The following is a 57671-nucleotide window of genomic DNA, read 5'->3' as shown; positions in this document are numbered from 1 at the left end:
GCCGGACCCTGCAACTGGTCAGCCCGCTGGACGCGCGGCTGTCCTTGCCGCTGCGCGCCGCCGCGGCGGGTCCCGGCCTGCAGTGGGTCGTACGCGACGGTGACGGTGGCTTCTACGAGGGCCTGACCGGGCGTCCTCTCTACTGGAACGGCGCCACGTTCGTGCCCGTCCCCGAGGCCCGCGACTACGCGCCCGGCTTCACCAGCCGCCCCACCGCCCCGGTCGGCTCCCAGCTCAGCCTCACCTACCAGATGCGGCACGGCGCCAACGGCGACCTCGGCGGCCCCATCGAACGGCTGCTCAAGCTCCTCACCGGCAAGGCGCCCGCGGGCTGGGGGCCCTCCGAGCCGCTGGCGCACCAGTGGCAGTCCGAGCTGCTCACCGAGTACGCCCGCGCCCGCGACGGCGCCCGGCTGCTGGTGATCGGCGACGGGCCACGTCCCGCCCAGGCCATCTGCGAGTTCTCCGAGACGGGCGGCGGCGCTGTCTTCGAGGTCGGCACCGCCACGGTCGGCTACGCCCCGCAGGATCCACCGCCCTTTCAGCATCTGCCCTCGCTGGTCGGGGCGCTGGCCACCGAGCAGCCGATCCTGTCGCTGTTCGCCCAGCTGATCCCCGGCCGCAGCGACCTCACCACCGAGCCCCGCTGGACCGGTGCCCCCGGCCCGCTGGCGATGGCCGTCAGCGGCACCGTCAGCGGCCCGGCCGGGCTGCCCGGACAGCAGGTCGGGCCCCCGCAGACACCGCTCACCTTCTTCCCTCTCGGTGACGGGCGCTCCCCCGATGGCTGGCAGCGACACCGGATGCTGCTCGAACACCTCAGGTCGGCCGCTCCCTCCCCCGTGTGAGCGGCCTCCCGTTCGGTGGTCCGGTCGCTCAGCCCTGCCGGGGCCTTGCGGCGTAGAGGCCGGTCAGGATCGCCTGGAACCTGCGGATCAGCGTGTCGCCGTACGTCTGCGCCGGGCCACCGCGCGGCCCCGGCTCGCGTGCCCTGGGAATGAACGACTGCCGGATCAGCACGTGATGCCCCGCGTGCGACGCCGACCACCAATGCGCGGGCTCGTTCCGGTACGGGACGTGAAGCCGCGGCGCGACATCGCCGCTGATGGCCTGGGAGATGCGCGCGGCGTCCCCGGGAGTCGCGAACCGCATGGCGGTCATCTGCACGTACACCCTGCCGTCGGGACTGCGGTAGAGGGCGCCCAGCAGCGCACCGCTACACGGCGTCCTGCGGACGAGCGCCGCGAGCTTCGGCTTCGCGTCCCGGACGCAGCTTCTCGTCCAGTACCGGGACGCGCGGTACGCGCCGCGGCTGGTCAGCACGGTCGGTGTGAAGAAGCCCTTCCCGACGTCCGGCTGCCACGGCCCCGCCCCAGGCGGCGGTGCGGAGGGACGGCCGGGCGCCTGCCGTGTCGGTACGGGACGGGTGGACGCCGGCGGTCTCGGGGATTCGGCGCCCGTCCTGTCACCGTCCGAACCGCCGCCCAACGTCACCCTGGCAGCGGCGGCGACCACGCCGATCAGGCACACCACCACCAGCCCCGCACCGATCGGGGCCATCCTCATCCGTGGGCGTCCATGACGCCTCCGTGAGCGCGGAATCACTGAGCGGCACATTACCGGCCGATACCGGCGCTCACCCCGATAACTCCCGCACCCGCCGGGAACGCGAACGCTTCCACCGGGAACCCCAGGCCCGAACGAAGCATCCAAAACTGCATGGCATGCTGACGACCCACGTCGATCGCGGGCAAGCAGATACGACCCCGACTTGGTCCACTGTGACCACGGTATCCACGGAAATCACCATGGACCGGGCGCCTGGGTGCCATAACCTGACCTGATCTCCTCAGCGACCCCTCGACGCGCGACCTCCCTTGGAGCACCCGATGAACCCACCTCAGTGGCCCGGCCAGCCCCCGATCGGCCAGCCGCCGTACGGTGCCCCTGCCCCTCCGCCTCCGATGCACGCGGGCCCGCCCCCCATGCCCGGTGGCCCGCCCGGCCCCTTCCCGCCCCCGCCACCCCGGCGCGGAGGCGGCGGCGCGCTCGTCCCGGTGCTGGTCATCGGGGCCGTGCTGGTGCTCGCCCTGGTCGGCGTCGGCGCCTTCGTGGTGCTCAGGGGCGGCGATGACGACCCCTCGTACCGCTCCGCCCTGCCCACCCCCACCTGGACCCCGCCTTCTGCGCCGTCCACGACGCCCACCGACGACACGACCGTCGGCTCCGGCGGCTCTCCCGCGGGTGTGCTGAAGTCGACCATCACGACGGCGCGCGGCAACACGTTCACCCGGGTGGGCACCCGCACCGACTCCTGCATCGCGCGGGCCAACAGCGTCCTGCTGACGCGGCTGCGCACCTACCCGTGCACCGACCAGCTCTACTCCGCGGTGTACGCCAGCCCGACGCGCAACATCGTCACCGTCATCTCCGTGATGAAGCTGTCCAGCTCGTCCGCGGCGAACAGCGTCCTCAGCGCCACCTACTCCAAGGGCTGGCCCAAGCTGCTCAAGCCGGCCACCAGCAGCGGGATGCCGCAGCTGAACCAGGAGCCCGCGTACTGGACCCGTACCTGGACGCTGGACAACCAGGTGATCTACGCGCAGTCGTACTGGGCCAGGGGCGGCTCGGTCGGCGACCGCACCGGCTCCGTCTACCAGACCGCCGGAGAGCTCGGCGTCGAGGTCACCAACACGCTGCGCTTCACCACCTGAACCCGGCCGACCCTCAAGCTCACGACCCCATGCCTCCGTTGCGGCCGGTCGGCCGCGGCGGAGGCTTTCGTCGTGCAGACCGCCCCCTACGGGAGCCCCCGGCTTCCGGTCAGCCGCCGATGACCCCGCCGGGCACGGGCGGCTCGCCCGGCCCCGGCAGTCCCCCGCTCCGATCGGACGCGTCGGACGCGCGCCAGCTCAGCGCCGGGACGTCGGGACGTCCATCGGGGAAGCTCGTACCACCCACGTAGTGCACGAGCGCGTCGGTGAACCTGCGGGCGACACGGATCGCGTCGGGCATGTCCCCGACCGCCCTGACCTCCACCCACCACACGGGCGTGCCGACCCGGGACGCGAACTCGGGACCCAGCAGCCGCGCGATCTCGCTTTGCAGCGTGACCTGCACCGGGTCCTCGATGGACACCAGCAGACGGCCGTCACCGTCGTACAGCCGGGTCGCCTCGGGCTCCCCACCGCGCAGCTCCAGCGGCTCACCCATGGCGACCAGGCCGTCCGCCACGGCGTGCACATCCGGGCGCCGGCGCACCAGCGCGATCAGATCCTGGCTCATCGGGACGCCCCGGGAACCGACAGCGAACGGGCGAACACCTCGTGCACGATCCTGTTCACGGCCGACCGGGTGTTCGCGCCGACCATCGTCATGTCCAGCGCGCTGCCGGTGGCGGCGTGCCGGTCGTAGGGGACGTGCACCACGGGCAGCCCCCAAGCCGTGAGCATCTGCTGCGCCCGGTCCAGGTCGGCGCCCACCTGCTGGGCGTGCGAGACCATCGCGATGACCGTGCGGGGCAGCAGGTCCTGCTGGTTGTTGCCGGCGAACCATTCCAGGGCGCCGCGCGCGCTGAGCGCGCCGTCCACCGTGCCGGGCGTGACCAGGACCAGGCCGTGCGACGACTTGAGGATGCCCCGGTTGAGCTCGGTCAGGATGCCCGCGCCGCAGTCGATCACAACGGCCGACAGGTACCGAGTCACCGCGCCCAGCGCCGTCTGGAAGGTGCTCAGCGTGAACTCCCCGGCGATCCGGCCTCCCCGGGTGGACGACATCACCCACAGCCCGTCCGCCGTCCGCGAGAGGAACTGCGCGGCCTCCTCGAACGTCCGCGGATGCGTGTTCGCCAGGTCGAACAACGACCGCTCCGCGTGCACGCCCAAGCGCAGCGGCAGCGACCCCAGCTCGGCGTCGGCGTCGGCCGCCAGGACCCGGTCGGCGCGGTGCCGCGCCAGCTCGGTCGCCACCAGAGCGGCCATCGTCGTCTTGCCCGCGCCGCCGCGTACCGACGCGACCGCCAGTTGCCGGCAGCTCGGCACCGACTGCCGCATGAGCTCGGCGAACGCCGCCTGCTGCTGAGCGTTCTGCGCGCCGCCGCCACCGACGGCCTTGCGCACGCCACGGCCCATCCGCCGTACGAACGGGTCGCCATGCCGGACCTTGCGCACCAGGTCCTCGGCGGGAGGCCGCGACTGCCCGGCGACGGGCTGGCCGACCGACGCCTGCGGGTACTGCTGGTTGGGCTGCGCCGGCTGGGCGGGCTCCTGCGTCGCCGTGGCCGGGTCGTACTCCTCGTCCGGTTCCACGCCCGCCAGCACCCCGAACGCCAGGGACGCACCGAACGCGCCGGTCTCGGGCCGGACCACCGACGGGAACTCGGGCGCCTGCTCCTGCGCCGCCTGCGCCCCGGTCTGCTGCCGGTCGCCCGCGTCCTGTCCACCGTGGAACGGCGGCGGTGGGGGCGGAGGGGGAACGACACCCTCGCGCTGCTGAGGCCGCGCCTCCGAAGCGGACGCAGAGGCGGACGCAGAAGCAGAAGCAGACGCGGACGCCACGGGCTGTTCCAGCACGGGCGGGGCAGGCGACGGCTCCGGGACCGGCGATTCCACGACCGGCGGCGGAGGGGGAGGAGGGGGCGGCGGCGGGACGACCGAGGCCGCAGCCGTCGACTGACGCTCCGGCGTGGAGGCCACAGGAGGAGGTGGCGGGGATGGAGCTGGCTGGGGTGGAGGAGGCGGGGGAGGTGGCACCGCGTCAGCGGTATGCGAGTCCGTCGACGGCGAGGTAGCGGGAACGGGCTCCGGACGCGCCTCCTCCGTGGGAGAGTCCACATCCCACGGTTCTCGCCTCAAGGGCGGCGAGGACGGCTCAAGGGCCGCCAGTCCCCGCTGAGACGCACCGAGCTCCCGCAACACGCTCTGCTGCCAACCCGACTCGGACACCTGCCTCCTTTCTCCGCCGCCAGCGTACGAGACTCCCGGCCACCCCGCACCGCCAACCCCCGAGAGATCGCAACGCGAGGATCAAAGGGCCGTAACGGATCCCGGCCGACACCATGGAGACGCCCATGCGGGCACCCGCGGACAGTGCGCCGACCGGCGCAGGCGGAGAGGCACGCCCCGGGGGCGCGCTGACCAAGCTCGGCGGAGCCAGGCCCTGCTACTGCGGAGGCTGCTGCGGAATGTCCTGGTGGGTCTGCGGCGGGTAGCCCTCCTGGAGGGGCGGCTCGAAGCGTGGCCGTTGCCCCGGGGGCGCCGACTGCTGGCGGCCCTCCATGCCCTGGGACGGGTACGCGCCCGAGCCCGGTTGCGGCGGCTGCCCGGGCCCGGGATAGGGACCCGTGCCGAACGTCGGCGGCGCTCCCGGCACCGGCCCCACCGGACCTGCGGCGGCCGGCTTGGACCTGCGGGTCTTGTAGAGCGCGAACAGGATGGCCAGGACCACGACGAGCAGCATCCCGAGCATGCCGAACAGGCCCGTCCAGTCCGTCAGCGGCTTGTCGTCACGGGCCCCGCCGCCGGCGGCGTTCTGCGGATCCGCCTCCTCCTTATGCGTGGCCGCCCACCGGTCGTACTCCTCGAACACCGGGTTGGGGGTGCTCTTCGGAATCATCCCCTCGAAGATGCGATAGGGCCGGGTGAAGCCGTACCCGGTCTGGTCGTCCTTGCCCTTGGGACCGATGTCCTTCGCGGACGCGACCAGTTGGCGAACGACCTCCCGGTTGGACCACTCGGGGTGCGCCGACCGGATCAGCGCCACGACGCCCGAGGTCAGCGCGGCCGCCTGGCTCGTGCCCGCCTTGTTGAAGTTGAGGGTGCCGTCGGCGGAGACACCGGACGCCAGCACACCAGGACCGGCCACCTTGACGTACGGCTGACGCTGGGTCTGCACCCACGGCTTGGGAGTGATGTCCGCCGCGCCGACCGCCAGGACGCCGACACAGTTCGCGGGGTTGTTGGACGCGTTGGCGCCGTTGCCGTCGTTGCCCGCGCCCGCGACGACGACCGCGTCCTTCCTGATGGCGTGGGCGATCGCCGCCTGCATGTCGGCGGGGCACGGCCCCGGCGCGGCCTGGGACAGGTTGATGACCTTGGCGCCGCGGTCGGCCGCGAAGCGGATCCCCTTGGTGAACGCCGCGCTCGACTGGCCCACGACCGGCAGGATCTTCGCCTCCGGCGCGACGCCGAGCAAACCCGTGCCGGTTCCGCGTGAGGCGATCAGCGTGGCCATGCGGGTACCGTGGCCGCCATCGGAGAAGCTCTTGTTGTCCGTGCGGGCGTCGCCGCCACCACCGGTCTGGAAGTCCGCGCCGGGCAGGACCGCGCCGGACAGGTCCGGAAGGCTGGCCTGGACGCCGGTGTCGATGACCGCCACCGTGACGCCCCGCCCCTTGCCATGCGGCCACAGGCTCTTCTCGACGTCCCAGATGCCGAACCACCATTGGGCGGGATGCGGTTTCCGCGCGGCGGCGGCGCCGGGAGAGGCCGTCGCTCCGATCATCAGGACGGCCAGACCAGCGCTGACCGCCGCTCGGCTCCACCGTCGCATCAGCGTCCTCGCAATCCAACTCGCACAAGTGGCGACATGGGAGAGTCAGCGTATTACGCAGCCTTGTCCCATGCCGCCACAATCGGTCAACCCGCCTGAAAACTCACCCGATCACCGGCGGGGCGGTCTCGTCGTCACCGCCCCAGACGTCCTCGTCCTCGGTCAGCCAGGTCGAACGCTCGTGCTCCTCGTCGTTGCCGCGTCCACCGGCGCCCGCGCCCATCGGCATGCCGCCCATCGGCATGCCTCCGGCGCCCATGCCGCCGCGGCCGAAGGCTCCGCCGCCGGGGAAGGCTCCGCCGGCGCCGCCGAGGCCCGCACCGGCCGGTACGCCGCCGGGACCACCGCCCGGGGCACCGCCCGGCAGACCGCCGGGTGCGCCACCGCCGAGGCCGCCACCGGGACCGCCACCCAGGCCGCCACCGCCCAGGCCGCCACCGGGCAGGCTCGCCAGGTCGCTGCCGGGGCCGCCACCCGGGCCGCCGGGGAAGCCCGGACCGCCGGGCGGGTCGCCGATGCTTCCCGGGCCGTTGGGACCGCCGCCAGGGCCGCCACCCGGCCCGCCACCCGGACCCGGAATGTCACCGGGGTTGGTACCGGGCGGAGAGCCGCCGGGAAGACCGCCGGTGTCCGGCATGCCGCCGGGAGGCGAGCCGCCGCCGGGCATCTCGGGGCTCCCCGGAGGCCGTCCGGGAGGCGGAGACGGCGGCCAAGGCGTATCGATGTTGGTCGTCGACGGCATGTCCACCCGGATTTCCTGGGGGAACTGGTCGTTCGTCTCAACCGTGCCCTGGTTGATCTGCTGCAGCACGTCCTCGGCCTGCGCGTTGTTGCCGAGGAATGCGGAGACGGCGGCGCCACCGAGGCCGGTGACGCTCAGGGCGCGGTTCGCCCACACCGAGACCTCATGCACCCAGTCGTCGTTGGCTCCGCCCGTTCCGTACTGCTGCTTCCACTGGGTCTGCTTGTTCTTGTGGTTGTTGAGCGCCGTCTGACTCTGCCTGCTGGTCTCCTGGATCTCGATGGCCTGGCGGTACGCCTTGTTCATGTTGTCCAGGGCCTTGCGGGCGGCGTCTTCGCTCCCCCATGCGTCGATCATCCGCTCGGCCTGCCGGTACAGCAGGTTGATGGTCGTCTCCATGCGGGAGGCCAGGCTGCCGTACGTGTTGGCGGCGGTGGCGAGCTTCTCCGGCTTCATGCCGTCGACGATCCGCTTGAGATCCTCGTAATGGTCTTCCCAGACCTGGATCTTGTTCGTCCAGCCGGAGACGCCCTCGTCGCCCGTGGTGATCTGGCTCTGCCGGATCTGCCCGCTCCCAAGGGAACCGGGCGGTGGGGGCGGCGGGGATGGAGGACTCATTCGCGATCACACCCTCTCTTGTCAACCGCCTGCGACATCAGTCGAGCCTCGCACGGTTACGGACGCCGGCCGCAGAGTTGTCGTCGGCGTCGCGGTAGTTCTGCTCCGAATTCTCCAAAGCGGTGATCACTGCCTCGTACGCCTGGACGAACGACTGGTGCGTATTCCCGATCTGGTCCCTGGCGTTCCTGATCGTCTGGTGCAGTGACCTGCCCGCCGTGTAGTCACCCATGGCCTCGACCGGAGGGAAGGAGTCGTCGATCTTCTCCTTCCACCGGCCGTCGTGCAGGTTGTTCATGTCAGCACGCAGAATGCGCGCGATATCTTTGAGCGTGTCGTGATCGATCCTGACTTCTCTGGTGCCAAGCGGCGGCAGATTTCTGGGGTGCCCCACGTCTTTTCACACCTCCTGCCGGCATTCCGCCGGCTGATTCATCCCCATCGGCCGTCACCACAAGTCAGGACGGCACATCATGCGTTCGTCCGGGGAACCGGACCGGGCCGGGCCCTGGTCGACCAGGTGACCAGGGCCCGTTGGCCGCCCAGGAAGCCCGTGTGCGGTCACGCCGGCCTCGCCCGGGTCCCATACGGGGCTTCAGCCCCAGATGCCGGCGTTCGACCGTTCGGCCTGCTGGTAGTTCTCGTTCGCGTCACGGATCGCCAGCCCGAGCTGGGCGACGACGTTCTGCATGTCCTTGGCGGCGGCGTCCCACTGCTTCTGGTAGACCCAGTAAGCCTCCTGCGCCGAGCCCTCCCACTGGTTGAGCTTGGTGCGCAGCTTGCCCTCCAGGTCGTTCAGCTCGTCCATGAGGGCGCGGGCGGCCTGGCTGAACTGGGCCTCACCCTCGGTGAGGCCACCGAAGTTGGCCCTTGTGTAGCTCATCTCTCTCCTTCGATCCAGAGTCGATCACCGGGCGGGGGTGGGTGTCAGGTACGGCCGTTGAGCAGGGCCTGCACCTTGTTCACGGCCTGCTCGGACATCTCTTCCTTGGACTCGTAGGTGATCTTCGTCTGGACCAGGCTCTCGTGCATTCCCTCAAGGGCCCTCAGCACCTTGGTGAAGTCCTCGTTGAAGCGGGCGAACACCTGCTCGAACGCCATGGAGGCGTTACCTTCCCACATCGAGCGGACCTGGTTCTTGTGTCCCTCGAGCTGGGTCTGGAGACCCTTGATGATGTTGGCCGACGCGTCCACGTCGTTGGCCGCCTGCTGCATCGCTGCTCTGTCGACGGCAGACTGCTGTCCCATCCGTCACCTCCAGTGACTGGTTGTCAGGACCCGCGGGAGATCGTGCGGGCAGAGGCGCCCGGGTCGTCGCGCCGTATGCCCCCGGGTTTCGGCAGCACGAAAGCCCCTGTGGCTGATCTTGAGCGGGGGGTCGCGCGCCGCAGAGTATCCACCAGAGTACGGTCTTGATCGTAGGGTGTCCATCCCCTTACCGGAGGGCAGGACGCCCCACTTCTCGCACCCTCTCCTTTCACAGTTCGTTGGACGATCGTTGATCAGACTTGGTTCGGCCGGATCCGAAAAATCCTGATCAGTTCGCTGATTGAGCATTCAACGGAACGGTGGTCGACACGGCGGCCGGATCGAGCACCGGTCCCTGAGCGATCAGGTCCAGAACGCCGGCCGGGACCTTCGAGGCGTTCCCCGGCAGCGCGTACCCGAGGCTCTCCGCCGCCTGAGCGTCCTTGATCGGGAACCGCTTGCCCTCGGCCACTAGGTAATACGTGTTGACCTCGTTGGCCTTTCCGGGGCTCGGCACCCGCCCGGCCAGCGCCGCGCTGCCGGGCGGGAACACCAACTGGTCCGCGCCCACCGGTTGCGGCCCGCCGGGCGGGGACGGCAGCGTCCCTCCGATCGCCAGCTTGGCGTCGGAGTTGCCGGTCGGGTCGTCGTAGACCGCGCACAGCGCGCTGCTCTCCTGGTACGGGGCCATCGCCGGCGCCCTGCCGTCCAGCCGCGCGTCCCGCACCTGCTGCCGCGACTGCGGCGTGGAGTTCACCCGGCCCGCGTCCACGGGGATCGCCTGGACCTGCTGGTTGCCGTACGCGACGCGGGTACGCGGGTCGGCGACGAGCAGGTCCCGCTGGATCGTGGTGATCGGCGCCAGCCCGTCGGCGAGCAGCACGTACGCGGCGGCGTTGCCGGAGGAGGTGTTCACGGCGAAGACCTGGCCGACCCGTCCCGGACCGAGCGGCCCCTGCGCGGGCTGTCCCAGCCCGGCGATCGGCGGCGCCGCGTAGTCGGGACCCTGCGACACCGAGTCGAGCCACTTGCCGGAGATGCCGACCGGCGTCCCGCCGAGCGTGGGCAGCGCGTACTGCGGCATCCGCATCCGCATGTTGCGCCACAGCAACCAGTTCTGACCGTCCGCCTGGACGACGACCGCCTGGTCGTTGCGCAGCGGGGTGCCCCCGACCCGCCGTCCCGCCAGGAGCGTCACCAGGGACTGGCGCCCGGCCGAGGTGGTCGTCACCGCGCGCACGCACACCGACCAGGGACCCTTCGTCAGCTTCTTGGGCTCGGGCAGGGTGTTGGGCGCGCCCTGGATGCCGATCAGCGGCCCGCGCTCGAACTTGCTGAGGGAGTTGGTGGAGACGGTGCGGCGGCTCTTGGAGTCCTTGCCCGCGACGAGCCTCGCCGAGACGTAGTTGGCGACCGGGCACAGCTTGCCCTCGCACCAGATGTACCGGGCGCCGGTCTCCTTCTCGACCAGCAGCATGCCGGGCTTCTCCAGCCCCGTCGCGCCGCCGGGACGGATGATGCCGAAGATGCCGAAGGCCGCGCACACCAGAATCGCGATCATGATGCCGCTGAACGCGCCGATGTTCATCCTGCGCAGCGGCAGCTCGGGGTTGTCGGGCTCTCCGGTGATCAGCGCCAGCGAGGCCCGCTGGGTCATCAGCCGGTGGGCTTGCAGCAGGTCCTTGCGTGTCTGCATGGCGACCTCCTAACCGGCCAGCCCGCGCATGTACGAGAACAGCCCGCATTCGCCCGCCGCGAGCGGGATGAGCGCGATCAGCAGGAACAGCTCCAGGATGTCGCCCGCACGCCCCCAGAACGGCGAGGGCTGCCGGCCGGGCAGCCACAGCCCGACGCCGACCACGATCGCGCTGAACGCCAGGACCGGCACCACCCCGCCGGCCACCACCATCACGATGGAGCCGTCCATGGAGATGGCGAGCGCCAGCGCGCCCAGCCCGGCCATGCCGGGGACCAGCAGCGCCAGCCTCTGCACGCGGCCGCGGAACAGCCGGGAGCGCAGCAGCATCAGGAACGAGATCACCGCCGCGGTGATCGGGCCGAGCCAGCCGTCGTCGAAGGCGGAGGGCAGCAGCCCGAGGAACCCGGTCAGGCCGAGCCCGACGGTGAAGCCGGTGATGAACCGGTCGGCGAGCGCGGTGCGGGTGAGCACCTGCCGGCCGTCCACCATGATGGTGTCGCGCCGCAGGTCCTCGGCGCTCTGCGGGACGGGCGGCAGCGTCACCTTGGAGAACCGGAACGCCAGGGTCGGGGTGAGCGGGGTCAGCATCATCGCGACCACCACCACGAACGCGGCGATCCCGGCGGGGTTGAGGTTCTCGAACAGCACCGAGACCCCGGAGCCGATGGCGCCGAGGAGGCCGCCGACGACCGTCCCCCAGAAGACCGAGGTGCCCTCGGTGACCGCCGCCGCGGCGATCATCGCGACCAGGACCACGGCGCCGAACCCCGCCAGCACGTGCAGCGCGCCCAGGTCGCCGAACGCGGTGTCGCGGGCGGGGGCGAGCAGCCCGGCGAGGAAGGCGTGCGGCATGGCCGCGAAGCCGAGAACCGTTCCCGCCTGCGCGTCGCCCGCCGCGCGCGAGACCGCCACCGCCGCGATCACCAGCACCAGCGCGATGGCGCCCGCGCACGCCGCCGGGACGATCCAGGACGGCCCGGACAGCAGCAGCATGACCGCGGCCACCGCGGAACCGCCCGCGCCGACGCCGAGCGCGAAGTTGCGCGTCCATTCGGGGCGCCACCGGTCGCGCCGGTCCCGCACCGCGGTCGCGACCACGTCCGGGACGTCGTCGAACGCGAGCTCCGGCAACTGCGACATCCCGGGACGCAGGTAGAGCACCTCACCGTCGCGCAGGCCGGCCTGCGCGGGCGTCACCCCGCCGTCGAGCGGCGCGTCGTCGAGGCGCTGCAACACCCAGCCTCCGTGCGCCAGCCCGGCGTCGGCCATCCGGTTGCCGGAGTAGTGCAGGATCGCCGGGAACAGCTGGGCGAAGGGGACGTGCGCGGGCAACGAGATGTCGATACGGCGCTTGGGGGCCACGACCGTGACCCGGCACAACTCCGCCCCCGTGACTTTAGCCACCGTTCTCCCTACCTAAGCTCACACGGGCCGCACAGAACGGTCCGACACGGCGGAAACCGTAACAACATAGAGGGTGGCCTAGGAGACGCGCGATAGTTTGTGACTCTCTGCGCCCCGGATGGTATGGCCGCCCCGCTCCGCACGCACCCTTCCGAACCGACCGTCTTGTACGGTCATCCGACAACCCTGAGGCATTGTCAACCACCCAGATCGCCACGCGGACGATACCTGCTCGCAGACTGGAGGCCCCGTGGGCAACAACAGAATCGCCAACTACCTGAACGGCCCCTCCCCGTCCCCCCGCCCCTCGCCGTCGCAGGGTGGGGGCGGCTCCGGCAGCGGGGAGGTCCGTTTCGACCCCGCCGAGCTGAGAAGGCTGGGCGGGCAGATCGAGACCGAGCTCACAGAGATCTTCAAGCAGGCCCGCTACAAGCTCAACGCCGAGCCCCGCAACGTTCAGCCGGACTCCTACACGATGTTCGCGATCAGCGCGGCGCTGATGTACACGCAGCTCATCGAGTTCGCCGACCAGGACCTCATCCAGAAGTCCCAGCACGCGATCGACATCCACGACCGGATGGAGACCACGGCCGCCACCTACGCCAAGGCCGAGGACTCCTCCACGCTCAGGGAAGGGAACTGATGGGCAACCCGCTCGACATCACGTCCGGCCTCGCGCAGGCGGCCTGGTTCGAGTCGCTCTACGCGGCCATGATCATCCCGGCCGCGATCCCCATCGTCCCGATCGTCATGCAGGCGCAGGGCGACGCGGGGAAGCTGTGGAGCGGCGCGGACGGCTGGAAGGCGACGATCGACCAGCTGGAACAGGCCCAGCGGAAGATCGAGGAGCTCACCCGCCGGGTCGACCCGAGCCACTGGAAGGGCGACGACCGGACCGCCTTCGAGGGCACGATGGACGACTACTCCGACCAGCTCGACTTCGCCATCGTCATGGCCTGGTCGGTGACGGTCGCCCTGTACATCCTCGCGGTCATCATCGGCGTCTTCATCTACCTGATGTTCGTCATCACGACCCTGCTGGCGATCTTCGCCACGGGTATCGCCATCGCGGCGGCGACCGTCGTCGGCACCCCCGTGGCCGCGCAGCTCATGGCCCAGGCGAACCAGTTCGCCAGCGTCTGCTACCGCGTGCTCAGCACGGGCTCGTCGATCATCACGCAGATCTCACGCGGCACCACGTACGTCTGGGGGGCGTTCCTCGGCACCAACGTTCTCGGCCAGCGGTTCAACGGCAACGCCCAGGTCTGGGCGACCTTCGGTCAGGCGACGATGAACGGTGCCGACGACATGCTCAAGGGCGCCGTCAACTACCTCCTCGTCAAGCGCACGTCCGAGGTCTTCGGGGCCAACCCCACCACCAGGCTGGGTACCCCGCTGACGTCGCGCATCGCGCCGTTGACCTTCGGGGAGAAGCTGGCGGCCACGCTCGGCACAGCCGACGCGCTCAACGGGTCGCCCGTCCTGGGCTCGTTCTTCAGCGATTGGGGCAACTCCTACGGGACGGATGAGGACGGCAACCCGGCACCAGGCCACAAGTACGTCGACGACACCCAGCCCAAATCCACCTAGAACCCAATCCAGGCCCGGTCATGCTCAGCCAGGGCCGGGCTTGGATCCACCCGGGTCCGAGCGCAGGCCCAAGCGCTGCTGCAAGTCTTCGAGCATCCTTTGCGCCTGCTGGCCGGTCTGCCGGAACATGTCCTGCATCTCGTTGAGGTTGCGCTGTAAATCCTCGTTTTTCCCCAGCATGTCGAGCGGGTTCTCTTCGCCGTACTGCTCGGCGGTGACCCGCTCGATCTGCTCCTCCAGGTCCCGGCGGGCGAGCCGGACGGTCTCCCGGATCGCGGTGGCGAGCTCGCCTGAGGACATGCGCATGGCGCGGGGATCGATGTCGAGCTCGGCGAGCGGATCGGCGGCGCTGCTGGTGACCTTGATCCTGCCGTCGGGCGACTCCGCATGGCCGGTGAGCCCCACCACCCGGTCCCGGACCTCGGCCAGCTTCCACGCCCGTTCCCGCGACTCCCGCAGCATCCGCTCGATGTCCATGTCTCCGGCTGGGAACATTTCTCTCCTCGCGTTCTACGGCTCGTTCAGGGCGCTCTGGTCACCACCCGTCATCTCGGATCCAGCGTGGCAGCAGCCTGCGGGGCGGGAAGACGTACACCAACCCTATGAGCAGCAGCACCACGGCGCATCCGACGAGGATGAAGCCCAAGACCATCGGAAGGCCGTCGAGCACCACGTCCAGGCCCGCCGCGAGCAGCATGAGAAGGAAGGCGCCGGCCGCCCACGGCATGCTCAGTGGCGAGCACGTCTGGGTGATCTTTGGGGGATACCAGGAACGCCACCGTCCCGTGTACGCCATCACTCCGGCTACGACACACCCCACGAGAAACACCACGAGGGCCGCCAGGCCGATGTAGGCGAGGACGGGATTGTCGATGCCCGGCCGTTCCGGGCTCGTCAGGCCGGCCCCGGCCCAACCGGGGCGCACGTACGCGATCATCTCCCGTGTCTCCCCTTGCCGAGCGATTGACCAAGCGAACCAGCGGGGTCCGAGGAACCTTACTCGACGATTGTGAACGTTTCAGGCCCCTGCCGCATCGGATATCGGTGCCGCCCGGGACGGAAATGTTGTACGTGCTGAGGAGCGGGCGGTTGCGGTTGGGATGAGCACGAGTGACCATATACGCACGGTCATGACCTTGAATGGGGCATGACCTTCACCCCGCCGCTCACGTCCGTAGGATGTCCAGCCTTGGGTGGGCGCATGCCCAGGGATGAGGGGAGCTTGAGCCAGTGAGCACCGTCGTGGTCCGGCGCAAGGAACGGCGCAAGCCACCGGAGTTGCCGCGGGGTGAGATCCTGCTGGAGTCCCCGCCCGAGTTGCCCGAGGTCGTCAGCGACGGGTTCCGGAACGTGATGACCTACCTGCCGATGGCGGCCGGGTCGGGCGCGATGGCCTTCATGTTCCTCAACCCCAATTCCAACCCGATCCAGATGGTCGCGGGCGGGATGATGGGGCTGTCGATGTTCGGCATGATGTTCTCACAGGTCGGGCAGCGCAGCGGGGAACGCAAGTCCAAGCTGAACGCCGACCGGCGCGACTACCTGCGTTACCTCGGCCAGGTCCGGGCCAAGGTGCGCAAGGCCGCCGCGCAGCAGCGCGAGGCGCTGGAGTGGTACAACCCCGACCCGTCGCGGCTGTGGTCGCTGGCGATGAGCGCGCGCATGTGGGAACGGCGTCCCGAGGACGGCGACTTCGGGCAGGTGCGGGTCGGCGCGGGCCCGCAGAAGCTGGGCGTGCAGCTGATCGCGCCGGAGACGAAGCCGGTGGAGGACCTGGAGCCGATGAGCGCGGGCGCGCTGCGCCGGTTCATCCGCACCCACTCCACCGTCCCGGCGCTGCCGGTGGCGATCAACCTGCGCTCGTTCTCGCGGATCTTCCTGTCCGGGGACGGCGAGGCGACCCGGGCGATGGTGCGGGCCATGCTGATGCAGCTCGCGACCTTCCACACCCCTGATGACGTGCGCATCTCCGTGTGCACCTCGCAGGAGCAGCTCGTCCACTGGGACTGGGTGAAGTGGCTTCCGCACGCGCTGCACCCCACCGAGTACGACGCCGCCGGGCAGGTCAGGCTGATCGCGCCGACCATGTCGGAGCTGGAGGTCATGCTCGGGCAGGAGGTCAAGGACCGCGCCAGGTTCGTGGCGGGCCGCCCCTCCTCCGAGCTGCCCCTGCACGTCGTGGTGGTGGACGGCGGCATGGCGTCCTACGACTCGCAGCTCGCCGCCGACGGCATCGAGGGCGTGTGCGTGATCGACCTGTCCCAGACCGTGGGCAGCACCACCGAGGCCGGCACGCTGCGGCTGAACGTCGCGCCCGACCGCGTCCACATGCTGAAGAAGGACCGCACCGGCAAGGACGTCCCCACCCCGATCGGCAAGCCCGACAAGGCGAGCGTCGCGCAGTCCGAGGGACTGGCCCGGCAGCTCGCGCCGTTCCGGAGCAGCGCCACCGACACCGAGGTCGAGGACGACGTCCTGTCAGGCAACATGACGCTGACCTCGCTGCTGGGCGTGGACAACCCGTACGCGGTCGACCCGCGGCAGGTGTGGCGGCCGAGGGCGCAGCGCAACCGGTTCCGCGTCCCCATCGGGCTGGACGCCGACGGCCGTCCGATCGAGCTGGACATCAAGGAGTCGGCGCAGGGCGGCATGGGCCCGCACGGCCTGTGCATCGGCGCCACCGGTTCCGGTAAGTCGGAGCTGCTGCGCACGCTGGTGCTGGGCCTGGCGATGACGCACTCGCCGGAGATCCTGAACTTCGTCCTGGTCGACTTCAAGGGCGGCGCGACGTTCCTCGGCATGGAGGGCCTCCAGCACGTCTCGGCCATCATCACGAACCTGGAGGACGAGCTTCCCCTGGTCGACCGCATGTACGACGCGTTGCACGGCGAGATGGTGCGGCGCCAGGAGTACCTGCGGCAGATGGGCAATTACGCCTCGCTGCGCGACTACGAGAAGGCCCGGCTGGACGGCGCCAACCTGCCGCCGATGCCGACGCTGTTCCTGGTCCTGGACGAGTTCTCCGAGCTGCTGTCGGCCAAGCCGGACTTCGCCGAGCTGTTCGTGATGATCGGACGGCTGGGCCGTTCGCTGGGCGTCCACCTGCTGCTGGCCTCGCAGCGCCTGGAGGAGGGCAAGCTGCGCGGGCTCGACACCCACCTGTCGTACCGGATCGGCCTGCGGACGTTCTCGGCGATGGAGTCGCGGGTCGTGCTGGGCGTCCCGGACGCCTACGAGCTGCCGCCCGCGCCCGGCAACGGCTACCTGAAGTTCGCGACCGAGCCGATGGTGCGGTTCAAGGCCGCGTACGTGTCGGGACCCGTGGACGAGCAGCCCGGCCAGACGCAGAACGGCAACACGGGCAGCCAGATCGCCGCGCAGGTCGTCCCGTACATGTCCGGGTACATCCGCCCGCAGGTGATCGAGGAGCCGGGCGCGCAGCAGCAGCCCGAGCCCGAGGACAACAAGAACAAGGCGTCGCTGTTCGACGTGGTCGTGGGGCAGCTCGCCGGGCACGGTCCCGCCGCGCACCAGATCTGGCTGCCGCCGCTGGACGACCCGCCGCCGCTGAACCAGATGCTGCCGCAGCTCTCGGTGACCCCGGAGCACGGCCTGACCACCGCCGGGTGGGAGGGGCGCGGCAAGCTGTACGCGATGGCCGGGATCGTGGACAAGCCGTTCCACCAGCGGCGCGACCCGTACTGGCTGGACCTGTCGGGCGGCGCGGGCCACATCGGCATCGCGGGCGGGCCGCAGAGCGGCAAGTCCACCGCGATCCGCACGCTGATGGCGTCGCTGGCCCTCACCCACACCCCGGCCGAGGTGCAGTTCTACTGCCTCGACTTCGGTGGCGGCTCGCTGGCGGCGATGGCCGACCTGCCGCACGTCGGCGGCATCGCGACCCGTCTGGACGCCGACCGCGTCCGCCGTACCGTCGCCGAGGTCAGCTCGCTGCTGGAGCAGCGCGAGCGCGAGTTCGCCGAGCGCGGCATCGACGGCATCGCCACGTACCGGCGGATGCGGGCGTCGGGCGAGTACCGGGGGGACGGCTACGGCGACGTCTTCCTGATCGTGGACAACTGGCTGACGCTCCGGCAGGACTACGAGGCCATCTCCGACACCGTCACGCAGCTCGCGGCGCGCGGGCTGGGCTACGGCATCCACATCATCGCCGCGTCCAACAAGTGGACCGAGTTCCGGACCAACGTCCGCGACCTGCTCGGCACCAAGCTGGAGCTGCGGCTCGGCGACCCGTACGAGTCGGAGATCGACCGGAAGCTGGCCGGCAACGTGCCCGAGAACCGTCCCGGCCGCGGCCTGTCCCGTGACGGCTTCCACTTCCTGACCGCGCTGCCCAGGATCGACGGCGGCGGCGCCGACGAGTCGCTCAACGACGGCGTCATGAAGATGTGCCAGGCCATCGCGCAGAACTGGCAGGGCCCGCGGGCGCCGCAGGTGCGGATGCTGCCGGACGTGCTGCCCGCCGCGCAGATGCCCACCCCCGCCGAGACCGGCCTGCGCATCCCGATCGGCATCGACGAGGACTCGCTGTCCCCCGTCTTCCTGGACTTCAACTCCGACCCGCACTTCATCGTCCTGGGCGACACCGAGTGCGGCAAGTCCAACCTGCTGCGGCACATCACCACCGGCATCACCGACCGGTACACGCCCGAGCAGGCACGCATCATCTTCATCGACTACGGCCGTTCGCTGCTGGACGTGGCCACGACCGAGCACCAGATCGGGTTCGCCGCGTCCGCTCCCGCCGCGGTGTCCCTGGTGAACGACATCCGAGGCGCGATGATGGAACGCCTCCCTCCGGCCGACCTCACCCCCGACCAGTTGCGTTCGCGCTCCTGGTGGACGGGTGCCGAGCTGTTCCTGATCATCGACGATTACGAGATGGTCGCCACGTCCGACAACCCGCTGCGTCCCCTGGTCGAGCTGCTGCCGCAGTCCCGCGACATCGGCCTGCACATCATCCTGGCCCGCGCGATGGGCGGCGCGGGACGCGGCATGTTCGACCCGGCCATCACCCGCATCAAGGAGATGGCCTCGCCCGGCCTGGTGATGTCGGGCAGCAAGGAGGAGGGCGTCCTGCTGGGCAACGTCAAGCCGGAGAAGCTGCCCGTGGGCCGCGGCTACCACGTCGACCGCCGCACCGGCACCCGCCTGATCCAGACCGTCCTCCGCGAGGAGACCCCGCAGGCATGACCCCGGACGGCGCCCGGACCGTTCGGGTCAGATGCCGGAGCGCCAGCCTCGGCGGCGGCCCGCGGGGATGACCACGGCGGCCGCGGCCACGGCGGCGGCCGCGGCGAGGGTGCCGCCGGCGATGGAGAGGGCGATGATGCGGCCGGTGCGGTCGTCCGGCGGCGGTTGGTCGATCTTGACCTTGTGCGGGACGGCGGCCACGGCGGCCTGGCCGCGGGCGACCGTGGTGACGGCGCGGAGCGGGTTGACGATGCCCGAGCCGGTGCCGGCGCCCCTGGAGCCGTCGGCGGTCAGCTCGATCTGCCGCTTGACCTGCTCGCGGTTCATCTTCGGGTGGTACGAGCGGATCAGCGCCGCGGTGCCCGCCACGAACGGGGCGGCCTGGCTGGTGCCGTCGGACATGTGGTATGTGCCCTGCGGCCACGTGCTGACGACCGACTGCCCGGGCGCCGTCACGGTGACCGGGGTGGTCTGGTTGGAGAAGGTCGCCAGCGAGCCGTCCTTGTTGAGCGCCCCGACCGCGATGACGCCCTCGTAACTGGCCGGGTAGGCGTTGCGCGGCGTCTGGCTCTGGTCCCTGATGTTGCCGGCCGCCGCGACGATCACCACGTCCCTGTCCAGGGCGAACCGCACCGCGGCGCGCAGCTCCGGGTAGTCGGGCGACTGGGACGACATGTTGATGACCTTGGCGCCGAGGTTCACGGCGCGGCGGATCGCCAGCGGCGCCCACTTGGGGTCGTTCTGCTGGCTGCCGGTCGCCGCCTTGATCGAGATCAGCTCGGCGGCGGGCGCGACCCCGAGGAACGGGATGCCCTGCGCGCGCATGTCGGCGGCGCCGATGATGCCCGCGACCTCGGTGCCGTGGCCGACGCAGTCCTCGTTGCCGGTGTTGGTGACGTCGTACTGCGTGACGCGGCCCCGCAACTGGGGGTGTGACGCGTCCACGCCGCTGTCGATGATCGCGACCTTGACGCCCTTGCCCCGCGTCAGCTCCCACGCCTCGGTGAAGTTGAGCTGCTCCTGCGGCCAGAGCTGGGGCGGGAGCTGCTGCCTCGGCTGCCCGGCCTCGCGGGGCTGCTGGCAGGGGGCCGCCGCGTTCGCCACAGGTACCAGCGGGGGAGCCCACGCCAGCCCGAACCCCAGAGCCGACACCAGAGCGGCCCACCGTGCTCGCCTCAATGCCACCACTCCCCTGGGGCGAATCAGAGCCACCGCCTGCTGCCGGGAGCACATGTTGTCATAGCGGTGCGAATCGCAATTCTAAGCCCGCGCCGCGAAGCGCTTCAGCCGATCCTGCCGAGGGCGTCGTTGATCGCCTGGGTGAGCAGCTCCATCTGCTTCAGGCCCTGCTCGGGCGAGCCGGACGCCTCGTCCCTGTCCGTGCTGGACGGAACGGGGCGCAGCCCGTCGAGCGCGGCGTTCACCGCGGTGACCACCAGGCCGGCCAGCTCCTCCGAGGGCAGATCGCGCACCTTCTCGTCGAACTCCACGGCCGTCAGCCGCCCGTGCTCGGCCGTTGCCGTGACCCGTCCGCCCGCGTCCCCCGCGGTCGCCTCGCCCACCGCCGTCGCGCCGTCGCCGCCCGCCGCCACCGGACGGTCGGCGCGCATCTCCTCCAGCGTCGCCCGCGCCTCGGCCAGCAGCCGGTCCAGGTCCGCACTCGAGAACTCGGTCAAGCCGGTCATCCCTCCATGATCAGCAGCGATCCCGGGACGAGCATAGTCATCCCGGACGCGACGGGCCCCGCCGTCCGCGCGAACGCGGAACGGCGGGGCCCGTGCGGACCGGCTCCGGGTCAGATCTCGACCTCAAGGGCCGCGACCTCGCCGGTCTTGGCACTGACGGTGCTGTCGACGCTGACGCCCCCGGCGGCCAGCACGCGCACCGTCCAGTCGCCGTCGGCGGCGAAGAAACGGAACACGCCCTCGTCGCCGGTGACGACCTCGGCGGTGAACTCGCCGGTCGAGTCGAGCAGACGGGCGTAGGCGCTGGACACCGGAACGCCGTCGCGCGTCACGGTGCCCTGGATCACGGCTTCCTTGGACAGGTCGACGGTCGCGGGCAGGTGCGCCGTCTGCGCGGGCGCTGCGCAGCCCTGGGTCATGACTCCTCCTTTTCCGCCGTGCTCGGCGGCCGTACTCCGCGGAACGTTACTTCGGCTCGCCCAGCTCGACGGGAACGCCGACGAGCGAGCCGTACTCGGTCCAGGAACCGTCGTAGTTCTTCACGTCCTCCAGGCCCAGCAGCTCGTGCAGGGCGAACCAGGTGTGCGAGGAACGCTCGCCGATGCGGCAGTAGGCGATGGTCGGCTTGCTCAGGTCCACACCGGCCTCGGTGTACAGCTCGCGCAGCTCCTCGTCGGACTTGAACGTGCCGTCGTCGTTGGCCGCCTTGGACCAGGGGATGCTGCGCGCGGTGGGCACGTGACCGGCCCGCTGCGCCTGCTCCTGCGGCAGGTGCGCCGGGGCCAGCAGCTTGCCGCTGAACTCGTCGGGCGAACGCACGTCGATCAGGTTCTTCTTGCCGATCGCGTCCACGACCTCGTCACGGAAGGCGCGGATGCCCAGGTCCTGCTCCTTGGCCGTGTACTGGGTGGCGGGACGCTCGGGCACGTCGGTGACCAGCTCGCGGGAGTCCAGCTCCCACTTCTTGCGGCCGCCGTCCAGCAGCTTGACCTTCTCGTGCCCGTACAGCTTGAAGTACCAGTAGGCGTAGGCGGCGAACCAGTTGTTGTTGCCGCCGTACAGGATGACCAGATCGTCGTTGGCGATGCCCTTGCCGGACAGGAGCTGCTCGAAGCCCGCCTTGTCGACGAAGTCGCGGCGGACCGGGTCCTGCAGCTCGTTCTTCCAGTCGATCTTCACGGCGCCACGGATGTGGCCCTTGTCATAGGCGGACACGTCCTCGTCGACCTCGACGAGGACGAGGCCGGGAGCGTCGAGGTTGGCCTCGACCCATTCGGCGTCCACCAGAACGTCTGAGCGGCTCATGCGGGAACCTCCCTGTCGGAGCGGATCTTTGCGGTGATGCGGCGGATCAGTGTTGCTGGAGGGGGGACGACCCTCCGCGCCCCCCGAACCGGCTTCGTCGGAGCAAGAGGTACACCTCGCAGCCCAGGCAGAACCCGAACGCCGCGTTCAGGAACGCCGCCGCCAGCGCCAGCGCTGTGGCGCCGATTCCCAGCCAGGTGGCCTCCAGGGCGTATCCGAGCGTCCCGACCAGCGCGAACGCCAGGCCCACCCCCTGCGCGAACCGGGGCGGGGCCGCGTCCTCCAGCTCGGCCGGCGGGCCGAGCCGGGGACGGATCAGCGCCTGGTACACCAGCCCGTACGGCGCGTACCTGAGGCCGAAGACGGTCGCGATGGCGAACACCACGGCCTGCGCGGCCAGCAGAATCCAGCTTCCGGTCACCAGGACGACGATCAGGACCAGGGTGGTCAGGGTCGCGGCCCATCGCTGCCCACGCGGATCAACCTGCATCGGGATGCTCCTGGCGGAGGGAGTCTGTGCGTTCGGCTGGAGGGTCGGCATGCTCGGGCGGGCGTTGGAGGCGGCGCCATGGGGCGATGTGCCCTGGGAAGGGCGGACCCGGCGGCCCGGCCGGGCGGCGAGGCGCCTCAGGCCGGGCGACAGAGCGAGGTGGACACGCGGCAGAAGTCGACCGCGCGTCGCTTCGTGAGCAGCTGCTCTGTCCGGTAACGCACGGTCCGATGGTAAGCCGCACCCCGCGGTCCTGTCACATCCGTCTCGCTCCCCGAGACGAATCCATGAACCTTTTCGCAGGTCAGCGTTGCCCTGGTCATGATGTGGCCACACCGAGGGCGGCGATCACATCGGCCTTGCGCGGGGCTCCGGAGGCGCGCCGGACGATCCGCCCGTCGGCGTCCAGCACCAGCACGGTCGGGGTGCGGACGACGTTCAGCCTGCGGACCAGGTCCAGATGGGACTCGGCGTCGAGCTCCACGTGCGTCACCCCGTCCACCATGCCCGCGACCTCGCCCAGCACCCGCCGGGTGGCGCGGCAGGGGGCGCAGAACGCGGTGGAGAACTGCACGAGGGTGGCGCGCTCGCCGAGCCTCGAGCCGATCTCCGCGGCGCCGAGCCGCTCGTCCATCCCGCCGGTCACCCCCTCGGCCCCGCCTTGCGAACGTCGTGGGCGTTTCGGGTGCTGTGGGCGCAGCCTGCCGTCCCGGGCGCGCCGGACGAGGCCGAACACCGTCGCCGCGGCGAGCACCAAGATCGCGACAATCGCACCTTCCACCCCTAGATCCACCCCTGCGTCCACACCTGAACCCACGCCTGGATCAAACCACGCCCACGCCGGTTCTCTTCCCCCTCCGTCACGCCGGAATGGTGAGAATGGGCTGTCCGTCCAGCGTGACGATCCGTATCGAGACGAGCTGGTCGCGCTGGAACATGGTGGAGCTCTCGTACACGCCGAAGCCCTTGTCGTAGGCCACATGCCAGCTACCGAGCATGTCGCGCTCCCCGTCCCGGGACACCGCGTACCAGCGGCAGTCGCCGCCGCGCGGCACCCCCGCCAGATGCAGCTCGACCTTCGTGCCCCACTTCTTTCTGTAGAGCACCAGGATGCCCCGGACCCCGCTGCTCGCGTTCGTGGCGCTGAGCCGTTCGCCTCCGGCGGTGGCGGCCGGCGCGGTGGGCGCGGGAGGCGCGGGACGGGCGGCAGGGGGCGTGCCACCGTCCCTCCAGGCCGTCACGAACCCGCCCAGCAGGCCGCCGATGACCAGCAGCGCGCAGGCGGCCAGGGCGGCGGGCGCCCACCAGAGCCGCCCTCCGCCGTCGGAGGGGCGGACGAGGGCGGCGAGCCGTGCCCGCAGGCCGCGCCGCCGTTCGGCGGCCCGCGCCAGCAGGGCGTCGAGCAGTTCCGGCGGAGGGCCCGCCACCTGGGCGATCTGTGCCTCGTTCACCCGGCCGAGCAGGGCGGGCATGCCGGCGAGCCCGGCCAGCTCGTCCCGGCAGGACGGGCACGACTCCAGATGGGCCTCCAGCCGGGAGCGTTCCGCCGGGTCGATCGCGCCCAGGACGTACACGCCCAGGGAGGTCCGCAGCTCCGCGCAGTGGGTCACGGCGCCAACCCCCGTTCCTCCAGGACGAGTTTGAGCGCCCGCAACGCGTAGTACGAGCGGGACTTGACGGTACCGGGTGGTATTCCGAGCACCTTGGCGGCCTCGGCCACCGACCGGCCCCGGTAGTAGGTCTCCACGATCACGGCGCGGTGCTGCGGGCTGAGATCGGCCAGCGCCTCGGCGACCGTCCACGACTCCAGCGCCCGGTCGATGTCGTCGGACCCGGACGCGGTCATCACCACCTGCTCGTCGATCCCCGTCTCCGGCGGCCTGGCCCGCCGCGCCCGGTGCGCGTCCACCACCAGGTTGCGCGCCACCGTGAACAGCCAGGGACGCACCGGACGCCCTGCGAGCGCCTCAGGGTGCCGCCAGGCGCGTAGCAGCGTCTCCTGGACGACATCCTCGGCCTGAGGCCGGTCGCCGCCTGTCAGGCGCAGGACGTAGCCGAGGAGAGGACCCCCATGCTCGTCGTAGAGCGCGCGTAGCAGCCCCTCATCCGCGGTCGGACCCACACAACCAACACGTACGACCTCGAGAAGGGGTTCACAACCCTTGGGACCGGGTTTCCCGCCAGGGACGCGGGCTCATCTGTTGCCGTTGAGGTTGCCCATGCTGAGGTTGCCGGCGGTGGCGGTCACGCGAAGGCCGTCCCCGGTGGGCCGGATCTCGCTGATGCGGGACCCGACCGGCAGGTTGGTCAGGGGGACGTTCCAGGTCAGGCGGCTGCGGACCAGGCTGAGCGGGATCGGGACGCCCGAACCGCTCGGGCTGACCGACACGGGTGTGACCGCGATGCCCTTGGCGGTGGCCCGGACCGACACCACCGCGGTCCCGGACAGAGGCACGCCCAGCAGCCGGCCGCCCAGGTCGACCTGGAGATCGTCGCCCTTCGACTGGATCTTTTTGACCTGCTCGGGTGCGCGCTGTCGCAACACCTCGTACGGGATCAGCGCGGAGGCCGTGGCGGTCTGGACCGTGATGTTGTCGACGTTGCCGGAGGTGATGTCGCCCAGCGCCGCGCCGATCCCGCGCATCTGCACCGTGACGTCCCTGACGGTGACGCCCTCCTGCGTCCAGTCGCCGATGGCCACGTCCACCTGCTGGTACTCGCCGCCCACCGCCTGCGTCAGGAACGGGAAGCCGTGGATCTGCACATCGGGCCGCTGCGGCAGCGCGTACTGCGCCGCGACCTGATTGGCGATCTCGTTCTCGGCGATCCGCACGCCGATCCGGTCCACGGCGACCACGAGCCCGATCACCAGGATCAGGAGGACGACCAAGACCTTCCGCATGACACTCCTCAGGGACTCGTGGCCGGGCGCCGCTGACCACGCGCTCCGGTCGGCCACACACTAGTTGGACGGCCCGGGCATCGTGTCCCTCCAGGGAGTGACATGCACCGGGAAGTGTGAGATCAGCCACCCGCGAACGGCGGCAGCACCTCGATCACGGCTCCCTCGGACAGCTCGATCGCGCCGTGCGGGCGGGTGCCGACCGGGGCGCCGTCGACCAGGAACGAGCTGCGCCGTACGACCCGGTCGAAATCCGCTGATCGCCCGGGTTGCCGGGCCGCCCGCGCCAGCGCGACCTCAAGGGTGGGCGCGTCGAAGGGCTCCTCGTCGACGCCCGCCGCGGCCTTGGCGGCGGCCCAGTACCTGATCGTTCCCTTGGCCATGGTCCCGGTCTCCCCTCCCGTTCATCGCGCCGACCCGCCCCTCGCCCCCATTGCCCCATGAGACACCTGGGATATCCTCTAGGGAGAGGGATCCGGGCGATGGGGCCATGGAGTTCATCGAGAGTCCAGCATGGCACCACCTCGCGAGCCGTGGCCGTGCCGGGGCTCGACGATGAACCGCCTGGGTCCTGACGTCTTTCTGGGCGAGGAGGCGGCACTTGAGCAGCTTGCTCCTGCTGACCAACGCTTTGGAACCTTCCGATGAGGTCCTGCCGGCACTGGGGCTTCTGCTGCACTCGGTCCGCGTGGCGCCCGCCGAGGCGTCCGCGCTGATCGACGCGCCGCCGGCCGACGTGGTGCTGGTGGACTGCCGCCGCGACCTGGTCCAGGCCAAGAGCCTGTGCCGGCTGCTGCGCACCACCGGCCTCGACTGCCCGCTGCTGGGCATCGTCACCGAGGGCGGCCTGGCCGCGCTCAGCCCCGAATGGGGCCTGGACGACGTGCTGCTCCAGACCGCGGGACCCGCCGAGGTGGAGGCCAGGCTGCGGCTCGCGGTGGGACGCGCCGCCGCGGTCGCCGAGGCCGACGACGTCCCGGGCGAGATCCGCAGCGGCGAGCTGACCATCGACGAGGCCACCTACACCGCCCGGCTCCGCGGCCGCGTCCTCGACCTGACCTTCAAGGAGTTCGAGCTGCTGAAGTACCTGGCGCAGCACCCGGGCCGGGTCTTCACCCGGGCGCAGCTCCTCCAGGAGGTCTGGGGCTACGACTACTTCGGCGGCACCAGGACCGTGGACGTCCACGTCCGGCGGCTGCGCGCCAAGCTCGGCGCCGAGTACGAGTCGCTGATCGGCACCGTCCGCAACGTCGGCTACCGCTTCGTCCCCGACCACCGCCCCGGCGACCCGGAAGAGGCCACCCCGGTCAACGCCTGACGCGCTCGCCTGACCTCCGCCCCGGATGCCTGGTCGTGCGGCCGGAGGAGGGGCCGCGCCGCTCAGCCGAAGCGGCCGGTGATGTAGTCCTCGGTCGCCTTCTCCTCCGGGTTGGTGAAGATGGTGCTGGTCTCGCCGATCTCGATCAGCCTGCCCGGCTTGCCGGTCCCGGCGATGTTGAAGAACGCCGTACGGTCGCTGACCCGGGCCGCCTGCTGCATGTTGTGCGTGACGATCACGATGGTGTACCGGCTCTTCAGCTTGGCGATCAGATCCTCGATGGCCAGCGTGGAGATCGGGTCGAGGGCCGAGCACGGCTCGTCCATCAGCAGCACCTGCGGCTGCACCGCGATCGCGCGGGCGATGCACAGCCGCTGCTGCTGCCCGCCGGACAGGCCCGCGCCCGGCTTCCCCAGCCGGTCCTTGACCTCGTTCCAGAGGTTGGCGCCCTTGAGCGACTCCTCCACGATGTCGTCGAGCTGGGACTTCCTGCGGACGCCGTTCAGCTTCAGCCCGGCCGCCACGTTGTCGTAGATCGACATGGTGGGGAACGGGTTGGGCCGCTGGAACACCATGCCCACCAGGCGGCGCACCGCGACCGGATCCACCGAGGGGGCGTACAGGTCCTCGTCGTCCAGCATCACCTTGCCCTCGACCCGGGCACCCGGGATCACCTCGTGCATCCGGTTGAGGGTCCGCAGAAAGGTGGACTTGCCGCAGCCGGACGGCCCGATGAACGCGGTCACCGAGCGCGGCTCGATCGTCATCGAGATGTCCTCGATGGCGTGGACGCCGCCGTAGTAGGCGTGCAGCCCGGACACTTCGATCCGCTTGGCCATGGGGTGAATGCTCCTTGCTCGGTTCGGCGGCCGGGGCGGCCGTGGTCGGGGAGGCGGAGGGGCGCGGGGCGGGGACGGATCAGCGTCCTCCGGCGGGGCGGTAGAGGCGGGCGATCATCCGGGCGCCCAGGTTCAGCAGCATGATGATCAGGATCAGCACCAGCGCGCCGGTCCAGGCCCGGTCGATGGAGTTCTGGTTGGGGTCGGCGGCCTGCTCCCAGATGAAGGTGGGCAGCGAGCCCTGCGGCCCCTCGAACGGATTGGTGTTGATCGCCTTGGTGAAGAAGATGGTCAGCAGCAGCGGCGCCGTCTCGCCCATCACCCGCGCCACCGCCAGCATGATCCCGGTGACGATGCCGGTCATCGCGGTGGGCAGCACCACGAAGCAGACCGTCCGCCAGCGCGGCACGCCCAGCGCGTACGACGCCTCACGCAGGTCGGCGGGGACCAGCTTCAGCATCTCCTCGGTGGCCCGCACCACGGTCGGGATCATCAGGATGGTCAGCGCCAGCGAACCGGCGAACCCGGAGAACTCGAACCCGAAGGTCAGCAGCCACAGCGCCAGGATGAACAGCCCCGCCACGATGGACGGGATGCCGGTCATCACGTCCACGAAGAAGCTGATCACGCGCGCCAGCCGGCCGCCGTTGCCGTACTCCACCAGGTAGATCGCGGTGAGCACGGCGATCGGCACCGCGATCAGACTGGTGATCGCCACCTGCTCCAGGGTGCCGACGATCGCGTGGTAGGCGCCCCCGCCCGGGTCGCGGCCGCTCAGCCCGTTCATGGAGAACTGGAAGAACGTGCCGTCCAGCCGGGCCAGCCCATTGGCGACCACCGTCCACAGGACCGACACCAGCGGGATCACCGCCAGCGCGAAGGCCACGTAGACCAGCACCTGCACCAGCCGGTCCTTGACCTTGCGGCCGAGGGAGACCGAGGTCAGCTCGGACCCGGTGCGGGTGGGCTTGCTCATGCCGGTGGCCGGTGCGGCGCTCACACGAACTCCCTGCGGCGGGCGACGACGGCGCGCGCCGCCATGTTGACGATGAGGGTGATGACGAACAGCACCAGCCCGGAGGCGATCAGCGCGCCCTGCCCGGTACGGCTGGCCTCGGCGAAGCTGTTGGCGATGTTGGCGGCGAAGGTGGTGCCGCCGTCCTCGAGGATGTGCCAGTTGATGCCGGGGACGAAGGTCAGCACCATCGCGACGGCGATGGTCTCGCCCATGGCGCGGCCGAGCCCGAGCATCGACGCGCCGATCATCCCGGAGCGGCCGTACGGCAGCACCGACATCCGGATCATCTCCCAGCGGGTGGCGCCCAGCGCCAGCGACGCCTCGATGTGCGCCTGCGGCACCTGGAGGAACACCTCGCGGGAGATGGACGAGATGATCGGCAGGATCATGATCGCCAGCACCACCGAGGCGGTGAAGATCGAGTTCTTGCCGGGGCTGTCGCCGCCGAACAGAGGGATCCAGCCGAGCGCGCCGTTGAGGAACGAGCTGATCCCCTCCATGTGCCGGGAGAGGAAGATCAGGCCCCACAGCCCGTACACGATGCTGGGCACGGCCGCCAGCAGGTCCACCAGGTAGCCCAGCCCGGCCGCGAGCCGGCGCGGCGAGTAGTACGAGATGAACAGCGCGATCCCGATCGCCACCGGGGTCGCCATCAGCATCGCCAGCAGCGAGGACATCACCGTCCCGAACGCCAGTTGCGCGATGCCGAACCGCGGCGGCGTGGCGTTGGGGTTCCACGTCTCCGAGGTCAGGAAGTTGGCCTGGTTCTCCCGCAGCGGGCCGATCGCCTTCCAGATCAGGAACACCGCGATCGCGGCCATGATGGCCAGCACGATGAGCCCGGAGCCGCGGGCGGCCCCGGCGAAGATTCTGTCCCCGGCCCTGCCGGTGCTCATCCGCCGCCCGATGGCCCGGTGTTCGGCGCCGACGCCCGACTCGACGCCGGTCTGCGTGGTCACGGGTGATCCTCCTCTGCTGCCGGAGCCTGTGCCCCCGGAACCCGGGACGGCCCCGCCACCGAGGTCGTCGGTGACGGGGCTGCCGTCGTCGGGATCCGGGCTCAGGACAGCGCCTTGATGGACGTCTGGACCTTCGTCAGCACTTCGGGGGGCAGCGGCGCGTAACCGATGTCGGTCAGCACCTTCTGGCCGTCCGCGCTGGCGGTGTAGGTCAGGAACGACTTCACGAACTGCGCCTGCTCGGCCGGCAGGCCCTTCTCACAGGCGATCTCGTAGGTCACCAGGACGATCGGGTATGCGCCCGGCTCCTTGGTGGCGTAGTCGATCTCCAGCGCGACATCGTTGCCGGTGCCGACGACCTTGGCGCCGGCCACGGCCTTGGACGCGGTGTCCGCGCTCAGCGCGGTGTACTCGCCCGCACCGTTCTTGATCTTGGCGGTCTGCAGCTTGTTGGTCTCGGCGTAGGACATCTCGACGTACGAGATCGTCCCGGCGCCGTTCTTCACCTGCGCGGTGACGCCGTCGGACTTGTTGGCGCCCTGGCCGGCCTTGGCGGGCCACTTCTTCTCCGGCTCCCAGGTCCACGCGCTGGGCGCGGTGGCCTTGAGGTACTTGGTGAAGTTCTCCGTGGTGCCGGACTCGTCCGCGCGGTACACCGGCTTGATGTCGCTGTCGGGAAGGGACGCCCCGGAGTTCTCCTTGGCGATCGCCGGGTCGTTCCACTTCTTGATCTTGCCGGAGAAGATGTTGGCCAGGGTCTCCGGCGAGAGCTGGAGGCCGTTCACGCCCTGCAGGTTGTAGATCACCGCGACCGGGCCGACGACCATCGGCAGGTTGACCGCGTTCGAGCCCTGGCAGCGCTGCTTGGCGGCCGCGGCCTCGTCCGGCTTGAGGGCCGAATCCGACCCGGCGAAGGCCACCTGGCCCTGAGTGAACGCCTCGATACCCGCACCCGAGCCGCTCGGGTTGTAGTTCAGGTTGGCTCCCGCGCACTTCTGCGCATAGATCTTGGTCCACTCCTCGATGGCGTTCTTCTGCGCGCTGGAACCGGCGGCGTTGACCGTCGCCTTCGCGCAGTCGATGGCGCCGGTGGGCACGCTTGACGCGCCGGCGCCGCCCTGGTTGCTGTCGCTCCCGCAGGCGCTGAGGGCGAGCGCGCCCGCCACGACCACACCGCCAAGGGCGGCGAGCCGAGAACCGTTCTTCACCGGTAGGTCTCCTCTGAGTTCATGGTCAGGCGGTGTCCCGACTGCGGGCTGGGGCGATTTGCCCAGGTAAGGGGGTCACCGTCGGAAGAGACGGTAGGCAGGGGAGATGACCAGTCACCCCGAACCAGATGAACGAGACATGAACGCCACTTGCAAGCGGGGCGAAGAATGCCTCGCGAAACGGTGGACGCAGGGTTAACACCGCAGGTCATTCCGCCCAAGAATCCCCAAGAACCCCGGACATACCGGGGCATTTCGGACTAGACGTCAGGCGGTGCCGTACATGACGTCGACGGTGTGACGGGTGAAGCCCAAGGACTCGTAGAGACGGACGGCCGCCGTGTTGGACTCGTCCACATAAAGCAGGATGTAGGGCACGCCGCGCCGCTGGAGATGATGCAGGCCGGCCAGGGTCAGGACACGCCCCAGCCCGTGGCCCTGGGCGTCCGGATCGACACCGACCACATAGACCTCCCCGGCGCCGTCCGGGTGGACCTTCGTCCAGTGGAAGCCCAGCGGCCTCCCGGTGGCGACGCCCTCGGCCAGGAAGAACCCGGACGGGTCGAACCAGGGCTCCCGCTCGCGCTGGCGCACGTCCTCCATCGTCCAGGCGCCCTGCTCGGGATGGTCGGCGAACGCGCGGCGGTTGACCTCCAGCCACGCCTCCTCGTCCCGTCCCGGAACGAACGTGCGCAACCGCACGTCATCGGGGACGCGGAACTCGGGCAGCGGATCGGCGGCGGGGCGGCGCATCTGGAAGAGGGCGCGGACACGGCGCAGGCCCTCGGCTTCGGCCAGCGCCGCCGCGGCGGGCAGGTCGCCGTGCGCCCACACGCGAAGGGGACCGCCCGCCTCGTCCCGCAGAGTGCGCAGCAGCGCGCGGCCGTGCCCTTGGCGGCGATGGGACGGGTGGACGACCAGTTCGGCGGAGGCGCTCTCGTCCTCCGTGGCCGGGTCGAGGTGCGCGTACGCGACGACCGTGCCGGACGGCTCGGCGATCGTCAGGCCGTGGCCGCCGTTGCGGAGCCGCAGCAGCGCGTGCTCGGAGAGGGGGGCCACCCCGTCCTCCTCCGTGGCCGCCTCCACCAGGGAGAGCACCTGGGAGATCTCGGAGTCGGACAGCCCCTCGGTCATGCTCTCGCCCCGTTCGCTCATGCCACGTCACCATGCCCGGTCATGATCGTGACTCTATGCGGCCGTACGGGAACGATGCCCGGCGACTCCTGGCCAAACCGTCACGAAAACGTCATGTGGCCGCCGGACGGCCGTAGTCGGGCCCCTTCTACGGTGCGGGAATGACTCGACGACGGATCCTCATGGCGTGCGGGACCGCGGTCGTCGCCGCGGTGGCGGTGGCGGCGCAACCCGCCTCCGCCGGCCCGGCGCCCACCGCGTCCGTGCGGCTGCTGTCCCTGAACGACTTCCACGGCAACCTGGAGCCGCCGACCGGAAGCTCGGGCACGGCCATCGACGAGAACGGCGCGTCCGTACCGGCCGGGGGCGCCGCCTACGTGGCCGCCCACCTCAAGCGGCTGGCCAACCGCGACACGCTGACCGTGGCACAGGGCGACCTGATCGGCGCGTCCCCGCTGATCTCCGCCGCGTTCCACGACGAACCCTCGGTCGACTTCCTCGGCCGGGTGGGGGTCACCGCGTCCGCGGTCGGCAACCACGAGTTCGACGAAGGCCAAGACGAGCTGCGCCGGATCCAGAACGGCGGCTGCCACCCTGTCGACGGCTGCTCCCCCGCCGGGCGATGGAAGGGCGCCAAGTTCGACTACCTCGCGGCCAACGTCCTACGCAAGAACCACAAGCCCATCCTCAAGCCCTGGACGATCCGCCGCGTCAACGGGGTCCGGGTCGGATTCATCGGGGTCGTCACCAAGACCACGCCGACCATCGTCACGCCCCAGGGCGTCCAGGGCCTGACCTTCGACGACGAGGTCAGGGCCGCCAACCGGGCCGCGGCCGAGCTCAAGAAGCGCCATGTGAAGTCGATCGTCCTGCTCGTCCACGAGGGCGACCAGGTCCCGTCCGGCCAGCGCCCCGACGCCTGCGGCGTGGTGCCCGGCGCGGGAACGCGGATCGCCAGGGACGCCGACCCGGAGATCGACGTCGTGCTGTCCGGGCACACCCACCAGCAGTACGTGTGCACCGTGACCGACCCGAGCGGCGAGCCGAGGCTCTACTCGTCCGGCTCGTCCTTCGGACGGGTCATCACCCAGGTCGACTTCAAGGTGAACCGGCGCACCGGGGACGTCGTCCGCTCGTCCCTGAGGGGCGACAACCACGTGGTGACCCGGACCGTCCCGCCGGACCCGGCGACCGAGGCGTTCGTTCAGACCTGGAAGGACCGGGTCGCCGAACGCGCCAACCGGCCGGTCGGCACCATCACCGCCGACCTCACCCGTGCCCCGTCCCCGTCCGGCGAGACCGCGCTCGGCGACGTGATCGCCGACGCCCAGCTCGAGTCGATGAAGGGCGAAGGCGCCCAGGTCGCGCTGATGAACCCCGGCGGCGTCCGCGCCGACCTGACCTTCGCCGCCGGCGGCTCCGAGGGCGACGGCGTGGTCACCTACGGCGAGGCGTTCCAGGTGCAGCCGTTCAGCAACCTGATGGGCGTCGTCACCCTCACGGGCGCCCAACTGGACGCCGTGCTCGAACAGCAGTGGACCAGCGCGGGCGAAAAGATTCTGCAACCCTCCTCCACGCTGCACTTCACCATCGACCGCAGCCGCCCCGTCGGGGACCGCGTCTCGGGCATCACCGTGGACGGCACCCCCGTCGACCCGGCCGCGTCCTACCGGGTCGCCGCCAACAACTTCCTGCTGGGCGGCGGCGACGGCTTCACGGTCTTCACCGAAGGCACCGACCAGGTCCTCGGCCCGATCGACCTGGACGGCTTCGTCGCCTACATGACCGCCAACTCCCCGATCTCACCCCCACCCCTGAACCGCATCTCAGGGGAGTGATCGTGGGAAGCGCCCCCGCAGTGGCACTGGCGGCACACCTCCGCCGGCCGGAAGCTCGGGCACGGCAGCCAGGATTCAGGCTTACCGACGTGCGTGATTCCGGTCAGCAATTCCCAGCAACGCAGGGGGCGAAGCCCCTTGCCGGGGGTGCAGGGGGCGGAGCCCCTTGCCAGGGGTGTCGGGGGCGGAGCCCCTGACCGGCGAAGGCCGCGGCCCGGAGCGAGCCCTGCGAGCGCAGGGCCGCGGCCTTCGCCGCATCGGGGGGTGTGGGGGGTCGCCCCCCACACGGTGGGGCGTGGGGGGTCGCCCCCCACACGGTTACGCTCCGAACAGGTGCACCAGCCAGTAGACCAGTGCGGCCACTGAGGCGGCCATGGGCATGGTGAGGACCCACGCGGTGACGATGTTGCCCGCCACGCCCCAGCGGACGGCCGACAGGCGTTTGGTGGCGCCCACGCCCATGATCGATGAGGTGATGGTGTGGGTGGTGGAGATTGGAGCGTGCCAGAAGTACGCGGTCGCGTACAGGATCATCGAGGCGGTCGCTTCGGCGGCGAAGCCCTTGGGCGGGTCGAGTTCGATCACGCGGCGGCCCAGGGTCCGCATGATGCGCCAGCCGCCCGCGTACGTGCCGAGCGACAGTGCGCCGGCACAGGAGACGATCACCCACAGCGGGACGCCTTGGCCGTCGGAGTGTCCGGTGGTGACGAGCGCCAGGACGATGATGCCCATGGTCTTCTGGGCGTCCTGGAGGCCGTGGCCGAGGGCCATCGACGCGGCGGACACCGACTGGGCGATGCGGAAACGGCGGCCGACCCGGCTGGGCTGGGCCCGCCGGAAGATCCACAGGATCGCCACCATCACCAGGTAGGCGAGGCAGAACCCGGCCACCGGGGACAGCACCATGGGGATGGCGACCTTCTCGGCGACCGTGGTCCAGCTCACCGAGGACGCCGACGCGAGCCCGGCGCCCACCACGCCGCCGATGAGGGCGTGGGAGGACGAGGAGGGCAGCCCGAAGTACCAGGTGATCAGGTTCCAGGTGATCGCGCCGAGGACGCCGGCGGCGACCACGGTGAGGCCGTGCAGCCCCGTCGGCGGGGTGATCACCTCGCTGACGGTCTTGGCCACCTCGACGCCCAGCAGCGCGCCGATCAGGTTCATCACGGCGGCCATCAGCAGCGCCGCCCGGGGTGTCAGGGCCCGGGTGGACACCGATGTGGCGATGGCGTTGGCCGCGTCGTGGAAGCCGTTGGTGTAGTCGAAGACCAGCGCGACCACGACGACCAGGATGAGCACGGCGAGCTGGGCGTCCGAGCGGAGCCCCAGCGCGCCGCCCAGCATGACCAGCAGCACGCCGACCAGCAGGACGGGCCAGAACTTGACCGGCCCGCGGCGGGCCTGTTCGGCGAGGGAGGGTTCGGCGGCGGGACGGCCCGCGACGGCGGTCGCGCCGCCCGCCGGCTCGTCCTCCGGGGTCGCGGGACGGGCGTCCGGCGGCGCGCTGTGCACCTCTCCGGACGAGCTCATGATTCCTTGACCGCGATGGTCTCGACCGTGTTGGCCACGTGCTCGAAGGCGTCGGCGGCCTCCTCCAGCCGGTCGATGACCTCTTTGAGCTTCATCACCGTCAGGGCGTCGTACTCGCCGCCGTACAGATGGGCCAGCAGCTTGCGGTACGCCTGGTCGCCCTGGTTCTCGAGCCGGTTGATCTCGATCCAGTACTCGTTGAGCTCCTTCATGGAACGCAGCCGCGGCATCGCCTCGGCGGTGAGCTCGGCGGCGCGTTCGAGCACCTCGACCATCGACACGATGCCCTTGGGGAACTCCTCGATCTTGTAGAGCACGACCAGGTCGGCGGCCTCCTCCATCTCGTCCATCACGTCGTCGATCGTGGAGGCCAGGCGGTAGATGTCCTCACGGTCGAACGGGGTGATGAACGTTTCGTTCAGCCGCCGCATGATCGCGTGGGTGCACTCGTCGCCCGCGTGCTCGCAGGCGCGCATCTTCTCCGCGATCGCCTCCCTGTCGGTGCCGTCGCTGATGAGCTCCACGAGCAGCCTGGCTCCCGTCACCAGGTTGTTCGCCGAGTCGGCGAACATGTCGTAGAAGCTGTCCTCGCGAGGCGTGAGACGCAATCGCACGTCGTACTCCTGAAGTGCCGGAACGGTCCGGTGAGGATCGTAGGCGCAACCAGGCGTAAAAAGAACCTTTGCCCCCTCTTCGGCTGGTGTCCGCCGACCTCTCACCTACAAGGGTGCCCTAGCGGCATCAATGCACACACGCGGGACACCTCCGGTCCGGAGCCCGCAGGCCCTATGGCGCCGGGGTTTCGGGCGCCTCCGGCCGTGCCGGTCACCCTGGGTGACCACTCCTGGCCCTGGAGGACCATAGGTGAGATTTTTAACATCCAGGCTACTTCGGGGATCGGGACCCCCGTCCCAGCCCGATCGGGACCGATCTAGGACACCTCCGGAGAATCCGCAGAAATCCGGCGGCATCGGTCCGCGCGGGGAGACCAACCGGGGGACCAAGGGGGGCGTCCGGCGCACAGGGGGAGCCGGGGGCGCCGTCTCGGGCGGCCCCGGCTCGCTGCGGTACTACTGGTCCTGCGGCGACAGCTCGCGACGACCGGCCTCACCGGAACGCACCCCGAGCACCATGTCGATCTCATCCAGCGTCAGCGGCCCCTCGGACGCCGCCACGGCGCTGAGCATCTCGGCATAGAGCTCGATCTCGTCCAGCGCGACCCGGTCGTGGACGCGAACATCAAAGATCTGCTGGCACACCGCGTCCACCTCCGTTCGTTCCCCCACACCCCTACCGAGGCTACGCGCACACCCCCCGCGGGCACATGACCCAAGAGGGCCATTCGCGGACCACTCTGGTCACGGGTCTTCCCGGCCACGGAGCCGGCCGGCGGACCATCTCCCGATGGTCACTAGCGCTGCCGGAAATCGCCCATCATCTGCTCCAGCGGCGACTCCGGCAGATCGCGGGCGGTCAGCCGGGCCACGGTGGCGGCGTTGACGTCCGCCCCGGCCAGCCGGGCCGCCTGCCTGGCCACGGTCTGCTCGAACAACGCCCGGACGGTACGGGCGAACGCGAAGCTCGGATCGCCGCGAAGCCGCTCGAACCGGGACATCAGCTCGACCCGAAGCTCCTCGTCCAGGGTGTAGAGATCGCGCTCGGCATAGGACTGGAACAGGCGGACGAGATCGCGGTCGCCCATGCCCTCGAACTCCAGCGTCCGCTGGAACTCGCCACGGAACGCCGGGTTGCCCGCCAGGAAGCCCTCCATTTCCGGGGCCAGTCCCGAGCACACCACCATGAGTCGCCGGCCCCGCTGGCGCATGGCCCGCAGCAGCTCGTTCACCACGGCGGGAACGCGGTCCAGCAGGTGCGCCTCCTGGACCAGCAGGACGCCGCCCAGCGCCTGCTCGACCATGCCCGCGACCCGCCTCTCGACGTCGAGCTGGTCGCGGCCGGCCAGATGGACGGGACGGCACGCCACCACGTGCCCGGAGTCCAGCAGGCCGAGCGCCGCGTAGATGCCGCCGAGCAACCCGGCCACGGTCGTCTTCCCGGTTCCGGACGGGCCTAGGAAGATCAGGTGCAGGGGCCGTGCGCCGCCCACGCCGTGCCGGGCGCGGTCGGCCTCCAGCACGGCCGCCTCCGCCAGCTCCCGTACTACCTCCTTGACCTCCTCCAGGCCGATGAGCTGGTCGAGCCGGGCCAGATAGCCGTCGATGTCGCCGGGCGGGCGCAGCGCGGGCTCGATGCCCTCGGCGACGCCGGTGAGGTCGTCGGGCGTCAGGACCAGCCGGTCCCTGGACGCGCCGCCCGCGCGTTCGAGGTGGCGCTGGCAGGCGAGGTCGAGGTACGCCTCGACGAGCCGCGCGTTCACCAGGTCGCCGGGCCCGCGCAGCCGTTCCAGGTCCTCCCTGGCGACCTCCAGCGCGGACGCGCCGATGGTGACGCGCCGTTCGTCGGCCAGCAGGTGCAGCAGCGTCATCCGGCGGTCGAGGTCGCCGAAGTCGGGCAGCCGGTACACCCGGAACACCTCGACAAGGCGCGGATGCTCTTGCAGCAGCCTCTTGTAGGCGGCCGGCTCGCAGGTCGCGATCAGCGGCGCGGAGGTGGCGGGCAGGCGGCGGGCGCGGCGCACCGCCGCCGCGGCGGCGGCCGGGTCGGCGGCCGAGGTGACCGCCACGTCCAGCCGCTCGAACAGGATGGTGGGGCCCTGCCGGCCCAGCAGCTCGGGGAGGCGCTGGGCGGCCGCGTCCCGGACGTCGTCGGCGTCGTGGGCGCGGATCGACCCGTCCCCGATCCCGGCGTCGGCGAGCGTCAGCGCGATCAGCCTGGCCAGGCGGCGCTGCCCGCTGTGCGGGGCGCCGACGATCAGCACGTTGGGCACGCCGGAGTTGGGTCCCGGGGCGCGGCCCCCGGCTCCGCCGTCGGCCCGCGTCATCCCGCTGACGCCGCCGTCCAGGCGGGTGGCGGGCCCGGCGCCGCCGTCCAGGACGGTCTCCGGTCCGCGGTCCGCACGGGTCTGGTCCAGGGCGGCCCCGGGTGACTGCCACTCCTGGACCTGGGCGCGCAGGCCGTCGAGGAGCTGGGCCGCGTCCTGCGCTCCGGAGATGAAGCTGATGCCGAACCGCGCGAAGGTACGCGGCTCCGACCTGTCGCGCGGGGGCGGGATCTTCTCGACGGGCGTCTCCGGCGCGGGCGTGTCGTCGAGGAAGTCGAAGTTGCCGACCATGGTCTCCGACATGACCCGCGTACCGGAGCCGAGGTCGCCCCCCTGCCCAGCCTTCTGGTCCTCTGGCGGCTCTTCCAGGTCTCCAGGACCCAGTACGCGCGTGCGCGGGCGCTCCTGAGGCTCTGGCGGCTGCTGAGGCGGACCCTGCGCCTGGCCCTGCGGCTGACCCTGCGGCTGGCCTTGTGGTGGAACGGGTGGGCCTTGCCGGGGCGGCTGAGCCGGGGGTGGGGGCGGTTGCGCAAGCCCTGACGGCTGGTACCCGAGCTGGGTGTAGGGCGGAACGTGGTCCGCTTCCGCCTTCTGCTCTTCGAGGGAGGCCGGTACGGGTGGGCTTGGAGGAGGCGGACTTGGCGTGGATGGGCTCGGGACCGGCGGGGCGGCAGGAGTCGGCGAAGCGACGGGGCTCGGCGGGGCGGCGGGACTCGGGGGGACGGCAGGGGGCGGTGGAGCGGCGGGGGCGGGGGTCGGGCGCTGGAAGCCCAGCTCCGTGTAAGGCGGGGCGGCGGCCTTGTCGTCACGGTCCTCGCCGGGGGCGGCAGGAGAGGCGAACCCTGCCGCAGGCGGCTGCTGGGATGCGGGCTGGGCGGGCGGCTGGACGAAGGGGCGGTCCGGTTGCGGCGGAGGCTGGACGGCCTGACCGGCACCAGGAGGGAACCCGGGCTGCGACTGCGCCGCGTACGGCGACGGCGAAGCGGGCTGCACCGGGGGTGGGGGCGTAGTGGTGGACGTACGGGCGGACGCGCGAACACGGTCACGTCCAAGGAGGGAGGCGGCCACCGCGCTCGGCACCGGGAATCCCCTGGGACGCGCGGGCATCCCACCGGCCAGCCTGCACCAGGCCAGGTCCAGTTCGTACATCGTGGCCAGCAGGGTCTCCGCGCCCTTCCCGGTGACCGAGCTCAAAGGGCTGGAGAGGCGGAAGTCCTTCGGCCAGAGGCGCCTCAGCGGGTGGCCGTTCTGCTGAAGGACCGCTTGGACGGTGTAGCGGACCTCGGGGTCCAGCCAAGGGACGACCGTGCCCGCCACGTCTTTGCGCACGACGGCGAGGTCGGCTGCGAGCAACGCGGCGGCGACCAGCCGGGGCTCGATGTAGGACGGGTCGGCGGGGTTTCCGGCGTGCCGCGCCACCTCTTCGGAAAGGGCGTAGAAGGCGTGCCGGAAGTTGTCCCCGGGCGAGCTTTCGTTGCGCAGCGCGGGCACGAGGTTGGGCGGGCAGCGGGTGAGCCACTGCTGCACTATGGCCTGGTCCCCGTACGGGAGCGCGCCGTAGTCCACGGTGGGGTTGCTCAGGGTGGTGCTGAGCATGGCCAGGAGAGCGTCGGCGCGCACACGGAAACGCTTGTCCTCGCGTAGGGCGCTGGCCACGGCCCACATCGTCCGCAACACGACCACCGCGGCGTCGACACGTCCGGCCCGGAGCCGTTCGGCGTAGATGCCGACCAGCATTTCGAGGGGCGGTGGGGTGAGCCAGCGGGGCCCGTCCACTTCGGGCAGCGGCTTGGCGCGGTACTGCTTCCAGTGGTCGAGCATCTGCGCGTCCATCCGCGCGTCGAACACCGGTGCCGTCGAGCACCACAGCATCACGCCCCAGGCGGCCACCACCGTGGACGGGGTCTGCGGTGTGAAGTCCTTCGACCAGTGGGGGTACTCCTGGACGGGCAGCGCGGCAGCGGAGTCGACGGTGGCGCGTACCCGGAGACTCAGATCGTTGTTCAGGGGACGTCCGACGAATGGACGCGGCCGCGGCGGCGCGTAGGAGAAGTCGGGACCCGCGGGCACGACATGGGGCGGCAACTGGGGCGCGGGGCCGCCTCCTTGGGCGGCGGGCCGGGCCGCCATGCGCACCTGGGGCGCGCGGGGTGGCGGGCAGAGGTACCACTGCTGGTCCGAGGGGTGCAGGCGGTACCACCGGGCCCACGCCCCGAAAAGCCACCAGGTGCCGTCGGGCAGGACGAGAACGCGCCCACCGATGGCGTGCTGGCGCTGGTGAGGCGCCGCCGACGGCCACCATCCGGCCGCCACCATCGCCCTCGTGTCACGCTCCGCCGCCGCGAACGGATCCTCCCCCATCGCGGGCCCCATCGGGGGGTTGGGCGGCGGCGCGCTCCCATAGCCCGGTCCCCACACCACGTGGTCATCGTAGTCAGACGGCGGGCGGCAGAACCTCCCATGACCACGGATGATCCACGTTATCCCAGGTCAAAAGGGGTGATTCGGTCAGGTCCAGCGGGCGGAGCGGTGCCGCGCGGCCTTCCTCACGTACGAGTCCGGCGTGTGTTCGAGGACGAGCCGGTCGTCCTCGCCGAGCTCGCGGACCACCTTGCCGGGCACGCCGGCGACCAGCACCCCCGACGGGATCTTCTTGCCCGGCGGCACCAGCGCCCCGGCGGCGACCAGCGTCCCGGACCCGATCCTGGCGCCGTTCATGACGATCGCGCCGATCCCGATGAGCGAGCCCGTCTCCACGTGGGCTCCGTGCACCATGGCCTTGTGGCCGAGGCTGACCCGGTCCTCCAGGACGGCCGGGGTGCCGGGATCGGCGTGCAGGCAGCACAGGTCCTGGATGTTGCATTCGTCGCCGACCACGATCTCCTCGTCGTCGCCGCGCAGCACCGACCCGTACCAGACGTTGGACGCGCGCCCCAGCGTCACCCGGCCGACCACCACCGCACCCGGCGCGACCCACGCCTCAGGGTGGATCCTCGGCGCGTCTTCGCCCAACGCTCCGAGATAGCTCGTACCGTTCTCGATGCCGCCCTCGCTCATGAGGCCGATGGTAGGGGGCGGCGGAACCCCGTTCCGCAGAGGGGTGCCCGGCGGGGCCCGGCAGGCGGGCCGCCGGTAGGTTGCCCCATGGCCGTAGGCGCGAAATGTCCCAAAATCGTGTGACTTCGAGCCGTGGTCCGGACGAAGAAACTGCAGCGAGAAGAGGCATTCCGGTTGCGCGAATGGGGTGGACCGGACAAGAGTCGACCCTGGATGTTCAAGTTGAGACGGAGCCCGCCGTGACGCCCGCGGCCGTGTCGCCCGGACACGCGTGGCGCCCGGACGGTCCCGGCCCTGTAAGAGCCTGTCCCGCACTGCCAGTACTGGTTCCAGACCCGGTGCTGTCTCCGACCCTGACGGGGTGATATCCCCGCCAACGACCCCCAAGGCACCATGAGCAACGAAGCCGAGATCCTGCCGAACCTCCTCCGCGAGGAAACCTTCGAGATCGTCATGCGCGGCTACAACCGCCGCCAGGTCGACGAGTACATCGCCCGCAGCCAGAACCAGATCCGCGAGCTGGAGACCAGGCTCGCCCGCGCCCTCGACGACGTCGAGCGCACCCGCCGGGAGATGGCCGAGGTCCGCGAGGCCCGCAAGCCCACCGGCGACGATCTGTCCGACCGGCTGCGGCAGATCATCAACCTGGCCGAGGACGAGGCCAAGGACAAGGTCGCCGAGGCCGAGAGCAAGGGCGCGCAGATCCGCAAGGACGCCGAGGCCGAGTCCAAGCGGATCATCGAGGAGGCCCGCGCGCACGCCGACCGCGACCTCGCGCAGGCCGAGCAGAAGGCCGAGCAGGTGCTGGCGGCGGCCAAGAAGGAGTCCGACAGCGTCCTGAACACCGCCACCCAGGAGGCCGAGCACATGGTGACCAGCGCCCGGCTGGAGGCCGAGCGCACGCTCACCACCGCCGAGCGCCGGGCCAGCGTGATCAACGAGGGCGCCACCCAGCGGCTCACCCAGCTCACCAAGAACCACACCCAGGCGCTGCAGCGGCTCACCGAGATCAGCGAGACCCTGGTGCGGCTGCTGACCGCCGAGAACGAGGCGGGCCCGCTGGAGAAGATGGTCGAGGACGCCGTCCGGCAGCACTCCGGCCCGCCACCGTCGGCGCCGCAGCGCAAGGCCCCCGCGCCCTCCGCCCAGGCTCCGGCGCCCAAGCAGGCGGCCCCGGCGTCCACGCCCGCCGCCCCCGCCAAGCACGCCGCCGCCCAGTCGCCGTCCCCGGCTCCGTCGGCGTCGTCTTCGTCGCCTTCGTCGCCGTCCTCGGGTACGCAGGCCCCGTCAGGGCCCAGGCACGCGGCCCCGTCGCCATCCGCGAGCTCGCCGTCCGGCGGGCAGCCGTCCGCGCCGTCCGGCCCCTCTCAGGGGCCGCTCTCCGGTCCCGGGACCGGCTCCGCGCCCGGCGAGCAGCACCCGCTGAAGAAGGCCGAGTCCACGCTGATCGACAAGCCGGGCCCGCAGATCCCGACCCAGCCCAAGAGCGCCCCCGCGGCCGACCCGGGCGACCCGGACGACGGTCCGCTGCCCCCGTCCAGCCGCGGCACCCACGGTGGCGGCCACGGCGAGACGCACTGACACCACGCCACACACGGTGTGCGGTGCCCGGTGATCAACCGGGCACCGCACACGCGTTTATGGGCTCTTCGCTGCTTCTATAGGCTTTTCGGGTGAGCAAGCCGGAAGCGGTCCGTGGGCGGGGCACGGTGCGTCCCGTCCGGCGGCTGGGCGACCCCGTTCTGCGCACCGAGTGCGACCCCGTCCGCGCGTTCGACGCCTCCCTGGAACGCCTCATCGACGACATGTTCGCCTCCATGTACGACGCGAACGGCGCCGGGCTCGCCGCCAACCAGATCGGCGTCCCGCTGCGGGTCTTCGTCTACGACTGCAAGGACGACGAGGGACGGCGCCACGTGGGCCACGTCGTCAATCCCACGCTGGTCGCGGCGGACGGCGACACGCTGGAAGAGCCGGAGGGCTGCCTGTCCCTCCCCGGCCTCAACTTCCCCACGCCCCGGTACGCGCACGCGGTGGTCGAAGGCGTCGATGTGAAGGGCCGGCCGGTCCGCGTCGAGGGCACCGGCTACTTCGCGCGTTGTCTGCAACATGAGACGGGGCATCTGCGCGGCCAGGTCTACATCGACGTCCTGTCCGGTGAGGCCCGCCGCGAGGCCATGCGCGCCATCCGCGGCGGCCGCCTCTGACCCGCCGGGACGTCAGGACCAGCGGCCGGAGCGCTGGCGCTTGATCTCGGAGCGGCGGCGCTTGTTCTCCAGGCGGCGTTCCTTGATGGCCCGGGGCACCTTCCTGGGGATCCGCTTCTTCGGCGGGGGCGCGATGGCGTCCGAAAGGACCGAGACGAGGCGGGCGCGGGCCGCGTCGCGGTTGCGGGCCTGCGAGCGGTACTCCTCGGCCCGGATCGTCAGGACGCCGTCCGACAGCCTTCCCGCCAGGCGCTCCAGCGCCCGCCGTTTGTACGGCTCGGGCAGCGAGGGCGAGCCGGCGACGTCGAAGGACAACTCGGCCGCGGTCGCGCTGGTGTTGACGTGCTGGCCGCCCGGCCCCGAGGAACGGGAGAAACGCCAGCGCAACTCGGACTCCGGGATGGAGACCGAGCCGCGTATGGGAAGGTTGCCGGGCATATCCCGATTATCCCCGCTGCCCGTGGATCATGCCTTCCCATTTCCAGCGGCATGACCCCTCGGCCGACCCCACGGCAACGCCCGGTGGCCCCAAGAACGCGAACTGGCGGCCATGCAAGGCCCCCTTGACCCCGCATAGCCGCCGCTTCCTTACCCCGGGCTCGCGCCGCGGTCTTGGAGGTTGGCCGGAGTGATCCGTGCTAGCCGGAGTGGTCTGTGCTAGCCGCCCTGGATGATCGACTGGGCGGCCTTGCGGGCGTCGTTGATCGGGATCGCGAAACCCACCCCGATGTTGCCCGAGTCGTTGCCGGACGTGGCGATCGCGGTGTTGATACCGACCACCTGACCGGCCCCGTTGACCAGCGCCCCGCCCGAGTTGCCCGGGTTGATCGCCGCATCGGTCTGGATGGCGTTGGCGATCACGCTGCTCTCTCGCTCGGTCAGCCGCTGGCGCAGGAACGGCGGCACCTGCTGCGGCCCGTCGTCCTCCTGGACGTGCCGGCCCAGCGCGCTGACGATGCCCGCGGTCACCGAGCCGTCGAGGCCGAGCGGGCTGCCCACCGCCAGCACCGTGTCGCCCACCGCCAGCGCGTCGCTGTTCCCCAGCGAGGCCGGCTTGAGCCCCGACACCCCCGACACCTTGACCACCGCGATGTCGATGTCGTCGGAGGCGCCGACGACCTCGGCAGGCGCGGTCCGGCCGTCGCTGAATTTGACGGTGACCCGGTCCGCGTCCGCGATGACATGGCGGTTGGTCATGATCGTCCCGTTGGCGTCGATGACGACGCCGGACCCGCCGGAGGTGCCCGCCCCCGACAGGGCCGTGATGGAGACCACGCTCGGCTGCACCGCCGCCGCGACCTGCGCGATCGAGGCCCCTTGCCGCACCCCCGTCACCGGTGCCGAGCTGCCCACGACGGGCTCGTCACCGTTCAGCGCGATCGCGGCCGCCGCCCCGACGCCTCCGGCGCCGAGCGCGATCGCCACCACCGCTGCCGCCGCCGCGGCCTTCCGGCGCAGCCCCCATCCGGTGTACGCGGGGGGAGCGGCAAGGACGCCGGTGGATCCGTACCCCTGCCCCTGCCAGGCGCCGTAACTGGGCGCGTGGCCACCGTGGGGCGTGTGGGGGGCCGGTCGCCCCTGTGGACCGGCCCACCGCTGCCCGCTCTGGTGCGGTTCCTGCCCCTGCGGCGGTTCCTGTTCGTTCGGAAATTCGCTGTTCATGCGATCCCCCTGACCTCTCACCTTCAGGATGTCCACTCCATCTGCAACCGGCCTGGAATCAACCTGAAAGTCCGCTGAATACCTGGAAGTCCGGATCAACCAGCCAGGACGCGTCCTTGGAGCGCGCGGGCTCAGGTGGCGAGCGGCAGGACGACACGGAAGACGGCTCCCTCACCTGGGGCCGAGTCCACCTCGACGCGTCCCTCGTGCGCCGCGACCAGCGCCGCGACGATGGCCAGGCCGAGCCCGGTGCTGCCGTCCTCACGGCCCCGGGACGGGTTGGCTCGGTAGAAGCGTTCGAAGACCCGCTCGGCCTGTTCCGGTGACAGCCCAGGCCCCTCGTCGGCCACCTCGCACACCACCGCGGGCGCCGTCCCCAGGGATCCGGGCTGCAGCCGTACCATCACCTGCGTGCCGGGCGGGGTGTGGGTGACCGCGTTGGTCAGCAGGTTGCCGAGCACCTGCCGCAGCCTCGGCTCGTCCCCGAGCACCTGGTACGCCACGCCGCCCTCGACCGACAGATCGATCGGATGCTCGGACGCGACCATGCGGGCCTCCTGGACCGCGTCGGCGGCGACCGCGAGCAGGTCCACCGGGGCCTTCTCGATCGGGCGCTGCTGGTCGAGCCGGGCGAGCAGCAGCAGATCCTCCACCAGGAGGCCCATCCGCTCGGCGGTCTCCTCGATCCGACCGATCAGCCGGTCCAGCTCCTCGGGGGTACGGGCGGCGCCCTGCCGGTAGAACTCGGCGAAGCCACGGATCGCGGTGAGCGGCGTCCGCAGCTCATGGCTGGCATCGGCCACGAACCGCCGCATCCGCTCCTCCGAGCGCCGCGCGGTCTCCTCGGATCGGCGCGCGTTCTCCTCGGACCACCGCGCCGCGGACTCCGACTGCGCGCGCGCCTGGAACGCCGACTCGATCTGCGCGAGCATGCTGTTGAGCGAGCGGCCGAGCCGTCCGACCTCGGTACGGGAGTCGGCCTCCGGCACCCGCTGGGACAGGTCGCCCGCCGCGATCGCCCCGGCGGTCTGCTCGATCGCCGCCAGCGGGCGGAGGCTGGCCCGCACCACCCAGACCCCGGCCGCGGCCAGCGCCGTCACCACCACCAGGCCCACGATCACATCGATCACGATCAGCCGGTTGACGGTGCGCTCGACCTCGTCCAGGCTCAGCCCGAGCACCACGAGACCGCCTTCGGGCAGCGGCTGCGCGATCACCCGCCAGGGCGCGCCCGAGCCGGCCTGGGACGGGACGGTGAACGGCTCCCCCAGCCGCCGTTCCAGGTCGGCGGGCAGACGGGGGCTGCCGGAGGCGGCGAACGGCGGGATGTAGTCGACCCGGCGCCCGGCCTCGTTCTCCACCATCACGAACATCTCGGCGGGCACCCGCACCCGCTGGGCGGGCAGGCCGCGCTGCCCGACGATCTCGTCGACCACCCGTTCGGTGTTGGTGACGAGCTGGTCGTCGGACCGGCCGACCAGGTACTGGCTGAGCACCGAGACGCTGGCGCCGCTCATCACGGCCAGGCCGAGCGCGACCAGCACCAGCATGCCCGCGATCAGCTTGACCCGCAGCGGCGTGCGTCCGGGCAGTGCGCGCAGCGCCTCGAACGCCATCAGCGCCTGTCCGGCGGCAATCGCAGCACGTACCCCACCCCCCGCAGGGTGTGGATCAGCCGGGGCTCGGTGTTGTCGACCTTGCGGCGCAGCGCCGAGACGTACGACTCGACGATGCCGACGTCGCCGCCGAAGTCGTAGTTCCACACGTGGTCGAGGATCTGGGGCTTGGACAGCACCCGGCCGGCGTTGGCCATCAGGTAGCGCAGCAGCTTGAACTCGGTCGGCGACAGTTGGACGGGACGCCCGCCGCGCCACACCTCGTGGCTGTCCTCGTCCAGCTCGATGTCGGCGAAGACCATCCGCGGCGTGGGTTCGCGGGCGCCGCCCCTGACCCGCCGCAGCACGGCCCGGATCCGCGCGATGACCTCCTCCAGGCTGAACGGCTTGGTGACGTAGTCGTCGCCGCCGATGGTCAGCCCCTTGATGCGGTCCTGGACGGCGTCGCGGGCGGTGAGGAACAGCACCGGGGTGTGGTCGCCGCCCGAGCGCAGCCGCCGCGCCACGTCGAACCCGTCGATGTCGGGCAGCATCACGTCCAGCACGATCAGGTCGGGCCTGCGCCGCCGCGCCGCCTGCACCGCGTCCGCCCCGTTGGTCGCGGTGATCACCTCGAAGCCGGCGAAGCGCAGGCTGCCGGCCAGCAGCTCCAGGATGTTCGGCTCGTCCTCGACGACGAGCAGCAGCCCTTCGGGCGTCCTGCCCGCGTTCGCCGCGCGTTCCGCCACGGTCAGCCCTCCTCCGCCATCCTCACCGAGGGTGTCAGCCGTTCCTGAAAGCCCGCTGAAGATGCCCTGAGCCTTACCAGGAAACCCGAAGAGGTGGCGTGAACGCGAACGGCCCGCCCTCCGAAGAGGACGGGCCGCCGGGCCGAACGAGCTTCCCCACTCGCCGACTCCGATCAAGGATACTCCGGGACGGCCCCGTGTCGTACTCCCTTGGCGTCATCGGCATGCCGTTTTCGGCGGAGCGGGTCAGCCCGTGAGGGTCATTCGCCCTTCCAGACCGGTTTGCGCTTCTCGGCGAAGGCGGCCGGTCCCTCCTGGGCGTCCTTCGAGGTGAACACGGGCAGGGTGATCTCGCTCTGCTTCCGCCACATCTCGGTGGAGTCCCAGTCCGCGGACTCCACGATGATCTTCTTGGTGGCGGCCAGTGCCAGCGGGGCGTTCTCGGCGACCTGGAGCGCCAGTTCCCTGGCCCCGGCAAGCGCCTCCCCCGGCTCGGTGAGCCGGTTGACCAGGCCGAGCTGCGCCATCCGCTCCGCCGGGTACTTCTCGCCGGTCAGCGCGATCTCCATGGCGATGTGGAACGGGATGCGCCGGGGCAGCCGCAGCAGCCCGCCCGCGCCGGCGACCAGGCCGCGCTTGGGCTCGGGCAGCCCGAACTGGGAGTCCCGCGCGGCCACGATCAGGTCGCAGCTCAGCGCCAGCTCGCAGCCTCCGGCCAGCGCGTAGCCCTCCACCGCGGCGATCAGCGGCTTGGCCGGCGGGCGCTCGGTGATCCCGGCGAACCCGCGGCCCTCCACGATCGGGTTGTCGCCGGTCAGGAACCCCTTGAGGTCCATGCCGGCGCTGAACGTGCCGCCCGCGCCGGTCAGAACGCCGATCGACAGGTCCTTGCGGGAGTCCAGCTCCTCGGCGGCGGCGGCCAGTCCCTGCGCCACCGCCCCGTTGACGGCGTTCCTCGCCTCAGGACGGTTGATGGTGATGATGAGGACGGCGCCCTGTTCCTCGGTCAGTACTGCGTCGGTCGCTGTGTCGGTCACCTCGGTGCCTCACTTCGGCTGGAAGCGGATGCCGCCGTCGAATCGGATGGTCTCGCCGTTCATGTAGTCGTTCTCGATGAGGGACTTCACCAGGTGCGCGAACTCCGACGCCTTGCCCATCCGCTTGGGGAAGGGCACCGGCGCGTACAGCTTGGCCTTGAACGCCTCGGCGGCCTCGCCCTCGCCGTAGATGGGGGTGTCGATGATGCCGGGGCAGATGGTGTTGACCCGGACGCCGATCGCGGACAGGTCGCGGGCGGCGGGCAGGGTCATGCCGACGATGCCGCCCTTGGAGGCGGAGTAGGCGATCTGGCCGGTCTGGCCCTCCAGCGCCGCGACCGACGCGGTGTTGATCACCACGCCGCGCTGCCCGTCCTCGTCGGCGGGCTCGGTCTTGGCGATGGCGGCGGCGCCGATCCGCATCAGGTTGAAGGTGCCGATCAGGTTGATCCGGATGACGCGCTCGAAGTCGCCCAGGGGGTGCGGCGTGCCGTCCCTGGCCACGGTGCGGGCCGCCCAGCCGACACCGGCGCTGTTGACGATGACGCGCAGCGGGGCGCCGGTGTCGACGGCGGCGCGCACGGCGGCCTCCACCTGGGCCTCGTCGCCGACGTCGGTTTTGACGAACACGCCGCCGATCTCGTCGGCCAGCGCCTTGCCCTTGTCCTCGTTCAGGTCCGCGACCACGACCTTGACGCCGTCGGCGGCCAGTTCGCGTGCGGTGGCGGCGCCTAGGCCGCTCGCTCCACCGGAGATGACGGCGGACACTCCGTTCAGGTCCATAAGCAGCACCTTACGTGAGACCGAATATGGTTCGGGAGATGTTACCCAGGGGTCACGATACGGGTGGTGTTTGCCCCCTCGCCTCCCGGGCATGCGCGTCCCGAACACGTCCCGCACCACGCGTCCGGCGCGCGTCCGGACGCGGACAGGAGGCGACGATGAGCGAGCCACCCGCACAGGAGCAGCCTTACCCGGGCCGCACCGCCGACATGACCCCCGAGCCGCGGGACGAGATGCGCGACTACGAGGGACGCGGCCTGCTCGGCGGACGACGCGCGCTGATCACCGGCGGTGACTCGGGGATCGGCCGGGCGGTGGCGGTCGCGTTCGCCAAGGAGGGCGCGGACGTCGCGATCACCTACCTCAGCGAGGACGACGACGCCCGGCACACCGCGGCGCTGGTCGAACGGGAGGGCCGCCGCTGCTTCACCATCGGCGGCGACCTGGCCGAGGAACGGCACGCCCGGGAGGCCGTCGTCCACGCGGCCCGCGACCTGGGCGGCCTGGACGTGCTGGTGCTGCACCACGGCACGCAGACGCCGGTCAAGGACGTCCGGGACATCGACGACGCGCAGTTGCGCCGCACCTTCGACGTGAACACGCTGTCGCTGTTCTGGATCGTCCAGGAGGCGCTGGACCACCTCGGCGACGGGTCCTCGATCGTGTTCACCGGCTCCATCAACGGGCTGCGCGGCAACAAGAGCCTGATCGACTACTCGGCCAGCAAGGCCGCCGCGATGACGTTCGCGCAGTCGCTGGCGCAGAACCTGCTCGGCCAGGGGATCCGGGTGAACTGCGTGGCGCCCGGCCCGGTGTGGACGCCGCTGATCCCCGCCACCTTCGACGAGCAGAGGGTCGAGGGGTTCGGCGGCCAGTCGCCCATGGGACGGGCGGCCGACCCCGACGAGGTGGCGCCGTCCTACGTGTTCTTCGCCGCCAACAGGCTGTCGTCGTACTACACCGGCCAGACCTTGGTGCCCGCGGGAGGGGAGATCCACCCCGGCTGACCGAAGGTGGCCCGAAGCAGCACGGGAGGTGGGGGACGTGCGGCGCAGTGACCCCTCCGAGCCCGGCCTGACCCGGCGGCGGCACGGCCGCGGCTTCCGCTACCTCGGCCTGGACGGCTGCACCCCGGCCGACCCCGAGCAGGTACGGCGGATCAAGGAGCTGGTCATCCCGCCCGCGTGGAGGGACGTGTGGATCTGCCCGGACGGCGACGGCCACATCCAGGCCGTCGGCATCGACGACGCGGGACGGCGCCAGTACATCTACCACGCCGAGTGGCGGGCGCGGCGCGACCGCGAGAAGCACGACCGGGTACTGGACCTGGCCGCCCGGCTGCCCGCGGTCCGGGCCGTCCTCGCCGGCCACATGGCCGGACGCGGCTTCACCAGGGAACGGGTCCTGGCCGCCGCGGTCCGGCTGATCGACCTCGGCTTCTTCCGGGTCGGGGGCGAGGAGTACGCCGCCGAGAACGGCACGTTCGGGGTGGCCACCGTGCTGCGCGAGCACGTCCGCTGCCGCCGCGACGTGGTGATCTTCGAGTATCCGGCCAAGGGCGCCAGGGAACGGCAGCAGGCGGTGGCCGAGGAGGAGGTCCGCCGGGTGGTCAACGGGCTCAAACGCCGCCGCGACCCCGGCCCCGAACTGCTCGCGTACCGCAACCGGGACGGCGCCTGGCACGACGTGCTGACCTCCGACATCAACGACTACATCCGCGAGGTGACCGGCGGTGACTTCACCGCCAAGGACTTCCGTACCTGGCACGCCACCGTCCTTGCGGCGGTGGGCCTGGCGGTGTCGGTGCCGCGGGCCGGGGACGGCGAGCGGCGCAGGGCGCGGGCGGTGACCCGGGTGGTCCGGGAGGTGGCGGGCTACCTGGGCAACACCCCCGCCGTGGCGCGCGCCTCGTACATCGACCCCCGCGTCATCGAGCTGTACGAGCGGGGCGAGACGATCGCGCCCGCGCTGACCGAGCTCGGGGTGGACGCCGAGGCGGGGGAACTCGCGACACAGGGCCCGGCGGAGCAGGCCGTGCTCGACCTGCTCCGCCCGGACGGGTGAACGACCACCGGACCGCCCCCTCCTGCGCGATCCGCCGGCCGTTCACATTGCGGGTGGTTTCCGGGCTGGATGTGGGTCATGTGGACCCTGTGCCGTTAACGTCCGGGAAGGCCCGCGGGTTCAGCTCGCGCCGACGGTGCACGCCCCTTCTCCCGCGGATTCGGTGAGCCCGTCGAGGGCGTAGACTGTGTACGCCTGTTGGAGCACCGGCATGGCGACGTTGCGGACCCGCACCCCGCCCGGCGTCTCGCCCTTCTCGGTCCCCTTGTGCGCGTGCCCGTGCACCGCCAGCGTGACGTCCGCGCAGTCGATCGCCTCGGCCATCAGGTAGCTGCCCAGGAACGGGTAGATCTCCAGGGGCTCGCCGGCCAGGGTGTCCTCGACCGGCGAGTAGTGAGTCAGCGCGACCCGGACGTCGGCGTCCAGGCCCAGCAGCGCGGTGCCGAGCCGTTCGGAGAACTCCTTGGTGTGCGCGATGAACGCCTTCATCTCGCGTTCGCCGAAGTCGCTGCAGCACTTGCCGGCGAAACCGCCGCCGAAGCCCTTGCCGCCCGCCACCCCGAGCCGGAACCCGTGGCAGTCCACCACGACGCCCTCACCCTCCACGACGGTGATCCCCGCGTCCCGCAGCATGGCGGTGATCTCGTCCTGGGCGTCGGAATGGTAGTCGTGGTTGCCCAGCACAGCGATCACCGGAAGGCCGAGGTCGCGCAGCTCGTCGGCGACGACCCGGCCCTCCTCGACCGTGCCGTGCCTGGTCAGGTCGCCGGCCACCAGCAACGCCTCGGCGTTGCCCGCCAGCCGGCCGAGCCGCGCCCGGTACGTCCCGGCCGCATCGGGCCCCAGGTGCAGGTCGCCGACCGCGGCCAGCCGGATCATGACAGCGTCTCCTCACCGTCCGGCTCCCGCATCGCGGTCACCGTCACCTCGTTGCGCACGGTACGTCCCTCCGCGCAGACCCGCGCGGCCTCCTCGACCTGGCGCCGCCGCTCCTCGTTGACCACCTCACCGCGCAGGTAGATCACCTCACCCCTGACATCGACCTGGATGCCCAGCTCGTGCGTCCTGGAGGCAAGCCTCTCCTGGATGTGCGCGGACACGTAGTCGGACCGGTCCTGGAAAGCGTCGCTCACAGGAATCCCCCCTCGATGACACCGAGCCTGGCCAGCAGCGTGAGGAAGGCGTAGGCGTACGGGGAGTCGGCCGTCTCCTTGCCGACCTGCGGCCAGTCGACCTGCTCCCGCAGCGCCCGGCAGACGTGCAGGTACTCGCTGAAGTCGCAGGCGGTCTCGGTGAACGCCAGCAGCCGCATGACCACCAGGTCGGTGGCGGGCAGCACCGGCATCAGCACGGCCGCGACCGACATCCGCTCCGCCCGGCCCAGCAGCGCGTCGTCCACGGGACGGCCGGACGGGGTGTGGATCAGGTCGATGGTGTGGTCGCCGTCGATGGCCTTGACCAGCCAGTTCTCGGGGATCCGGCGGCGTCGCATGCCCACGGCCTCCAGCGCCTCCAGCGCCGGCTCGGCGTCGCGGGGGCGCAGCGCGAAGTCCACATCGTGCGTCGACACGGCGGCGCCGCGCATATGCGCGGCGAACCCGCCCGCCAGCGCGAACTCGATCCCGGCCTCCTCCATGGCGGCGGCGGCCCGTCTCAGGCTGTGCAGCAGGCCCTCTTCGACCGTGCCCGGCCCGGATGCCGTGACCGCCCCGGCGCCGGTTCGGATGTGCTCGTCGCCCACGACCTCCCCTGCCTCATCGCTTCGCCGTGGCGGTACCCGGTGAGGCGGGGGTCATTCGGTTCGCCCGCCCGTGATTCGCCCCCGCCACGACGCTCAGTAGAGCGCCCGGTACGGGGCGGGCGGAGCCGGCGTCCTGCCGAGGCAGGTGGCGATCAGGTCCTCGACCGAGCACCACGCCGGCCTGCGCACCGGCACGTATCCGGACGGGACCCCGGCGTTGGCGATCACCGACCGATAGGCGGGCACGGCGTCGGTCGGCCTGCGCCGCAAGGACGGGTCGGCCTGCACGTCCACCGTGTAAAGGCCGAAACGGGGACGGTAACTCCCCCATTCGTAATTGTCGGTGAGGCTCCAGTAGTTGTAGCCCATCACCTGCACGCCCTCGCCGATGGCCCGCTGCACCCAGTACAGGTGGTCGCGGAGATGGTCGGCCCGCGTGTACCCGTCCGGACGTGGTTTCCCGTCATCGGTCGGCATGCCGTTCTCGACGATGTAGACGGGAAGGTGCGGCAGCCGCCGCTGGTAGTTCTTCAGGACGTAGTACAGCCCTTCCGGCTCCGGGTCGATCCTCCAGTACTCGCCCGTCGCGGCGTGAACGGCGGTGAGGTTCTCCAGGCTCGCGCCGTAGTAATAGTCGATCCCGATGAAATCGAGCTTGTCGGTGACCTCGTTGAACAGCGCGGCGTCGAACGCGCCGTTGACGATCGAGCCGTAGGCGACGTTGCTCGACACCGGCGCGCCCGGATCGACCTCGTGGATCATGTCGTACGCGGCGCGATGGGCCCTGATCAGCGCCTGGCGCATCGCGATGACCTGAAGCGGCCCCATCGGGCGCTCCAGCGTCTCGTGCAGCAGGTACTGGCTGGCCTCGTTGAACGTGATCCAGATGACGCCCTGGCCGCGGTAGCGCTCCACCATGAACCGGGCGTGCCGCAGCCAGTCGGACACGGTACGCGGGTTCGCCCACGCCCCCTGGTCGGCCACCCAGCCCGGATGCACCCAATGGTCGAGGGTCAGCATCGGCCGCATTCCGGCGGCGCGGATCCGGCGCACCAGATCGTCGTAGTAGGCGAGTTCCGTCTCGTCCCTGACACCGCGCCGCGGCTCGATCCGCGCCCATTCGAGGGACGTACGGAAAACGTTCACGCCAAGACCACGGGCCAGCTCGATATCGCCGGGATAGCGGTGCCGGAAGTCGACCGAGTCGCCGTACGGGGTCTTGCCCCTCGCGTACCGCGTCCAGTTGCTGTCGGGAAACGACCCCTCCGCCTGGAAACCGGACGTGGACACCCCGAAGAGGAATCCGGAAGGGAATCTCGCGATTCCCGCGCCCTCCGCGGAATGGGCCGGAGTCATCACGGCCACCGCCACGGTGACGGCGCCCACGATGACCAAACGGATCCTGCCGAAAGCGGACCCACCGGACACGCGATCTCCTCAGGAAGCGGGGCGGCTTGATCGGATCACAAACGACAAGGGACCCGTTGTCAAGACCCGGGCTTCTCGGCCAGCAGCGCGTACACGGTGGTGGCGTGGGCGTACGGCTCGTGACCCCCCTCGACCGTCATCACGATGTCGGCGAAGGCCATCGTCCGTCCCAGCTTGGTGAGTTCCACCGAGACCAGCACGTCCTTCCCCACGACCGGCCGCAGGAACATGGTGTTCTGCTGGACGGTGGTCATCGGGACGAACCCGCCGCGCGCCGCCGACACCGCGACCACCATGGCCGTGTCCGCCGCCGCCATCAACGCCTGCCCGGACATGCCGCCGCCCTCCCGCGCCAGCCGGTCCGACCACGGCAGCCGCAGCACGGCGCCCCGCTCCCGCACCCTCTCCACCGTCAGGCCGAGATCCTGGACCCACGGCGCGAAGTTCTCCCGCAGGATCCTGTCGCCGTCCTCAGGCTTCATCGTCACCCCGCCATCATGCACGCTGGAGCCATGCGCGAGGAGATCTTCCTGCCCACCACCTACGCCGCGGGCGTCCCGTACGAGACGTTCCGGACACTGCGCGCGGAGGCCCCGGTCTGCCGGATCCCCGAGCCCGCCGTCGGCGCCTGGCCCGCCGGACCCGGCTACTGGGGCGTCTTCCGGCACGCCGACGTCAAGCACGTCCTGCGCACGCCGGAGATCTTTTCCTCCCACCTGGGCGCCACCCAGATCCGCGACCCCGACACGCCCGAGGACCTGGAGTTCGTCCGCGCGATGATGCTCAACCAGGACCCTCCGGACCACTCCCGCCTGCGCCGCATCGTCGCCTCCGCGTTCACACCCCGCGCCGTCCGCGCCCTTGAGGCCACCATCGAGGACCGCGCCCGCACCCTGATCGGGTCCGCCCGCGGCGACGTCGACTTCGTCGAGGTCGCCGCCGACCTGCCCGTCTGGACGCTGGCCCACATCATGGGCGTCCCGTCCTCCGACCGCCGCCTCCTCTACGACTGGGCGTCCCGCGTCATCGGCTACCAGGACGCGGAGTACGCGGACCTCTCCTCAGCCACCGCCGACCCCCTGAGCCCCATGGCCCGCACCGCCCTGCGCCAGCGCCCCTCGACCCTTCTCCGCCCCGACGGCCGCCCCATGAACCCCCGTTCCAGGGCCGCCCTCCGCGACATGTTCGCCTACGCCCACGCCCTGGCCGACGCCAAGCGCGACGCGCCCGGCGACGACATCATGTCCCGCATGCTCACCGGCGGCCTCTCCGACGCCGAGTTCGAGAACATGTTCTTCCTCTTCGCCGTCGCCGGGAACGAGACCCTCCGCAACGGCATCCCCGGCGGCCTCCTCACCCTCCTCGAACACCCCGCCCAGTTCGCCCTCCTCCGCTCCGACCCGTCCCTCCTGAACCCGGCCATCGAGGAGATGCTCCGCTACTGGCCCCCCGTCATGGACTTCCGCCGCACCGCCACCCAGAACGTCAGACTCGGCCCCGCCTCCCTCCGCGCCGGCGACAAGGTCGTCGTCTACCACGCCTCCGCCAACCGCGACGAGACCGTCTTCGACTCCCCCGACACCTTCGACATCACCCGCACCCCCAACGACCACGTCAGCTTCGGCTTCGGCCCCCACTTCTGCCTGGGCGCCCACCTGGCCCGCGTCCAGATGCGAGCCATCTTCCGCGAGCTACTCCCCCTCACCATCACCCAAACCGGCCCCCCGGTACGCCTGGCCTCCAACTTCCAGAACGGCCTAAAGCACCTGCCCGTCCACCTGACCAGTAACCCCGATGCGAACACCCGTCCGCTCTCGATACCCTGACCCTGCGGGTCGCTAGCTCAATTGGCAGAGCTCCGGACTTTTAATCCGTAGGTTGTGGGTTCGAGTCCCACGCGACCCACCCACCCTGACCTGGGCAAACCCAAGTTTCGCCCGGTATGCCCCCCGCCAGGTTTGCCCCACTTCGTTCCCGTGCCGGCTCGCTGCGAGCTCGCGGGGCCAATCCGGGGATGATCATGGCCTCGACCGCTGTCGAGCTTAGCCTCTCGGAGGCCCTGGCCCGACGGGCAACTCGGCGTGGTCCTGGTTGCACTCGCGACGAGCGCGCTACGCCTCGTTCCTGTAGGTCCGGTGGGTGGGATGGACCAGGACGACCGCACAGTCAGGGTTGGCTTTGAGACGCCACTGGCCGTCGCGGCCAGGGATCGGTTCCAGGGGGCGTGCGGCGATCTCGATGGTTGTCTGGTCGAGGGTGCCGTGTTCGGTCGAGCCTTCGGCGCTGATACTGACCTTGCACTCGGGTGTCTTGCCCGTGGTGTGCACGGGCGCCCACTTGGCCAGAGGGTGTCCGGTCCCCCATTCGCAGAGTGCCGCGTGGCCAGGGCGGAGGAGATGTTCCCGATCAAGGTAGGTCTCGCCGCGTTGCCCCACGACCGGAGGGATGGTGATTGTCTCGTTCGGTAGGAGCTCGGACGTGCCCTCGATAAATCTGCCTTCGCCATGGAAGCGGATTCGTGCAGTGCTGTTTCCCTCGTTGATGACCAAGGCACGGGCGATGAGCCAGAGGAGACGTTCGCCGTCTTCGGGGAAGTTGTAGTCCCGCTGGTTGGCGTCGGCCGCGGCGTGGAGGGACATCGCGTCGAATAGTCGTTGCTGGTTGCGGTTGGGCATGGAGGTGCGGTCGATGCTGAGACGCGGTGGCCACTGGACCGGCTCAGGCAGCACGACGACACGCGGAGCCTGTTCGTCGATCCGTACGCGTGCCGCTTCTCGCACGGCGTCCTGCGCGGCGTCGGCAGATCGTGCGGCCTCTCGCACGGCGTCCTGCGCGGTGTCGGCGGCGCGCATGGCGATCTCCAGAGCGTCCGTGCTGATCTTAATCTGCCGGCGAAGACCCCAGAGCTGGTAGACGGCGAAGCCGACCAGGAGGGTGGCGACAACTGCGGAGAGCACAGTTCCGAGATGTGACCACTGCTCGAGAGAGAATGAGCTTCCCCCCGTTCACCGGACACCTGTCCTGAGGTCACCGGCGATCATCAGGAAGGATGTTCGTCATGCCGTCACCACACCCGCCCGAGTTCCGGCGCCGCGCGGTCGAGCTGGCCCGCCAAGG

General features: G+C 70.9%; 56 protein-coding genes and 1 tRNA gene (1 of these 57 running past the window's edge). 13 read left to right on the top strand and 44 right to left on the bottom strand.

All coding sequences use genetic code 11. The annotated features are described in order from the left end of the window. Positions 1–848, top strand: partial view of a DUF6177 family protein gene (locus tag QSK21_RS24200; protein ID WP_285699159.1) — the 3' portion only. It extends 112 nt beyond the left edge of the window; the window shows 848 of its 960 coding nt (coding positions 113–960); its start codon lies beyond the left edge, outside the window; the stop codon is at positions 846–848. Positions 849–876: 28 nt separating this feature from the next. Here QSK21_RS24200 and QSK21_RS24195 read toward each other — a convergent pair whose 3' ends face one another. Beyond that, positions 877–1566 (bottom strand): hypothetical protein, encoded by a 690-nt coding sequence (locus QSK21_RS24195; protein WP_285699157.1) that lies wholly within the window; start codon positions 1564–1566, stop codon positions 877–879. A 323-nt stretch (positions 1567–1889) separates the two neighbouring features. On the opposite strand from QSK21_RS24195, the gene QSK21_RS24190 reads away from it, so the two are divergent. Continuing rightward, positions 1890–2714, top strand: a complete 825-nt coding sequence (locus QSK21_RS24190; RefSeq protein WP_285699114.1) for a hypothetical protein — start codon at positions 1890–1892, stop codon at positions 2712–2714. Positions 2715–2823: 109 nt separating this feature from the next. On the opposite strand, the gene QSK21_RS24185 is transcribed toward QSK21_RS24190, so the two are convergent. From QSK21_RS24185 to eccD, 9 genes are all read right to left on the bottom strand, one after another. Beyond that, the gene (locus QSK21_RS24185) at positions 2824–3285 is read right to left on the bottom strand and encodes a hypothetical protein (protein ID WP_285699112.1); all 462 of its coding nucleotides are present in this window, start codon (positions 3283–3285) and stop codon (positions 2824–2826) included. After that, the gene (locus QSK21_RS24180) at positions 3282–4571 is read right to left on the bottom strand and encodes a CpaE/TadZ family protein (protein WP_285699111.1); all 1290 of its coding nucleotides are present in this window, start codon (positions 4569–4571) and stop codon (positions 3282–3284) included. The genes QSK21_RS24185 and QSK21_RS24180 overlap by 4 nt, the downstream gene beginning before the upstream one ends. A gap of 589 nt (positions 4572–5160) precedes the next feature. Continuing rightward, a complete protein-coding gene (locus QSK21_RS24175; protein ID WP_285699110.1) occupies positions 5161–6501 on the bottom strand; it encodes a S8 family serine peptidase in 1341 nt (446 codons plus the stop codon). 151 nt (positions 6502–6652) lie between these two features. Then, positions 6653–7909 (bottom strand): hypothetical protein, encoded by a 1257-nt coding sequence (locus QSK21_RS24170; protein ID WP_285699109.1) that lies wholly within the window; start codon positions 7907–7909, stop codon positions 6653–6655. A gap of 37 nt (positions 7910–7946) precedes the next feature. Continuing rightward, positions 7947–8303: a DUF2563 family protein gene (locus QSK21_RS24165; RefSeq protein ID WP_502871596.1), complete on the bottom strand. Its 357-nt coding sequence runs from the start codon at positions 8301–8303 to the stop codon at positions 7947–7949. Positions 8304–8504: 201 nt separating this feature from the next. Further along, positions 8505–8792 (bottom strand): WXG100 family type VII secretion target, encoded by a 288-nt coding sequence (locus QSK21_RS24160; protein WP_285699107.1) that lies wholly within the window; start codon positions 8790–8792, stop codon positions 8505–8507. A 44-nt stretch (positions 8793–8836) separates the two neighbouring features. Beyond that, positions 8837–9157 (bottom strand): WXG100 family type VII secretion target, encoded by a 321-nt coding sequence (locus tag QSK21_RS24155; protein ID WP_285699106.1) that lies wholly within the window; start codon positions 9155–9157, stop codon positions 8837–8839. 289 nt (positions 9158–9446) lie between these two features. Beyond that, positions 9447–10853 (bottom strand): type VII secretion protein EccB, encoded by a 1407-nt coding sequence (eccB, locus tag QSK21_RS24150; RefSeq protein WP_285699105.1) that lies wholly within the window; start codon positions 10851–10853, stop codon positions 9447–9449. Between the two features lie 9 nt (positions 10854–10862). After that, positions 10863–12260, bottom strand: a complete 1398-nt coding sequence (gene eccD / locus QSK21_RS24145) for a type VII secretion integral membrane protein EccD (RefSeq protein ID WP_285699104.1) — start codon at positions 12258–12260, stop codon at positions 10863–10865. A 250-nt stretch (positions 12261–12510) separates the two neighbouring features. Here eccD and QSK21_RS24140 point away from each other — a divergent pair, with 250 nt between their 5' ends. Next, entirely contained in the window at positions 12511–12903 is a 393-nt protein-coding gene (locus QSK21_RS24140) for a hypothetical protein (protein ID WP_285699103.1), read from the top strand. Next, complete coding sequence (locus tag QSK21_RS24135; RefSeq protein WP_285699102.1) at positions 12903–13850, top strand: hypothetical protein; 948 nt, start codon at positions 12903–12905, stop codon at positions 13848–13850. The genes QSK21_RS24140 and QSK21_RS24135 overlap by 1 nt, the downstream gene beginning before the upstream one ends. Positions 13851–13874: 24 nt before the next feature. On the opposite strand, the gene QSK21_RS24130 is transcribed toward QSK21_RS24135, so the two are convergent. Both QSK21_RS24130 and QSK21_RS24125 read right to left on the bottom strand, forming a co-directional pair. Further along, the gene (locus tag QSK21_RS24130) at positions 13875–14345 is read right to left on the bottom strand and encodes a YbaB/EbfC family nucleoid-associated protein (protein WP_285699101.1); all 471 of its coding nucleotides are present in this window, start codon (positions 14343–14345) and stop codon (positions 13875–13877) included. A 40-nt stretch (positions 14346–14385) separates the two neighbouring features. After that, entirely contained in the window at positions 14386–14787 is a 402-nt protein-coding gene (locus QSK21_RS24125) for a hypothetical protein (protein WP_285699100.1), read from the bottom strand. A 293-nt stretch (positions 14788–15080) separates the two neighbouring features. Between QSK21_RS24125 and eccCa the strand changes: the two genes are divergently transcribed. Next, positions 15081–19064, top strand: coding sequence for a type VII secretion protein EccCa (gene eccCa, locus QSK21_RS24120; protein ID WP_285699098.1), 3984 nt, complete (start codon positions 15081–15083; stop codon positions 19062–19064). A 27-nt stretch (positions 19065–19091) separates the two neighbouring features. Here eccCa and QSK21_RS24115 read toward each other — a convergent pair whose 3' ends face one another. The 10 genes from QSK21_RS24115 to QSK21_RS24070 form a co-directional block, all read right to left on the bottom strand. After that, positions 19092–20243, bottom strand: coding sequence for a S8 family serine peptidase (locus QSK21_RS24115; RefSeq protein ID WP_285699097.1), 1152 nt, complete (start codon positions 20241–20243; stop codon positions 19092–19094). 104 nt (positions 20244–20347) lie between these two features. After that, positions 20348–20749, bottom strand: coding sequence for a YbaB/EbfC family nucleoid-associated protein (locus QSK21_RS24110; protein WP_285699096.1), 402 nt, complete (start codon positions 20747–20749; stop codon positions 20348–20350). 110 nt (positions 20750–20859) lie between these two features. Further along, a complete protein-coding gene (locus tag QSK21_RS24105; protein ID WP_285699095.1) occupies positions 20860–21168 on the bottom strand; it encodes a DUF1416 domain-containing protein in 309 nt (102 codons plus the stop codon). A gap of 46 nt (positions 21169–21214) precedes the next feature. Beyond that, complete coding sequence (locus tag QSK21_RS24100) at positions 21215–22054, bottom strand: sulfurtransferase (protein ID WP_285699094.1); 840 nt, start codon at positions 22052–22054, stop codon at positions 21215–21217. A gap of 46 nt (positions 22055–22100) precedes the next feature. Further along, positions 22101–22544: a DUF4395 domain-containing protein gene (locus QSK21_RS24095; protein WP_285699092.1), complete on the bottom strand. Its 444-nt coding sequence runs from the start codon at positions 22542–22544 to the stop codon at positions 22101–22103. A gap of 319 nt (positions 22545–22863) precedes the next feature. Beyond that, positions 22864–23178 (bottom strand): thioredoxin family protein, encoded by a 315-nt coding sequence (locus QSK21_RS24090; RefSeq protein WP_285699249.1) that lies wholly within the window; start codon positions 23176–23178, stop codon positions 22864–22866. Between the two features lie 226 nt (positions 23179–23404). Then, positions 23405–24154, bottom strand: a complete 750-nt coding sequence (locus tag QSK21_RS24085) for an anti-sigma factor family protein (protein WP_285699090.1) — start codon at positions 24152–24154, stop codon at positions 23405–23407. Further along, positions 24151–24666 (bottom strand): sigma-70 family RNA polymerase sigma factor, encoded by a 516-nt coding sequence (locus tag QSK21_RS24080; RefSeq protein WP_285699089.1) that lies wholly within the window; start codon positions 24664–24666, stop codon positions 24151–24153. The genes QSK21_RS24085 and QSK21_RS24080 overlap by 4 nt, the downstream gene beginning before the upstream one ends. A 72-nt stretch (positions 24667–24738) precedes the next feature. Next, positions 24739–25446 carry an LmeA family phospholipid-binding protein gene (locus QSK21_RS24075; RefSeq protein WP_285699087.1) on the bottom strand — a complete coding sequence of 236 codons (708 nt, stop codon included), beginning with the start codon at positions 25444–25446 and terminating at the stop codon, positions 24739–24741. Positions 25447–25568: 122 nt separating this feature from the next. Beyond that, the gene (locus tag QSK21_RS24070; RefSeq protein ID WP_285699086.1) at positions 25569–25829 is read right to left on the bottom strand and encodes a MoaD/ThiS family protein; all 261 of its coding nucleotides are present in this window, start codon (positions 25827–25829) and stop codon (positions 25569–25571) included. A 218-nt stretch (positions 25830–26047) separates the two neighbouring features. On the opposite strand from QSK21_RS24070, the gene QSK21_RS24065 reads away from it, so the two are divergent. Continuing rightward, entirely contained in the window at positions 26048–26764 is a 717-nt protein-coding gene (locus QSK21_RS24065) for a winged helix-turn-helix transcriptional regulator (RefSeq protein WP_285699085.1), read from the top strand. 62 nt (positions 26765–26826) lie between these two features. On the opposite strand, the gene pstB is transcribed toward QSK21_RS24065, so the two are convergent. The 5 genes from pstB to mshD all read right to left on the bottom strand — a co-directional run bounded on the left by pstB (position 26827) and on the right by mshD (position 31943). Continuing rightward, a complete protein-coding gene (gene pstB, locus QSK21_RS24060; protein WP_285699083.1) occupies positions 26827–27603 on the bottom strand; it encodes a phosphate ABC transporter ATP-binding protein PstB in 777 nt (258 codons plus the stop codon). A gap of 79 nt (positions 27604–27682) precedes the next feature. Continuing rightward, entirely contained in the window at positions 27683–28603 is a 921-nt protein-coding gene (pstA, locus tag QSK21_RS24055; protein ID WP_502871595.1) for a phosphate ABC transporter permease PstA, read from the bottom strand. Then, positions 28600–29580 (bottom strand): phosphate ABC transporter permease subunit PstC, encoded by a 981-nt coding sequence (gene pstC, locus QSK21_RS24050; RefSeq protein ID WP_285699082.1) that lies wholly within the window; start codon positions 29578–29580, stop codon positions 28600–28602. The genes pstA and pstC overlap by 4 nt, the downstream gene beginning before the upstream one ends. 101 nt (positions 29581–29681) lie before the next feature. Next, positions 29682–30788 carry a phosphate ABC transporter substrate-binding protein PstS gene (pstS, locus tag QSK21_RS24045; protein WP_285699080.1) on the bottom strand — a complete coding sequence of 369 codons (1107 nt, stop codon included), beginning with the start codon at positions 30786–30788 and terminating at the stop codon, positions 29682–29684. A 267-nt stretch (positions 30789–31055) separates the two neighbouring features. Continuing rightward, entirely contained in the window at positions 31056–31943 is an 888-nt protein-coding gene (gene mshD, locus QSK21_RS24040; RefSeq protein WP_285699079.1) for a mycothiol synthase, read from the bottom strand. A 140-nt stretch (positions 31944–32083) separates the two neighbouring features. On the opposite strand from mshD, the gene QSK21_RS24035 reads away from it, so the two are divergent. After that, positions 32084–33760, top strand: coding sequence for a bifunctional metallophosphatase/5'-nucleotidase (locus tag QSK21_RS24035; protein ID WP_285699077.1), 1677 nt, complete (start codon positions 32084–32086; stop codon positions 33758–33760). Positions 33761–34078: 318 nt separating this feature from the next. Here the strand turns inward: QSK21_RS24035 and QSK21_RS24030 are convergent, their stop codons facing one another. The 5 genes from QSK21_RS24030 to QSK21_RS24010 all read right to left on the bottom strand — a co-directional run bounded on the left by QSK21_RS24030 (position 34079) and on the right by QSK21_RS24010 (position 41288). Next, a complete protein-coding gene (locus QSK21_RS24030; RefSeq protein ID WP_502871594.1) occupies positions 34079–35290 on the bottom strand; it encodes an inorganic phosphate transporter in 1212 nt (403 codons plus the stop codon). Next, positions 35287–35904 (bottom strand): DUF47 domain-containing protein, encoded by a 618-nt coding sequence (locus QSK21_RS24025; RefSeq protein WP_285699076.1) that lies wholly within the window; start codon positions 35902–35904, stop codon positions 35287–35289. Before QSK21_RS24025 ends, QSK21_RS24030 begins: the two co-directional genes overlap by 4 nt. A gap of 456 nt (positions 35905–36360) precedes the next feature. After that, positions 36361–36576, bottom strand: coding sequence for a hypothetical protein (locus tag QSK21_RS24020; RefSeq protein ID WP_285699075.1), 216 nt, complete (start codon positions 36574–36576; stop codon positions 36361–36363). Positions 36577–36701: 125 nt separating this feature from the next. After that, entirely contained in the window at positions 36702–40652 is a 3951-nt protein-coding gene (locus tag QSK21_RS24015; protein WP_285699074.1) for an ATP-binding protein, read from the bottom strand. 87 nt (positions 40653–40739) lie between these two features. After that, complete coding sequence (locus QSK21_RS24010) at positions 40740–41288, bottom strand: gamma carbonic anhydrase family protein (RefSeq protein WP_285699073.1); 549 nt, start codon at positions 41286–41288, stop codon at positions 40740–40742. Between the two features lie 393 nt (positions 41289–41681). Between QSK21_RS24010 and QSK21_RS24005 the strand changes: the two genes are divergently transcribed. Both QSK21_RS24005 and def read left to right on the top strand, forming a co-directional pair. Further along, complete coding sequence (locus QSK21_RS24005) at positions 41682–42869, top strand: DivIVA domain-containing protein (protein ID WP_285699072.1); 1188 nt, start codon at positions 41682–41684, stop codon at positions 42867–42869. A gap of 92 nt (positions 42870–42961) precedes the next feature. Beyond that, positions 42962–43495: a peptide deformylase gene (gene def / locus QSK21_RS24000; RefSeq protein ID WP_285699071.1), complete on the top strand. Its 534-nt coding sequence runs from the start codon at positions 42962–42964 to the stop codon at positions 43493–43495. A gap of 12 nt (positions 43496–43507) precedes the next feature. On the opposite strand, the gene arfB is transcribed toward def, so the two are convergent. From arfB to QSK21_RS23970, 6 genes are all read right to left on the bottom strand, one after another. Next, positions 43508–43933 (bottom strand): alternative ribosome rescue aminoacyl-tRNA hydrolase ArfB, encoded by a 426-nt coding sequence (gene arfB, locus QSK21_RS23995; protein ID WP_285699070.1) that lies wholly within the window; start codon positions 43931–43933, stop codon positions 43508–43510. Positions 43934–44152: 219 nt separating this feature from the next. Beyond that, on the bottom strand, positions 44153–45157 hold the full coding sequence (locus QSK21_RS23990; protein WP_285699069.1) for a S1C family serine protease: 1005 nt from the start codon (positions 45155–45157) through the stop codon (positions 44153–44155). A gap of 131 nt (positions 45158–45288) precedes the next feature. After that, entirely contained in the window at positions 45289–46773 is a 1485-nt protein-coding gene (locus tag QSK21_RS23985) for a sensor histidine kinase (protein ID WP_285699068.1), read from the bottom strand. Further along, entirely contained in the window at positions 46773–47501 is a 729-nt protein-coding gene (locus tag QSK21_RS23980) for a response regulator transcription factor (protein WP_285699067.1), read from the bottom strand. The genes QSK21_RS23985 and QSK21_RS23980 overlap by 1 nt, the downstream gene beginning before the upstream one ends. 260 nt (positions 47502–47761) lie before the next feature. After that, positions 47762–48538, bottom strand: a complete 777-nt coding sequence (locus QSK21_RS23975; protein ID WP_285699066.1) for a crotonase/enoyl-CoA hydratase family protein — start codon at positions 48536–48538, stop codon at positions 47762–47764. Between the two features lie 9 nt (positions 48539–48547). Next, entirely contained in the window at positions 48548–49321 is a 774-nt protein-coding gene (locus QSK21_RS23970; RefSeq protein WP_285699064.1) for an SDR family NAD(P)-dependent oxidoreductase, read from the bottom strand. A gap of 158 nt (positions 49322–49479) precedes the next feature. Here QSK21_RS23970 and QSK21_RS23965 point away from each other — a divergent pair, with 158 nt between their 5' ends. Beyond that, positions 49480–50328, top strand: a complete 849-nt coding sequence (locus QSK21_RS23965; RefSeq protein ID WP_285699063.1) for an SDR family oxidoreductase — start codon at positions 49480–49482, stop codon at positions 50326–50328. 37 nt (positions 50329–50365) lie between these two features. After that, positions 50366–51385 (top strand): DNA topoisomerase IB, encoded by a 1020-nt coding sequence (locus QSK21_RS23960; protein WP_285699062.1) that lies wholly within the window; start codon positions 50366–50368, stop codon positions 51383–51385. A gap of 120 nt (positions 51386–51505) precedes the next feature. Here the strand turns inward: QSK21_RS23960 and QSK21_RS23955 are convergent, their stop codons facing one another. The 5 genes from QSK21_RS23955 to QSK21_RS23935 all read right to left on the bottom strand — a co-directional run bounded on the left by QSK21_RS23955 (position 51506) and on the right by QSK21_RS23935 (position 55036). After that, positions 51506–52264 (bottom strand): metallophosphoesterase family protein, encoded by a 759-nt coding sequence (locus QSK21_RS23955; protein ID WP_285699061.1) that lies wholly within the window; start codon positions 52262–52264, stop codon positions 51506–51508. Further along, a complete protein-coding gene (locus QSK21_RS23950) occupies positions 52261–52518 on the bottom strand; it encodes a BON domain-containing protein (protein ID WP_285699060.1) in 258 nt (85 codons plus the stop codon). The genes QSK21_RS23955 and QSK21_RS23950 overlap by 4 nt, the downstream gene beginning before the upstream one ends. Then, positions 52515–53126, bottom strand: a complete 612-nt coding sequence (locus QSK21_RS23945) for a nucleotidyltransferase family protein (RefSeq protein ID WP_285699058.1) — start codon at positions 53124–53126, stop codon at positions 52515–52517. Before QSK21_RS23945 ends, QSK21_RS23950 begins: the two co-directional genes overlap by 4 nt. 93 nt (positions 53127–53219) lie before the next feature. Next, positions 53220–54554 (bottom strand): glycoside hydrolase family 1 protein, encoded by a 1335-nt coding sequence (locus QSK21_RS23940; protein ID WP_285699056.1) that lies wholly within the window; start codon positions 54552–54554, stop codon positions 53220–53222. Between the two features lie 59 nt (positions 54555–54613). Beyond that, positions 54614–55036, bottom strand: coding sequence for a PaaI family thioesterase (locus tag QSK21_RS23935; RefSeq protein WP_285699245.1), 423 nt, complete (start codon positions 55034–55036; stop codon positions 54614–54616). A gap of 30 nt (positions 55037–55066) precedes the next feature. Here QSK21_RS23935 and QSK21_RS23930 point away from each other — a divergent pair, with 30 nt between their 5' ends. Then, entirely contained in the window at positions 55067–56380 is a 1314-nt protein-coding gene (locus QSK21_RS23930) for a cytochrome P450 (protein ID WP_285699055.1), read from the top strand. Positions 56381–56386: 6 nt separating this feature from the next. After that, positions 56387–56459, top strand: a tRNA-Lys gene (locus QSK21_RS23925). Between the two features lie 206 nt (positions 56460–56665). Here QSK21_RS23925 and QSK21_RS23920 read toward each other — a convergent pair. Next, positions 56666–57511, bottom strand: a complete 846-nt coding sequence (locus QSK21_RS23920) for a hypothetical protein (RefSeq protein ID WP_285699054.1) — start codon at positions 57509–57511, stop codon at positions 56666–56668. Positions 57512–57671 lie beyond the last annotated feature (160 nt).

This window comes from Actinomadura sp. NBRC 104412 (assembly GCF_030269515.1).
Taxonomy (GTDB): domain Bacteria; phylum Actinomycetota; class Actinomycetes; order Streptosporangiales; family Streptosporangiaceae; genus Spirillospora.
This window is presented reverse-complemented; position numbering and strand designations above follow the sequence as displayed.

Coding starts and splice junctions, on each gene's coding strand:
- QSK21_RS24195 (WP_285699157.1), bottom strand. CDS start 1,566: ATGAGGATGGCCCCGATCGGTGCGGGGCTGGTGGTGGTGTGCCTGATC.
- QSK21_RS24190 (WP_285699114.1), top strand. CDS start 1,890: ATGAACCCACCTCAGTGGCCCGGCCAGCCCCCGATCGGCCAGCCGCCG.
- QSK21_RS24185 (WP_285699112.1), bottom strand. CDS start 3,285: ATGAGCCAGGATCTGATCGCGCTGGTGCGCCGGCGCCCGGATGTGCAC.
- QSK21_RS24175 (WP_285699110.1), bottom strand. CDS start 6,501: ATGATCGGAGCGACGGCCTCTCCCGGCGCCGCCGCCGCGCGGAAACCG.
- QSK21_RS24170 (WP_285699109.1), bottom strand. CDS start 7,909: ATGAGTCCTCCATCCCCGCCGCCCCCACCGCCCGGTTCCCTTGGGAGC.
- QSK21_RS24160 (WP_285699107.1), bottom strand. CDS start 8,792: ATGAGCTACACAAGGGCCAACTTCGGTGGCCTCACCGAGGGTGAGGCC.
- QSK21_RS24155 (WP_285699106.1), bottom strand. CDS start 9,157: ATGGGACAGCAGTCTGCCGTCGACAGAGCAGCGATGCAGCAGGCGGCC.
- eccB (WP_285699105.1), bottom strand. CDS start 10,853: ATGCAGACACGCAAGGACCTGCTGCAAGCCCACCGGCTGATGACCCAG.
- QSK21_RS24135 (WP_285699102.1), top strand. CDS start 12,903: ATGGGCAACCCGCTCGACATCACGTCCGGCCTCGCGCAGGCGGCCTGG.
- QSK21_RS24130 (WP_285699101.1), bottom strand. CDS start 14,345: ATGTTCCCAGCCGGAGACATGGACATCGAGCGGATGCTGCGGGAGTCG.
- QSK21_RS24125 (WP_285699100.1), bottom strand. CDS start 14,787: ATGATCGCGTACGTGCGCCCCGGTTGGGCCGGGGCCGGCCTGACGAGC.
- QSK21_RS24110 (WP_285699096.1), bottom strand. CDS start 20,749: ATGACCGGCTTGACCGAGTTCTCGAGTGCGGACCTGGACCGGCTGCTG.
- QSK21_RS24105 (WP_285699095.1), bottom strand. CDS start 21,168: ATGACCCAGGGCTGCGCAGCGCCCGCGCAGACGGCGCACCTGCCCGCG.
- QSK21_RS24100 (WP_285699094.1), bottom strand. CDS start 22,054: ATGAGCCGCTCAGACGTTCTGGTGGACGCCGAATGGGTCGAGGCCAAC.
- QSK21_RS24095 (WP_285699092.1), bottom strand. CDS start 22,544: ATGCAGGTTGATCCGCGTGGGCAGCGATGGGCCGCGACCCTGACCACC.
- QSK21_RS24090 (WP_285699249.1), bottom strand. CDS start 23,178: ATGGACGAGCGGCTCGGCGCCGCGGAGATCGGCTCGAGGCTCGGCGAG.
- QSK21_RS24075 (WP_285699087.1), bottom strand. CDS start 25,446: ATGCGGAAGGTCTTGGTCGTCCTCCTGATCCTGGTGATCGGGCTCGTG.
- QSK21_RS24070 (WP_285699086.1), bottom strand. CDS start 25,829: ATGGCCAAGGGAACGATCAGGTACTGGGCCGCCGCCAAGGCCGCGGCG.
- pstB (WP_285699083.1), bottom strand. CDS start 27,603: ATGGCCAAGCGGATCGAAGTGTCCGGGCTGCACGCCTACTACGGCGGC.
- mshD (WP_285699079.1), bottom strand. CDS start 31,943: ATGAGCGAACGGGGCGAGAGCATGACCGAGGGGCTGTCCGACTCCGAG.
- QSK21_RS24035 (WP_285699077.1), top strand. CDS start 32,084: ATGACTCGACGACGGATCCTCATGGCGTGCGGGACCGCGGTCGTCGCC.
- QSK21_RS24030 (WP_502871594.1), bottom strand. CDS start 35,290: ATGAGCTCGTCCGGAGAGGTGCACAGCGCGCCGCCGGACGCCCGTCCC.
- QSK21_RS24010 (WP_285699073.1), bottom strand. CDS start 41,288: ATGAGCGAGGGCGGCATCGAGAACGGTACGAGCTATCTCGGAGCGTTG.
- QSK21_RS24005 (WP_285699072.1), top strand. CDS start 41,682: ATGAGCAACGAAGCCGAGATCCTGCCGAACCTCCTCCGCGAGGAAACC.
- arfB (WP_285699070.1), bottom strand. CDS start 43,933: ATGCCCGGCAACCTTCCCATACGCGGCTCGGTCTCCATCCCGGAGTCC.
- QSK21_RS23990 (WP_285699069.1), bottom strand. CDS start 45,157: ATGAACAGCGAATTTCCGAACGAACAGGAACCGCCGCAGGGGCAGGAA.
- QSK21_RS23985 (WP_285699068.1), bottom strand. CDS start 46,773: ATGGCGTTCGAGGCGCTGCGCGCACTGCCCGGACGCACGCCGCTGCGG.
- QSK21_RS23970 (WP_285699064.1), bottom strand. CDS start 49,321: ATGGACCTGAACGGAGTGTCCGCCGTCATCTCCGGTGGAGCGAGCGGC.
- QSK21_RS23965 (WP_285699063.1), top strand. CDS start 49,480: ATGAGCGAGCCACCCGCACAGGAGCAGCCTTACCCGGGCCGCACCGCC.
- QSK21_RS23955 (WP_285699061.1), bottom strand. CDS start 52,264: ATGATCCGGCTGGCCGCGGTCGGCGACCTGCACCTGGGGCCCGATGCG.
- QSK21_RS23935 (WP_285699245.1), bottom strand. CDS start 55,036: ATGAAGCCTGAGGACGGCGACAGGATCCTGCGGGAGAACTTCGCGCCG.
- QSK21_RS23930 (WP_285699055.1), top strand. CDS start 55,067: ATGCGCGAGGAGATCTTCCTGCCCACCACCTACGCCGCGGGCGTCCCG.